Origin of the sequence: Pseudomonas sp. 57B-090624 (assembly GCF_003234055.1) — a bacterium.
Lineage (GTDB): Bacteria > Pseudomonadota > Gammaproteobacteria > Pseudomonadales > Pseudomonadaceae > Metapseudomonas > Metapseudomonas tohonis.
This window is the reverse complement of sequence record NZ_QKRU01000019.1, coordinates 55,898-104,289: the sequence shown is the minus strand read 5'-3', so window position 1 is coordinate 104,289 and position 48,392 is coordinate 55,898. Positions and strand designations below refer to the sequence as shown.

34 protein-coding genes (1 of these 34 cut by a window edge) are annotated in these 48,392 nt (G+C 68.4%); 20 read left to right on the top strand and 14 right to left on the bottom strand.

The features are described from left to right. Positions 1–79: 79 nt before the first annotated feature. On the top strand, positions 80–469 hold the full coding sequence (locus DMX10_RS12055) for a helix-turn-helix domain-containing protein (RefSeq protein ID WP_111261293.1): 390 nt from the start codon (positions 80–82) through the stop codon (positions 467–469). A gap of 391 nt (positions 470–860) precedes the next feature. Here the strand turns inward: DMX10_RS12055 and DMX10_RS12050 are convergent, their stop codons facing one another. Together DMX10_RS12050 and DMX10_RS12045 are read right to left on the bottom strand one after the other, a co-directional pair. Next, positions 861–2,363 (bottom strand): winged helix-turn-helix domain-containing protein, encoded by a 1,503-nt coding sequence (locus tag DMX10_RS12050; protein ID WP_111261287.1) that lies wholly within the window; start codon positions 2,361–2,363, stop codon positions 861–863. A 179-nt stretch (positions 2,364–2,542) separates the two neighbouring features. Further along, positions 2,543–3,493 (bottom strand): GlxA family transcriptional regulator, encoded by a 951-nt coding sequence (locus DMX10_RS12045; RefSeq protein WP_111261286.1) that lies wholly within the window; start codon positions 3,491–3,493, stop codon positions 2,543–2,545. A 242-nt stretch (positions 3,494–3,735) separates the two neighbouring features. Between DMX10_RS12045 and DMX10_RS12040 the strand changes: the two genes are divergently transcribed. Together DMX10_RS12040 and DMX10_RS32780 are read left to right on the top strand one after the other, a co-directional pair. Next, positions 3,736–4,485, top strand: a complete 750-nt coding sequence (locus DMX10_RS12040; protein ID WP_111261285.1) for a TerC family protein — start codon at positions 3,736–3,738, stop codon at positions 4,483–4,485. A gap of 255 nt (positions 4,486–4,740) precedes the next feature. Next, the gene (locus tag DMX10_RS32780; protein ID WP_158545597.1) at positions 4,741–5,028 is read left to right on the top strand and encodes a hypothetical protein; all 288 of its coding nucleotides are present in this window, start codon (positions 4,741–4,743) and stop codon (positions 5,026–5,028) included. Between the two features lie 40 nt (positions 5,029–5,068). Here the strand turns inward: DMX10_RS32780 and DMX10_RS12035 are convergent, their stop codons facing one another. Further along, a complete protein-coding gene (locus DMX10_RS12035) occupies positions 5,069–6,835 on the bottom strand; it encodes a bifunctional diguanylate cyclase/phosphodiesterase (RefSeq protein WP_111261284.1) in 1,767 nt (588 codons plus the stop codon). Positions 6,836–7,128: 293 nt separating this feature from the next. Here DMX10_RS12035 and gbpA point away from each other — a divergent pair, with 293 nt between their 5' ends. The 12 genes from gbpA (at position 7,129) to gspM (ending at position 18,459) form a co-directional block, all read left to right on the top strand. Next, positions 7,129–8,670: an N-acetylglucosamine-binding protein GbpA gene (gene gbpA / locus DMX10_RS12030; RefSeq protein ID WP_111261283.1), complete on the top strand. Its 1,542-nt coding sequence runs from the start codon at positions 7,129–7,131 to the stop codon at positions 8,668–8,670. 105 nt (positions 8,671–8,775) lie between these two features. Further along, positions 8,776–9,300, top strand: a complete 525-nt coding sequence (locus tag DMX10_RS12025; RefSeq protein WP_111261282.1) for a type II secretion system protein N — start codon at positions 8,776–8,778, stop codon at positions 9,298–9,300. After that, positions 9,297–11,195, top strand: coding sequence for a type II secretion system secretin GspD (gspD, locus tag DMX10_RS12020; protein ID WP_111261281.1), 1,899 nt, complete (start codon positions 9,297–9,299; stop codon positions 11,193–11,195). The genes DMX10_RS12025 and gspD overlap by 4 nt, the downstream gene beginning before the upstream one ends. Next, complete coding sequence (gspE, locus tag DMX10_RS12015) at positions 11,192–12,661, top strand: type II secretion system ATPase GspE (RefSeq protein WP_111261280.1); 1,470 nt, start codon at positions 11,192–11,194, stop codon at positions 12,659–12,661. The genes gspD and gspE overlap by 4 nt, the downstream gene beginning before the upstream one ends. A 2-nt stretch (positions 12,662–12,663) precedes the next feature. Further along, the gene (gene gspF, locus DMX10_RS12010) at positions 12,664–13,872 is read left to right on the top strand and encodes a type II secretion system inner membrane protein GspF (RefSeq protein ID WP_111261279.1); all 1,209 of its coding nucleotides are present in this window, start codon (positions 12,664–12,666) and stop codon (positions 13,870–13,872) included. Positions 13,873–13,887: 15 nt separating this feature from the next. Continuing rightward, the gene (gene gspG / locus DMX10_RS12005) at positions 13,888–14,319 is read left to right on the top strand and encodes a type II secretion system major pseudopilin GspG (RefSeq protein ID WP_111261278.1); all 432 of its coding nucleotides are present in this window, start codon (positions 13,888–13,890) and stop codon (positions 14,317–14,319) included. 297 nt (positions 14,320–14,616) lie between these two features. Continuing rightward, positions 14,617–15,087: a type II secretion system minor pseudopilin GspH gene (gspH, locus tag DMX10_RS12000; RefSeq protein ID WP_111261277.1), complete on the top strand. Its 471-nt coding sequence runs from the start codon at positions 14,617–14,619 to the stop codon at positions 15,085–15,087. Further along, positions 15,074–15,442 carry a type II secretion system minor pseudopilin GspI gene (gspI, locus tag DMX10_RS11995; protein WP_111261276.1) on the top strand — a complete coding sequence of 123 codons (369 nt, stop codon included), beginning with the start codon at positions 15,074–15,076 and terminating at the stop codon, positions 15,440–15,442. Before gspH ends, gspI begins: the two co-directional genes overlap by 14 nt. After that, a complete protein-coding gene (gene gspJ / locus DMX10_RS11990) occupies positions 15,439–16,023 on the top strand; it encodes a type II secretion system minor pseudopilin GspJ (protein ID WP_111261275.1) in 585 nt (194 codons plus the stop codon). The genes gspI and gspJ overlap by 4 nt, the downstream gene beginning before the upstream one ends. Further along, complete coding sequence (gspK, locus tag DMX10_RS11985; protein WP_111261274.1) at positions 16,016–16,879, top strand: type II secretion system minor pseudopilin GspK; 864 nt, start codon at positions 16,016–16,018, stop codon at positions 16,877–16,879. Before gspJ ends, gspK begins: the two co-directional genes overlap by 8 nt. Positions 16,880–16,891: 12 nt before the next feature. Beyond that, positions 16,892–17,965: a type II secretion system protein GspL gene (gene gspL, locus DMX10_RS11980; RefSeq protein ID WP_111261273.1), complete on the top strand. Its 1,074-nt coding sequence runs from the start codon at positions 16,892–16,894 to the stop codon at positions 17,963–17,965. Between the two features lie 29 nt (positions 17,966–17,994). Continuing rightward, positions 17,995–18,459 (top strand): type II secretion system protein GspM, encoded by a 465-nt coding sequence (gene gspM / locus DMX10_RS11975; RefSeq protein ID WP_111261272.1) that lies wholly within the window; start codon positions 17,995–17,997, stop codon positions 18,457–18,459. A gap of 9 nt (positions 18,460–18,468) precedes the next feature. Here gspM and DMX10_RS11970 read toward each other — a convergent pair whose 3' ends face one another. Beyond that, positions 18,469–19,908: an amidase gene (locus DMX10_RS11970; RefSeq protein WP_111261271.1), complete on the bottom strand. Its 1,440-nt coding sequence runs from the start codon at positions 19,906–19,908 to the stop codon at positions 18,469–18,471. Positions 19,909–20,026: 118 nt separating this feature from the next. Here DMX10_RS11970 and DMX10_RS11965 point away from each other — a divergent pair, with 118 nt between their 5' ends. Further along, positions 20,027–20,599 carry a TetR/AcrR family transcriptional regulator gene (locus DMX10_RS11965; RefSeq protein ID WP_111261270.1) on the top strand — a complete coding sequence of 191 codons (573 nt, stop codon included), beginning with the start codon at positions 20,027–20,029 and terminating at the stop codon, positions 20,597–20,599. A gap of 40 nt (positions 20,600–20,639) precedes the next feature. Next, the gene (locus DMX10_RS11960; RefSeq protein WP_111261269.1) at positions 20,640–21,083 is read left to right on the top strand and encodes an SRPBCC domain-containing protein; all 444 of its coding nucleotides are present in this window, start codon (positions 20,640–20,642) and stop codon (positions 21,081–21,083) included. 12 nt (positions 21,084–21,095) lie between these two features. On the opposite strand, the gene DMX10_RS11955 is transcribed toward DMX10_RS11960, so the two are convergent. Together DMX10_RS11955 and DMX10_RS11950 are read right to left on the bottom strand one after the other, a co-directional pair. Further along, positions 21,096–22,235, bottom strand: a complete 1,140-nt coding sequence (locus DMX10_RS11955) for an AAA family ATPase (protein ID WP_111261268.1) — start codon at positions 22,233–22,235, stop codon at positions 21,096–21,098. Continuing rightward, entirely contained in the window at positions 22,232–23,104 is an 873-nt protein-coding gene (locus DMX10_RS11950) for an RNA ligase family protein (RefSeq protein WP_111261267.1), read from the bottom strand. The genes DMX10_RS11955 and DMX10_RS11950 overlap by 4 nt, the downstream gene beginning before the upstream one ends. Before the next feature lie 295 nt (positions 23,105–23,399). On the opposite strand from DMX10_RS11950, the gene DMX10_RS11945 reads away from it, so the two are divergent. Both DMX10_RS11945 and DMX10_RS11940 read left to right on the top strand, forming a co-directional pair. Beyond that, positions 23,400–24,218: a PH domain-containing protein gene (locus DMX10_RS11945; RefSeq protein WP_158545596.1), complete on the top strand. Its 819-nt coding sequence runs from the start codon at positions 23,400–23,402 to the stop codon at positions 24,216–24,218. Between the two features lie 128 nt (positions 24,219–24,346). Then, positions 24,347–25,852: an MFS transporter gene (locus DMX10_RS11940; protein ID WP_111261265.1), complete on the top strand. Its 1,506-nt coding sequence runs from the start codon at positions 24,347–24,349 to the stop codon at positions 25,850–25,852. On the opposite strand, the gene DMX10_RS11935 is transcribed toward DMX10_RS11940, so the two are convergent. The 8 genes from DMX10_RS11935 to DMX10_RS11900 all read right to left on the bottom strand — a co-directional run bounded on the left by DMX10_RS11935 (position 25,853) and on the right by DMX10_RS11900 (position 33,439). Continuing rightward, positions 25,853–26,341, bottom strand: a complete 489-nt coding sequence (locus tag DMX10_RS11935; RefSeq protein ID WP_111261264.1) for a GFA family protein — start codon at positions 26,339–26,341, stop codon at positions 25,853–25,855. Between the two features lie 409 nt (positions 26,342–26,750). Continuing rightward, positions 26,751–26,987, bottom strand: a complete 237-nt coding sequence (locus tag DMX10_RS11930) for a hypothetical protein (RefSeq protein WP_021221978.1) — start codon at positions 26,985–26,987, stop codon at positions 26,751–26,753. A 3-nt stretch (positions 26,988–26,990) separates the two neighbouring features. Then, positions 26,991–27,338 (bottom strand): hypothetical protein, encoded by a 348-nt coding sequence (locus DMX10_RS11925; RefSeq protein WP_111261263.1) that lies wholly within the window; start codon positions 27,336–27,338, stop codon positions 26,991–26,993. A gap of 32 nt (positions 27,339–27,370) precedes the next feature. Continuing rightward, the gene (locus tag DMX10_RS11920) at positions 27,371–27,910 is read right to left on the bottom strand and encodes a hypothetical protein (protein ID WP_146603007.1); all 540 of its coding nucleotides are present in this window, start codon (positions 27,908–27,910) and stop codon (positions 27,371–27,373) included. A gap of 66 nt (positions 27,911–27,976) precedes the next feature. After that, positions 27,977–28,414, bottom strand: a complete 438-nt coding sequence (locus DMX10_RS11915; protein ID WP_111261261.1) for a nucleoside deaminase — start codon at positions 28,412–28,414, stop codon at positions 27,977–27,979. 130 nt (positions 28,415–28,544) lie between these two features. Then, entirely contained in the window at positions 28,545–29,906 is a 1,362-nt protein-coding gene (locus DMX10_RS11910) for an HlyD family type I secretion periplasmic adaptor subunit (RefSeq protein WP_111261260.1), read from the bottom strand. Further along, on the bottom strand, positions 29,896–32,052 hold the full coding sequence (locus DMX10_RS11905) for a type I secretion system permease/ATPase (protein ID WP_111261259.1): 2,157 nt from the start codon (positions 32,050–32,052) through the stop codon (positions 29,896–29,898). The genes DMX10_RS11910 and DMX10_RS11905 overlap by 11 nt, the downstream gene beginning before the upstream one ends. A gap of 37 nt (positions 32,053–32,089) precedes the next feature. Beyond that, positions 32,090–33,439: a TolC family outer membrane protein gene (locus tag DMX10_RS11900; protein ID WP_111261258.1), complete on the bottom strand. Its 1,350-nt coding sequence runs from the start codon at positions 33,437–33,439 to the stop codon at positions 32,090–32,092. Between the two features lie 350 nt (positions 33,440–33,789). Between DMX10_RS11900 and DMX10_RS11895 the strand changes: the two genes are divergently transcribed. Further along, positions 33,790–48,392, top strand: partial view of a retention module-containing protein gene (locus DMX10_RS11895; protein WP_111261257.1) — the 5' portion only. 1,141 nt of this gene lie beyond the right edge of the window; 14,603 of the gene's 15,744 nt are visible here — the first part of the coding sequence; the start codon lies at positions 33,790–33,792; its stop codon lies beyond the right edge, outside the window.

Below are 48,392 nucleotides of genomic sequence, written 5' to 3'. Positions count from 1 at the left end.
TGCCCCGCCCTCCCGAACAATCCGCTGACCGCCCGTGGCCATCCGGCCACGGAATCGAACGCGAACCGGGATGATCGCCATGGCCAGTCTTCACCACGACAGCACCTGCGGATACGACCAGGCCGAGCCCGGTGCCTGCGGCGGCCTCGCCCCCTGGCGCGAGCGCCTGGCCAAGCAGATGATCCTCACCCACCTCGCCGAGGGCATCCCGGTCGCCCGCCTGGCCGAAGCCTGCGCCCTCTCGCGCAGCCACTTCGCCCGCGCCTTCAAATGCACCACCGGCATGACGCCCCAGGACTGGCTGCGCCGGCAACGCCTGGCCCGCGCCAAGGAACTGATCCGCAACTCCGACCTCAGCCTCACCCGTATCAGCCTCGAATGTGGCTTCTACGACCAGGCCCACTTCTCCCGCCTGTTCACCCGCGCCGAGGGGGTCAACCCGATGAACTGGCGGCTGATCGGCGATTGATGCCACAGGTTGGCGCCGCTGCGGGCACCGGGCTGCCAGTGGCCGGATGCGCCATCCACCCGCCCCCTGGGTCAGCACCGGGGGGTTGGATCGGCACCGTAGGGTGGCGTAGAGCGCAGCGAAACCCATCGCCACAAGCGCTGGGTTGCACGCGGACTACAGGCTGGCCCGCGACCTATGCAGGGGCGACTGCAGTCGCCAAGCTGCCCTGACAGGGTGCCCCTGGCGGCAGCGCCTGGTGGATGAAGGGAGCGTCATCCACCCACGCCGATGGGCACCGTGATCCGGGTTGGGCACGGCGCCGCAGGTTGGCGCCGAGCGCAGCGAGGCCCAGGGGTGCGGGGTTCGGCGCTGTTGCGTTGGGCTTCGTACCTCAGCCCAACCTACCGGTTCAATGGGGCACGCCTTGCATCGGCGCGCCGCGCCAGAGGCTGGGCAGCGGCAGCGCCTGGCGCCATTCAGGGGTGCGCGGGTGGTGCAGCTCCAGCCGCTCGCCGCCATCGCGCAGCTTGTCCAGGGCATAGGCCCGGGTGGTTTCCAGCAGGCGGTAGCGCACCTGCTCCTCCTCCGGCTCCGCCAGCAGCAGGGATTTCGCCACCAGATGGCTGATGGTCTCGTACAGCCGCGTTTCGCTGATGCGCTCGCAGGCGATGACCCGCGCGGCGCCGTCGAAGGTGAAGGCCTGCCTGAACAGCGCCAGGCGCTGCAGCACGACGCGCTCCCGCGCAGTCAGCAGGTCATAGCTCCAATCCAGGCTGGCCCTCAGGCTCTGGTGCCGGGGCACCGCCGTGCGGCGCGCGTGGGAGAGCTGCTGGAACGGGCCATCGAGCAGCCGTTGCAATCCGTCGAGGCCCAGGCTGTCCACCTGGGCCGCGGCCAGTTCGATGGCCAGCGGCAGGCCGTCGAGGCGGCGGCAGATCTCGCTCACCAGCGGCACGTCACCCGGGCGCAGGCGGAAGCCATCCTGGCGGGCGCGGGCACGGCTGACGAACAGGCGGATGGCAGCGCAGCCCAGGGCTTGCTCCACGGAGCATTCGCCCGGCGCGGGCGGCACCGACAGGCCCGCCAGGCGCTGGACGAACTCGCCTTCGGCCAGCAGCGGCTCGCGGCTGGTGGCCAGGATCGACAGGCGCGGCGCGCGGCGCAGCAGCCCCTCGGCCAGCAGTGCCGCGGCGTCGGGCAGGTGCTCGCAATTGTCCAGCACCAGCAGTGCATGACGGCCGCACAGTTGCCGGCCGATATCGGCGACAGGGTCCGCCCCCGGGCCCTGGAGGCCGAGCGTCGCGGCCACGTGGCGGGCCACGCCGTCCGCCCTGCAATCGGCCAGGTCGATGAGGTGCGCCCCGTCCGCGTAGTGCTCCAGCAACAGCTCGGCGACGCGCAGCGCGACGGTGGTCTTGCCCACGCCGCCGGGGCCGGCCAGGGTGAAGAAGCGCCGCTGCGGCACCTCGCGCACCAGGGCCCCCACCAGCGCATCGCGGCCCTCGATGCGGGTCAGCCGAACCGGCAGGTTGTGCGCCGGCCATGCCCCCGGGGCCGCAGCCGGCACCCCGCCTTCGCAACTCACCGGGGCGACGAAGCAGTAGCCGCGCTGCGGCACGTTGGCGATGAAGCGGCGTCCGTCACGCCCGTCGCCCAGGGCCCGACGCAAGGCGGCGATATGCACCCGCAGGTTGCTCTCCTCGACCACTGTGGTGGGCCAGACGCGGGCGATGATGCAGTCCTTGCCGACCAGGTGACCGGCGTTCTCCAGCAGCAGCTGGAGGATGTCCAGGGCACGGCTGCCCAGGTGCAGCGGGCGTTCGCCCTCGAGCAACAGGCGACGCTGGACGTGGAACCGGAACGTGCCGAAGCACAGGACGGGGTCATCCGGGAAGATGGTGGGGTTGTTCATGTCGCTGTCGTGCCGACGACCCAATGGACTCGCCCTGCGAACTGCCTGCAGGGCCCCGATCCGGGCCCGTGCACCCTCCTTACGAGAATGCTTCCCATCATCCCAGCCTGGTGTGAAGGAACAATCACGGCGGGGGGAACGAGACGGCCAAGGCGGTGCCCAGGACGGACACGAGCCTGCTAGCTGAACTGCCGGCGGTACTGCGCGGGGCTGAGCCCGAGCTTCTCGGCGAACAGCACGCGCATGTGCCGCACGCTGCCGAAACCGCTGCGGTAGGCCACGGTCTTCAGGGGCAGGTCGCAGGTTTCCAGCAGGCTGCGGGCGCGGTCCAGGCGCGCGCCCTGGAGAAACTCCATGGGCGTCATCTTCACCTCGCGGGCGAACACGCGGGAGAAGTGCCGGGGGCTCATCGCCGCCAGGGCGGCCATGCGCTCGATGCTGAAGGGCTCCTCCAGGTGCTCCAGCACATGGCTCTGCACCCGCGCGATCGGCGAGTCGTCGCCCACCACGCCGGCCGCCAGCGGGCTGAACTGCGCCTGCCCACCCTGGCGCTGCATCACCACCAGCAGCACCTTGGCCACGTCCAGCGCCAGCTTGCGCCCATGGTCCTCGGCGACCACGCCCAGTGCCAAATCGATGCCGGCGGTGACGCCACCGGAGGTGAGCAGCTTGCCGTCGCGGATATAGATGTGGTCCGTCTCGATCACAGCACCCGGACAGCGCCGCGCCAGGCGCTCGATGTAATGCCAATGGGTGGTGACCCGGCGGCCGTCGAGCAGACCGGCCTCGGCGAGGATGAAGGCGCCGGTGCAGATCGAGCCGTAGCGCCGCGAGGCCTGCGCCGCGCGGTTGAGCCAGGGCACCAGTGCGCCATGGCTCTCGTTGTAGGCGCCGGGGCCGCCAGGCACCAGCAGCAGGTCGAAATCCGGCTCGACCGCCTCGATCAGGTGGTCGGCCTGCATCGCCAGGCCGTTGGAAGCCCGCACGCTGCGCTCCCCATAGGCGAGGGTGACGATGCGATAGGCCTGCTCCGGCGGCAGGTAGCGGTTGGCGATGGAAAAGACGTCCATGGGGCCTGCGACATCGAGCATCAGCAGGTCGGGAAAAAGGAGGATGGCAACGGTCTTCATGCAGCGGTCGGAGTCGTCCGGGGAAGTGGAGATGTGCAGTATGAACAGGCACCGGGAGGCTGTCTGCGAACAATTGCCAGTGGCGCGGGCGCGCAAGCGGATGCCCCGGCCTACCGCCCGTCGGAAGCAGCCGCTGCGGGCGTGTTCGCAGCCAAGCTGAAAAGACTTGTTGCTATTCCCACATCGCCGCCGGTCGGTCGAATCTCCAGAATGGCGCCTCCCTGAATCTTCGGATAAACGACGTGGATTACCTCCTGCAACTCGTGTCGAGTCCCACCGCCTGGATCGCCCTGGCCACCCTGGTCGTCATGGAAGTGGTGCTCGGCATCGACAACCTGATCTTCATCTCGATCCTCACCAACAAGCTGCCCGAGCACCAGCGCGCCAAGGCCCGCCGCCTGGGCATCGGCATGGCGCTGGTCCTGCGCCTGGGCCTGCTCGGCACGGTGGCCTGGATCGTCCAGCTGGTGCATCCGGTGTTCGAGGTGTTCGACCATGCGTTCTCGTGGAAGGACATGATCCTCATCGCCGGCGGCCTGTTCCTCTTGTGGAAGGCCACCACGGAGATCCGCCACTCGGTGGACCCGGCCCCCGAAGGCGACCTGTTCGTCGGCAAGCAGGTCGCCGCCATCGGCTTCAGCTCGGCGATCGTGCAGATCCTGCTGCTGGACCTGGTGTTCTCCATCGACAGCATCATCACCGCCGTGGGCATGACCGAGCACGTGCCGATCATGGTCATCGCCGTGATCGCCGCCGTCACCGTGATGCTGCTGGCCGCCGACCCGCTGGCGCGCTTCATCAACGACAACCCCACCGTGGTGATGCTGGCCCTGGGCTTCTTGATCATGATCGGCATGACGCTGATCGCCGAAGGCTTCGGTGCCCATGTGCCCAAGGGCTACATCTACGCCGCCATGGCCTTCTCCGCCGCCATCGAAGCGCTCAACATGCTGTCCCGCCGCGCCCGTCGCAAGGCACAGCCGCAGGCGTGACGCACCGCCCCTCTCCTGCGGGAGAGGGGCGATTTCCGTTGCCCAGGACAGCACCGTAGCCCGATAGGCACCGGGCCCGGTGGGAGCGAATTCATTCGCGATGCCTTTCGCGGATGAAACCGCCCCCATCCGCCCTGTTCGCTGCAAAAACCGCGAAACTGACCTGAACCCTTCATATAGATATGAGATCAACATCGTATCGATGCGCCAGGTGGCGATCGAAGCGCCATATCGTTACGAAGGAGTCGAACTTCGATGAATATTTCCCCTCAACTGGCCCTGTCCCAAGCCCGCGAACGGCTGCAGCACATGCGCAACGCCGCTGATGGACGCACCCTCGCCTACCGTTTCGGCGTGGCCCAGGGCTACATCAACGCCCTGCGCGACTTCGCCGGGCTGGATGCGGAAACCTGGCGTCACCTGCTGGACGAAGCCGAAGCCGTGCGCCACGAGACCGATGCCGCGCTGCACCCGCTGGTCCCCCAGGCCTTCATCCTCGCCCAGGCCGGCCCGGCCACCGAAGGCCAGCCCGCCCTGTCCTGAACGCCCCGCTCCAGCCTGCCCGGGCCCTTGCCGGCCCGGGTCAGCTGCGCGAGCGGTGCCACGCCTCCAGCTGCTCCGGTGACATCGGTCGGGCCACGTAGTAGCCCTGCACCTCGTCGCAGCCCCACCACTGCATCAGGCGGTACAGCTCCTCGGTCTCCACGCCCTCGGCCACCACGCGGTAGCCCAACTGCCGCGCGAGCTGGATCACCGCGCCCACCACCCGCTGGTCGCGCAGCTCGGTCTGCACGTTGCGCATGAAGGACTGGTCCAGCTTCACCGCGCTGGCCGGCAGGTCGCGCAGGTAGGACCAGTTGCTGTAGCCGGTGCCGAAGTCGTCGATGGCGAGCTCCATGCCCTCCGCGCGCAGGCGCAGCAGGTTGCGCCGCACCTCCTCGGGGTTCTTCATCAGCACGCTCTCGGTGAACTCCAGCTCCAGGCCCGCCGGGTCGATCCGATAGCTGCGCACCAGGGCGATGATGCGGTCGACGAAATCGGCATCGTCCATGTCGCTGGCCGAGACGTTGATCGACACCTTCCAGCCCCGGCCCTGCCGCTGCCATTGGCTGGCCTGCACGATGGCCCGCTCGGCCACCCACAGGCTCAGCGGGCGGATCAGCGCGGTGCGCTCGGCCAGGGGGATGAATTCCGCCGGGCTGATGCCCCCCAGTTGCGGGTGGCGCCAGCGCAGCAGCCCCTCGACCCCGACCAGGCGGCCACTGAGCAGGTCGACACGGGGCTGGTACTCCAGACGCAGCTGGTCCTCGGCGTGCACCGCCCTGGACAGCGACGACAGCAGCAGGAAGGCGCGCTGCTGGGCATGGTCCAGGCCCGCTTCGTAGTGGCGCCAGCGCACCCCGCTTTCGCGGGCGTTGTCGGCCGAGCTCACCAGCAGGCGCAGCCAGTCGCGATTGTCCATCTGCGGATCGAGATCGAGGATGCCGGCGCCGAAGCGGATCTGCAGCGGGATGCCCTCGCACTCGATGGGCGCCGAGAAGACGTCGGCGAGGCGGTGGGAGAGCCTCTCCACGGCCTCGCGCCGGGCGCCGTGGACGATGAAGCCAAAGCGCGTGGGGCTGATCTTGTAGAGCAGGTGCCCCTCCGGCAGCGCCTGCTGCAGACGGGTCTTGATCAGCAGCATCAACGCCGCCGAGAAGGGGTAGCCGAGCACCTTGACGATGTCGTTGAGGAAGGCCGGCGCGATCATGTCGGCCGCGACCACGGTGATGCGCTGGCCCGCGCACAGCGCCCCCTCCACGTCCTCCTCCAGGCGCAGGCGGTTGTACAGGCCGGTGGGCGGGTCGATGAAGGTGGCCTCGCGGATGTTGCGCAGGCGCAGCATCGCCAGTTCCGCGAGGGACTCCAGCATGGCGGCATCGCGCGCCGACAGCGGCGGGCGCGGCTCGCTGTCGATGATGCAGAAGCTGCCCAGGGCCAGGCGCTCCTCGGTGAGCAGCGGCACGCTGGCGTAGAAGCGGATGCCGGGCTCGCCGGTGACCAGCGGGTTGTCGCAAAAGCGCTCGTCCAGGCGCGCATCGGTGACCTGGAACAACTGCTCCGACATCACCGCCTGGGCGCAGAAGGCGTCACGCCGGGGCGTCTCGCTCACGGCCAGGCCCACCCTGGCGCAGAACCACTGGCGGTTGTCATCGATTATCGAGACCAGCGCGATGGGCACCTCGAAATATTCGGTGGCCATCTGCACCAGCTTCTCGAAGACCTCGTCCTGTCGATTTTCCAGCGGCCGCAGCGCGCGGACCCTGTTCTGGCGTTCGGTTTCATTGGGGGGGAGAGGGGTTACGTCCATATGTCCTCCCGGCGACTGGACCCTTGGCTCTGACAGCCCTCGACGACCTTTGATTCAAGCAGCCCGATCGCCGTGGCGCCGCCCCGGACGTCGAAATCGACGTCGCCTGGCCGCGCCCAACCCCCCGCGTATTCACAAGGCCATTCTCGGACTCGTCCGATGGGACAGGAACCTCCCCGGAGGCATCCTGAATCCGCTCCAGATATCGCTGCCAACCTGTCGCGGCGGGCCTGCCTGCAACAGGCAGCGATATCGGAGCGCCCATTTTGAACCCCTCTCAGAAAGGTACTTCGATGAGCATTTCCAAGCGCACCCTGCGCAAGCTGCCCCTGGCCCTCGCGGTCGGCCTCGCCACCCTGGCATCCCAGCAAGCCTTCTCCCATGGCTACATCGAGAGCCCGAAATCCCGCTCGCTGATGTGCAGCATGGGCGGCGGCAACCTCAACGCCAACTGCGGCTCCATCCAGTGGGAACCGCAAAGCGTGGAATACCGCCCCGACGCGCAGAACCACTTCGGCGGCAAATGGTGCGGCGGCACCTTCCGTGAATGCGGCCCGGCCGATGGCACCATCGCCGCCGGCGGCCACAACTCCTACAGCCCGCTGAACGAGCAGACCGCCACCCGCTGGCACAAGACCACCATCAAGCCCGGCCTGCAGGACTTCCGCTGGAAGTACACCGCCGGCCACGCCACCGCCTACTGGCAGTTCTACATCACCAAGAAGGACTGGAACCCCAACCAGCCGCTGACCCGCGCCTCCTTCGAAGCCGCCCCGCTGCTGCACGAGGACTTCGCCACCAGCGGTCATGCCAAGCCTGTCTCCCAGGGCTCCAGCACCCACCGCCTGAACATCCCCGCTGACCGCAGCGGCTACCACGTGATCCTCGCCACCTGGCGCATCGGCGACACCGACGCCACCTTCTACCAGGCGGTCGACGTCAACATCGACAACGATGGCGCCGGCAACGGCGGCACCACCCCGCCGGCACCGGAATGGAACCAGATCGGCGCCGTGCAGCCCGAGCCCCTCAGCGTCGGCGACACCGTGACCCTGCGCGCCTTCGCCAAGACCGGCCAGCTCAACAGCATTTCGCTGAAGATCGAGAACGCCAACCAGGCCCAGGCCAACAACTGGCCCTTCCTGCTGGCGCAGAAGGTCAACGCCGCCGACCTCGGCTACAAGCTGGGCGAGCTGAACACCACCGGCGACGTCGTGCCCAACTACGGCCGTAACGGCATCCACGTGAAGGCCGACAGCAAGGTCGTGCGCGTCGAAGTGCAGAAAGACCAGCCGAGCGTACCGGGCTCCCTGGGCCTGACCGGCCTGCAGGACAGCTACCAGATCAAGGATGGCAAGGCCGACCTGCACTTCAACGCCATCGCCCAGGGTGGCGAGTACCAGGTCAAGGCCACGGTGCTCAACGCCAAGGGTGAAACCGTCGCCCACCAGGAAGCCGCACCGGGCAACACCCCGCACTTCCACATCCCGCTGCTGAAGGCCGAAGCCGGCAAGCACGACCTGGTGGTCGTGGCCACGCCGAAGAAGGGCGAGCTGCTGCAGCAGACCCACAGCTTCAGCCTGATCGCCGAACCGGGTAACGGTGGCGAGAACCCGGGTGAAGGCGAAAACCCGGGCAACGCCAAGTACGACTTCGTCTTCCCGGACGGCATGGCCGGCTACAAGGCCGGCACCACCGTGCTGGCCAAGGACGGCAACGTCTACCAGTGCAAGCCCTTCCCCGCCAGCGGCTACTGCAAGCAGTGGACCCCGAGCTCGAACCAGTTCGAACCGGGCAAGGGTTCCCACTGGAACATGGCCTGGGACCGCAAGTAACCCGACCGGGGGCCGGGCCATCGCCCGAGCCCCCACCCCGATGAACCGGAACGCCCGACGGCCAGGAGCCGCCGGGCCGTTCCCGTCCCCGACGGAACCGCCGCCATGACGCTCATCCCCACCCTGCCGCGCGCGCTGCCGCCCCGGGCCCTGCACGGCCTGGCCGCGCTGCTGCTGTGCGCCTGGCTGGCCTGGCTGGGCCTGGGCAGCGGCGACTACCACCAGGCCCTGCGTGCCCAGGCCGACACACCGCCGACCCGGCCGCCACTGCCGACCGCCATGCAGGCGCCGAGCCTGGATGCCACCGCCATCGCCCTGATGTTCGGCGCCATGCCGCCGCAGCCGGACGCCCATGAGCAAGAAGACCCCGGCATGCTCCTGACCCTGCTCGCCAGCCTGCGTGCCGAGCACCCCGACGATTCCCGCGCGCTGATCGCCTCCCCCGGCGGCAGCGCCTTCCACCGCCCCGGCGAGCGCCTGCCCGGCGGCGCCCTGCTGCGCAGCGTCGAGGCCGACCACGTGCTCATCCTGCGCAATGGCCGCGAACAGCGCCTGGGCTTCGCCCGCCCCGCCGAAACCCTGCTGGTGCCCCTGGCCGCGCCAGCGCCCTCGCCCGAGACGACGCCATGAACCTCACCCGCACCACCCGCGCCCTGCTGATGCTCGGCACCCTGCTCTGCCCCCTCGCCGCATACGCCGCCAAGGACGAGCAGCGCCAGTGGACCCTCAACATGAAGGACGCCGACCTGCGCGACCTGGTCAGCGAAGTCGGTGCGATCACCGGCAAGACCATGGTCCTGGACCCGCGCATGAGCGGGAAGGTCACCGTGCAATCGGCTGCCGCCCTGGACCAGGCCGGCATCTACGCCCTGTTCCTCAGCGTCCTGCGCAGCCAGGGCTTCGCCGCACTGGAGCAGGGCGACCGCGTGCTCATCGTCCCGGTCGCCGACGCCAAGACCCGCGCCAGCGAACACGACGGCAGCGCCGGCGAGGCGGTGGTGACCCAGGTGCTGCCGCTGCGCAACGCCAGCGCCGCCGAAGTGGCCGCGGTGGTCCGCCCGCTGGTGGCCACCGACGCCTATGTCGCGCCCTCCACCACCGCCAACGCCCTGGTGGTGACCGACAGCGCCAGCAACGTCGAGCGCATCCGCCAGGTGGTCGCCGAGCTGGACGCCTCCGGCCAGCGCGCCTTCAGCACGCTGTCCCTGCGCCACGCCTGGGCCAGCGACCTGGCCGCCACCCTCAGCGAAAGCGTCGCCCAGGCCGGCTCCGGCGCGCCCTCGGCCAAGGCCGTGGCGGATGCCCGCAGCAACCGCCTGATCCTCATCGGCCCCGAGCCCGCCCGCGCCCAGATGGCACGCCTGGCGCGGACCCTGGACGTACCGGGCGACGCCAGCGACGGCACCCGCGTGCTGCGCCTGCACCACAGCGACGCCAAGCTCATGGCCGAGCTGCTCAGCGGCATCGGCAAGCGCCTCGAAGTCGGGCGCGGCGGCAAGGAAGGCCAGGCCGGCTCCATCCTCATCAGCGCCGACGAAAGCCAGAACGCCCTGGTACTGATGGCCGAGCCCGCCCAGCTGGCCATGCTCGACGGCATCATCGCCCAGCTCGATCGTCCACGCGCCCAGGTGCTGGTGGAAGCGGCGATCGTCGAAGTCAGCGGCGACATCAACCAGGCCCTGGGCGTGCAATGGGCCGGGCGTGGCGGCGACATCGCCGGCGCCGTGCAGTTCGGCGGCAGCGGCCTGGCCATCGGCTCGGTGATCGCCGGGGCCGAGGGCGGCAAGCGCCCGGCCCTGCCCGACGGCACCCTGATCGGCATCGGCAGCCGCGACTTCGGTGCCCTGATCAGCGCGCTCTCCAGCGACTCCAACAACAACCTGCTCTCCACCCCCAGCCTGCTGACCCTGGACAACGAGGCGGCGGAGATCCTCGTCGGCCAGAACGTGCCCTTCCAGACCGGCTCCTACACCACCGACAGCGCAGGCGCCTCCAACCCCTTCACCACGGTGGAACGCCGCGACATCGGCATCACCCTCAAGGTCACCCCGCACATCAACGAGGGCGACACCCTGCGCCTGAAGGTGGAGCAGGAGAGCTCCGAGCTGGCCGCCGCGCCGGCGGGCATCGCCACCAGCGACGTGATCACCAACAAGCGCTCGGTGAAGAGCACCATCCTCGCCGACGACGGGCAGATCATCGTCATCGGCGGCCTGATCAAGGACAACGCCAGGGTCCAGGTCAGCAAGGTGCCGCTGCTGGGCGACATCCCGCTGCTGGGTGCGCTGTTCCGCTCCTCCAAGGAAGTGGTGGAGAAGACCAACCTGATGGTCTTCCTGCGCCCCACCCTGCTGCGCAACAGCGCCTCCGCCGAAGACCTGGGCCAGCGCCGCTACGACGGCCTGCGCCGGCTGCGCGCCAACGATCCGGCCGCCAACCGGCTGCTGCTGCCAAGCGAGCCGCGCCAACTGTTCGAGATCGACGCCGAACCCGCACTCGACCTGCGCCGGGGCACCGACCGATGAGCAGCGCGCGCCTGCCCTTCGCCTATGCCCGTCGCCACGGCGTGCTGCTGGATGCCGGGCAACTGCTGTGCCGCGTCGACACGGCGCTGGCGATCGTCACCGAGGTGCGCCGCCAGCACGGCGAGCCCAGCCATTGCCAGGTGCTGGACGCCGAGGCCTTCGCCGAGCGCCTGGCGCTCTGCTACCAGGATGGCCAGGGCGATGCCCAGCAGGTGGCCGAGGGCCTCGACGAGCAGATGGCCGGGCACGACGACCTGGCCAGCCTCGCCGAGCAGCTGCCGCAGACCACCGACCTGATGGAGCAGGAGGACGACGCACCGATCATCCGCCTGATCAACGCCATCCTCGGCGAAGCGGTGAAGGCCCGCGCCTCGGACGTGCACCTGGAGACCTTCGAGCGGCACCTCTCGGTGCGCATGCGGGTGGACGGCCTGCTGCGCGAGATCCTCCGGCCGCGTCGCGAACTGGCGGGCCTGCTGGTGTCGCGGATCAAGGTCATGGCGCGCCTGGACATCGCCGAGAAGCGCATCCCCCAGGACGGCCGCATCGCCCTGCGCATCGCCGGCCACGAGGTCGACGTGCGCGTCTCCACCCTGCCCTCCGCCCACGGCGAGCGCGTGGTGATGCGCCTGCTGGACAAGCAGGCCGGGCGCCTCGACCTCGCCCGCCTGGGCATGGACGACGGCACCCGCGCCCGCCTGGAAGGCGCCCTGGCCCGGCCCCACGGCATCCTCCTGGTCACCGGCCCCACCGGCTCGGGCAAGACCACCACGCTCTACGCCGGGCTCGCCAGCCTCGACAGCGCCAGCCGCAACGTCCTGACCATCGAGGACCCGGTGGAATACCACCTGCCCGGCATCGGCCAGACCCAGGTCAACACCAAGGTCGACATGACCTTCGCCCGCGGCCTGCGCGCCATCCTGCGCCAGGACCCGGACGTGGTGATGGTCGGCGAGATCCGCGACCGCGAGACCGCCGAGATCGCCGTGCAGGCCTCCCTCACCGGCCACCTGGTGCTCTCCACCCTGCACACCAACAGCGCCGTGGGCGCGGTCACGCGCCTGGTGGACATGGGCGTCGAACCCTTCCTGCTGTGCACCTCGCTGGTCGGCGTGCTGGCCCAGCGCCTGGTGCGCGCGCTCTGCCCGCACTGCAAGGCGCAGCACCCGGCCGACGCCGCCGCCTGCACCCACCTGGGGCTGGACCCGGCCACGCCGCCCCCGCTGTGGCATGCGGTGGGCTGCCCCGCCTGCCAGCACAGCGGCTATCGCGGCCGCCAGGGGCTCTACGAACTGGTGCTGCTGGACGAGGCGCTGCGCCAGCTGATCCACCAGGGTGCAGGCGAAGCCGAGCTGACCCGCCACGCCCGCCGCCATGGCCCGAGCCTGTTCATGGACGGCCGCGACAAGGTGCTGGCCGGTGTCACCAGCCTCGACGAGCTGCTGCGCGTGACCCGGGAGGACTGAGCATGGCCGCCTACGAATACCTCGCCATGGACGCCAGCGGCGCCCGCCAGCGCGGCGTGCAGGAAGCCGACAGCGAACGCCAGGCCCGCCAGCTGCTGCGCGACCGCCAGCTGGTGCCCCTGCGCCTGCGCGCCGCCAAGGGCGGCCGCGAGCCGGGTGCGCGGACGTCCGGCCGAGGCCTCAACGCTACCGCACTGGCCCTGCTCACCCGCCAGCTGGCGACCCTGGTGCAAGCCGCCCTGCCCCTGGAAGAGGTACTGGCCGCCGTCGCCGCGCAATCGGAGAAACGCAGCCAGCAGGCCATGGTCCTGGCCATCCGCGCACGGGTGCTGGAGGGCCACGGGCTGGCCCGCGCCATGGCCGACTTCCCCCGCGCCTTCCCGCCGCTGTACCGCGCCACCGTCGCCGCCGGCGAGCGTGCCGGGCACCTGGGCCAGGTTCTGCTGCAGCTGGCCGACTACACCGAGTCGCGCCAGGCCGCGCGCCAGCAGGTGCAACTGGCGCTGCTCTACCCGAGCATCCTGCTGCTGGCGGCCTTCGGCATCGTCGGCTTCCTGCTCGGTTTCGTGGTGCCGGACGTGGTCAAGGTGTTCATCGACAGCGGCCAGGAACTGCCCGTCCTGACCCGTGGCCTGATCGCCACCAGCGAGGCGCTGCAGCGCCATGGCCTGGCGGGCCTGATCGTCATCGCCGCCCTCGCCTTCGGCCTGCGCCTGGCCCTGCGCCTGCCGGGCGCGCGGCTCACCTGGCACCGCCTGCAACTGCGCCTGCCGCTGTTCGGCCGCCTGCTGCGGGCCAGCGACTGCACGCGCTTCACCAGCACCCTGGCGATCCTCGGGCGCAGCGGGGTGCCACTGGTGGATGCCCTTGAGATCGCCGCGGAGGTGGTGGCCAACGGGCAGATTCGGACCGGTCTGAAAGACGTCGCCCGCGCCGTGCGCGAAGGTGGCGCCCTGACCCGGGCCCTGGAACGCAGTGCGCTGTTCCCGCCGATGATGCTCTACATGATCGCCAGCGGCGAACGCTCCGGCGAGCTGGACGCCATGCTCGACCGCGCCGCGCGCCAGCAGGAGACCCAGCTCGCCAACCGCATCGCCATGCTCGTCGGCCTGTTCGAGCCGGCGATGCTGGTGTTCATGGGCGCCAGCGTCCTGGTGATCGTGCTGGCGATCCTCATGCCCATCCTCAGCCTCAACCAACTCATCGCCTGAACGGCAGGACCCCCCATGCACAACCGACGCAGAGAACAGGGCTTCACCCTCATCGAGATCATGGTCGTGGTCGTCATCCTCGGCGTGCTCGCCGCCCTCGTGGTGCCGCAGATCATGAGCCGCCCGGACCAGGCCAAGGTCACCGCCGCCCGCGCCGACATCAACGCCATCGCCATGGCACTGGACATCTACAAGCTCGACAACCACGGCTACCCCAGCACCCAGCAAGGGCTCGACGCCCTGGTCACCCGGCCCGCCGGCAGCCCGCCCGCGCGCAACTGGAACCCCGACGGCTACCTCAAGCGCCTGCCCGTCGACCCCTGGGGCAACCCCTATCAGTTCATCGTCCCCGGCAGCCGCGGCGCCTACGACCTGTTCTCCTTCGGCGCCGACGGCCGTGCCGGCGGCGAGGGCCTCAACGCCGACATCGGCAACTGGGATCGCTGAGATGCCGCAGCATGTGAAAACGCTTCCCGTAGGATGGGTAGAGCCCCGCGAAACCCATCACCTCGGCAGCATGGGTTTCGCTCCGCTCTACCCATCCTACGAAGCGGGCTGCCGCACCGAGGGAGCCAAGGCAACGCCATCGCCAGCACATCGCACCGGGCATTCGCCGCTTCGTATGGGGCCGGGAAACCCATCACCTCGGCCGCATGGGTTTCGCTCCGCTCTACCCATCCTACGAATAGGGGTGACTCCCTCGCGGCCCTGTGGGAGCGAATTCATTCGCGATGGAGCCCACCCATGAACCGCGCGCGGGGCTTCACCCTGCTGGAGATCCTCGTGGTCATCCTTTTGGTGGGGCTGGTGGCGGGGCTCGCCGGCCTGGCCCAGGGCGACAACGGCGGCCAGGAGGCGCGGCGCGAAGCCGAGCGGCTGGGTGCGCTGATCGCCCTGCTGCGCGAGGACGCGGTGCTCGGCCAGAGCCAGTTCGGCCTGCGCATCGAGGCCGATGGCTACAGCGTGCAACGCCTGGAGGCCGACGGCCGCTGGCGGCCCGCGCCCGGCTACCGCCCGCAGCGACTGGCGCCGTCACTGCGCCTGCAGCTGCAGCGTGACGAGCACGCCCCGGTGGCCACGGCCGGCGGCCCGCAGTTGCTGGTGCTCTCCAGCGACGAGATCTCCCCCTTCACCCTGCACCTGGAGCTGCGCGGCAAGCCGCAGCTGACGCTGGCCAGCGACGGCCTGGAGGAGGTGCGCATTGAGGCGCACTGACGGCTTCACCCTGCTGGAGGTGATGGTGGCCCTGGCCATCTTCGCCACCCTGTCCGTAGCCCTATACAGCGCCGCCGGGCATATCGCCGGCAACAGCGCCGGGCTCACCGAGCGCAGCCTGGCCCAGTGGCTGGCGGACAACCGCCTCAACGAACTGCGCGCCGGCATGCGCGCGCCCGAACCCGGCCTGCGCCAGGAACGCATCGCCTTCGCCGGGCGCCAGTGGCTGCTGTTCAGCGAGGTCGGCCAGGCCACCCGCGCCGGGCTGCGCCGGGTCACCCTGGAAGTGGCCGAGCCGGGTACGCCGCCCAGGGTCCGCGCCCGCCTCAGCGGCCTGATCGAGGCGACGCCATGACGCAGCGCGGCTTCACCCTGCTCGAAGTGCTCATCGCCATGGCCCTGTTCAGCCTGCTCGGCCTGGCCAGCTACCAGTTGCTGGAACGCGTGCTGCACAGCGAGCGGCGCATCCAGCAGCACGAGCGTGAACTGCGCCAGCTGCAACGGGCGCTGGATGTGCTGCAACGCGACCTGTGGCAGGCCATGCCGCACCCGCTCGCCGACGACCCCAGCCGGCGCCAGGCGCTGATCGGCCATGGCCAGGAGCTGCGCCTGGTGCGCGGCGGCTGGGCCAACCCGTTGCAGGAGCGCCGCAGCGAGGTGCTGCAAGCCGCCCACCGCTGGGACCAGGGTCGCTGGCTGCGCGAATACCAGGATCTGGACGGCAGCACCGTGCGCAGCCAGCGCCTGCTGGACGGCGTCACCCTGACCCGCCTGCGCTACATCGACGCCAGTGGCCAGGCGCGGGACGCCTGGCCTGCCGCCGACGGGGCCCTGGCCCTGCCGCGTGCGCTGGAGATCGAGCTGGACGCCCCCGGCTTCCCGGACATCCGAAGGGTCATCCCGCTGCCCGGCAGCCCGGGGCAACGGCATGAGTGAGCACGCCCGGCAACAGGGCGTGGCGCTGATCAGCGTGCTGCTGATCACCGCCCTGGTGACCCTGATCATCAGCGACATGCTCGCCCGCCAACGCCTGAGCCTGGCCAGCAGCGCCAACCAGCTGCATCAGCAGCAGCTCTGGCAACTGGCCCTGAGCGGCGAGGCCCTGGCACGCCAGCACCTGCACGACGAGCTCGGCAAGCGCGAGGAGCCGCTGCGCGTGCACCTGGGCCAGGGCTGGGCCCGCGACCAGGCGCTCGAACTCGACGGCGGGCTCGTGCGCATCCGCGTGGAAGACCTCGCCGGGCGCTTCGACCTCGACACCCTGCGCAGCAACAACGGCCCGGCCCGCGCCCGCTACCAGCGCCTGCTGAACCTGCTCGACCTGCCGCCCCACGACCCGGCGCGGCTGCCCTCGCGCCCGGGCCACGACGGCAAGCCCCAGCCCCTGGCCGACAGCAGCGAACTGCTGCGCCTGGAGCCCCTGGGCGGCGCCGACCTGCAACGCCTGCACCCCTTCGTCGCCACCCTGGGCGGCAGCGTCCTCAACCTCAACACCGCCAGCGCCGAGCAACTGGCCGCCCTCGAAGGCCTCGACCCGGGCATCGCCCGCACCCTGGTGCAGGGCCGGCCCGCCCAGGGCTACGCGAGCGTGCAGGCCTTCGTCGAGCTGCCGCTGCTGCAGGGCCGCGAGTTGAACAGCCGTGGCCTGGGCGTGGACAGCCGCCACTTCCGCGTGCACCTCGCCGCCGAACTGGGCGAACGACGCCTGTACCTGGCCAGTGACCTGCGCCTGGAGGCGGACGGCACCCTCGCCGTGCTGCGCCGGCAGCTGCTGGCCCCCACCCAACTTTGAAGGATCGAACCCGTGCACGCCTGGCTCCACCTCGCTTCCCCCGCTGACCCCGACACGGCCACCTGGTGGCTGGAGAACGGCGAGCCCGAACAGGGCGACCTGCACCAGGCCGCTGCGGGTCTCGCCGGCCGGCGCCTGACCCTGCTGCTGCCGGCCGAGGCGGCCAGCCTGCATCGGGTGCAGGTGCCGGCACGCAGTGGCCGCTGGCTGCGCCAGGCGCTCGACTCCGCGCTGGAAGAGGTCCTGCTGGAGGATCTCGCCGCCCTGCACCTGGCACGCGGCGCCTTGGTCGACCGCCAGTGCCGGGTGATAGCCGTCGACCGGCAATGGCTGCGCGAGCTGCTGGCCCGCCTGGCCGAGGCCGGGCTGGTGCCGGCACGCATCCATGTCGACGCCGACTGCCTGCCGCCGGACGAGCCCTGCGCCCTGCCCTGCGCCGGTCGCTGGCTGCTCGGCGGCGACCCCACCCTGTTCGGTGCGCTGCAGGAGGCCAGGCTGCGGGAACTCGCCGCGCTGCTGCCCGACGGTCTGCGGCGCCTGGAGCAGGCGCCCTGGCCGCTGCTGGCGGACGGTTCGCGCCGGGCCATCGACCTGCGCCAGGGCGAGTTCGCCAAGCGGGGCGGCCAGCGTCCCAGCTGGGCGCTGGCGGCGGGGCTGCTGGTGGTCGCCTGCGTCGCGCAAGGGCTCCAGGACCGCCTGCACCGCCACTGGCTGGAACGCGACACCGCGCAGCTCAACCAGGCCAACCAGGCCGAATGGCAGCAGCGTTTCCCCGGCGAGCCGCTGGTCGATCTCGGCCGCCAGTTGCAGGCCCGCCAGGCCGGTTCCGGCCGCCCCACCACCGGCGTGGGGCAGGAGCTGCACGCACTGGCTGCCACCTGGAGCGCCAGCGGCGGCAGCCTGGCCCAGGTGCGCCAGCTCGACTACCAGTCCGATGAGGGCTGGACGCTGCGGGTGGAGGCCGGCTCCTTCGCCGATATCGAACGCCTGCGCGAAGGGCTGCTCGCCCAGGGACTGAACGTCCAGGCCGACTCCAGCACGCGCAGCGGCGAAGGCGTCAGCACCCGCCTGCGGATCACCCGATGAAACCGGCCCGCCATGACAGGAGCCCCGCCATGAACCCCTTCCTCGCCCTGCAATCACGCTGGCGCCAGCTGCCCGCCCGCGAGCGCCGCGCGCTGCTCCTGCTCGTCCTGTTCCTCGGCCCGGTGCTGCTCTGGAGCGCGCTGCTGCAGCCCCAGCGCGAAGCGCTGCGCCTGGCCGAGGAGGACTACCAGCGGGCGCTGGGCCAGCAGGTGGGACTGGCCACGCTGCCACAGGCCACGCCCCGGCCGACGCTGGCCAGCGACGCCCTGCCCGGCCTGCTGACGCGTACCAGCGGCGAGTCGCGGCTGGCCATCGAGCGCATGGATCACGAAGGCGGCGGGCGGATCGACCTGGGCCTGGAGGGCGCCCTCGACGACCTGCTCACCTGGCTGCAGGCGCTGGAGCAAGCGGGTGCCGAGGTGAACAGCCTGGGGCTGGAAGTCAGCCCCGAAGGCCGCGCCCGCGTGCGCCTGCTGGTGGGGCCTTCCGCCTGAAGCGGGCGCTCAGTCCAGCGTGCCGGTCCAGAGCTCCGGCGTTCGGGCACTCCAGGGCAGGGCCCGCTCCAGTTGCCCGGCCAGGCGCAGCAGCATTCCCTCCTGCCCCCAATCGGCGCTGAGCTGGATGCCGATGGGCAGGCCGCTGGCGGCGTCATGTGCCAGGGGCATGGACATCGACGGGCCGCCGCTGACATTGGCCAGGGCGGTGAAAGGCGACTGCTGGAAGACCCGGTGCATCCAGCCACGGCCGTCGAGGTTCTCCTGCCCACGGTTGTACTCGCCGATGAGCGGTGGCTGCTCGGCCAGGGTCGGGCTCAGCAGCAGGTCGTAGCGGGTGAAGAAGCCCCCCATGTGGCGCGCCACGGTGTTGCGCCAGTGCATGGCGCCCAGCAGGTCGATGGCGCTGAGGCCGCGCCCCAGCTCGTACAGGGCGAGGCTCGCCGGCTCCAGGGTGCTGCCGTCGATGGGCCGGCCGGTCTGGGCCGCCAGGGCGTCGATCCAGTCAGCAGTGTTGGCGGCCCAGAAACGCGCGTTGAGCTCGACGAAGGTGTCCCAGTCCAGGCCGATATCCGGCTGCACCGCTTCCACCGCATGGCCCATCTCCTGTAGCTGGCGGGCGACGCCTTCCACCGCCGAGACCATGGACGCCGCGCTGCGCGCGCCGTTCAGCGGGTGCACCAGCAGGCCGATGCGCAGTCGTCCCGGTTCGCGCGCGACCTCCGCGAGGAAGCTGCGCTCGGGCGCGGCGATGCGGTACGGGTCGCCCGGTGCGTGGCCCTGGATGGCGTCCAGCAACGCCGCGCTGTCACGCACGGTACGGCTGAGCACGCCCTGCATGGCCAGCCCGCTCCACACCTCGTCGAGGCCCGGCCCCATGGAGACCCGGCCACGGCTGGGCTTGAGGCCGAACAGGCCGGTCACCGCCGCCGGCACGCGGATCGAGCCGCCGCCGTCGGTGGCGTGGGCCACCGGCACCAGGCCGGCCGCCACCGCCGCGGCCGCTCCGCCGCTGGAGCCGCCGGCGCCGTATCGCGGGTTCCAGGGGTTGCGCGTGGGGCCGGTTGCGAGGGATTCGGTGGCGGTGCTGGCGGCCAGCTCCGGCACGGTGGTACGGCCCAGGGTCAGCAGCCCGGCCTCACGGAAGCGCCGCATCAGCTGCGAATCACCCGGGGCGACCAGGCCCTGGGCCAGGCGGCTGCCCAGCTCGTTGCGGCGCCCGGCCATGGCCACGCCCACGTCCTTGATCAGGAACGGCACGCCACGCAGCGGCCCGGTAGGTGGCAGCGGCTCGTCGTCCCAGTGCTCGACCAGGGCGTTGAGCGAGGGGTTCAGCGCCTCGAAGGCCTTCAGCGCGACGGCGCGCACCGCCTCCGGCGTCACTTCGCGCGAGGCGATCAGGGCGGCCAGGCCGAGGGCATCCAGGGCAGCGTATTCAGCGGCTTTCATGCAATTCTCCAGGTTCACCTGCCCGATAAAGCAGGTATGATCGATACCATTCAGTATCGAACGATACTGATGGGTATACCATGATACTCATCGGTATCGTCGTCAAGCGGAGAACGCCATGCGACCCGAACGCGTCATGCGCCTGCCCCCTCGCGAACGCATCATCGATGCCGCGCAGGAGCTGTTTTTCAACGAAGGGATAACCCGCGTCACGGTGGACGCCATCGCCGCCAAGGCCGAGTCCACCAAGATGACCGTCTACCGGCATTTCGAGTCCAAGGACGCCCTGGTGCTGGAGTGGATCCGCCTGCACATCGAGCAGTACCGCGACATCTTCGAGCGCCTGGCGCAGGCGCACCCCGGCGACGCCCGGGCGCAGCTGCTAGGCTTCGCCCGATTCATCGCCGACGACCTGTCGACCTCCTCCTACCGAGGCTGCTCGTTCACCAACGTGATCGCCGAGATCCCCGACGACCAGCACCCTGCGCGTGTGCTGATCGAGGCGCACAAGCAGGCGCAGTTCCGCCGTCTCGCCACGCTCTGCGAAGAGGCCGGCCTGGCCGATGCGCAGGAGGTCGCCGAGGAGCTGACCTACCTGATGGAGGGCGCGCAGATCGTCTCGCAGAACAAGGGCATCGAGCACGTCGGCGAGAAGCTCCTGCGCATGGTGAGGAAGAAGATCGGCGCATAACGCGGTCCAACACGGCAACCCCAGGCCCAGGAGCCACCCGATGACCGAAGCGGCCCCCACCACCATCAGCGTCACGCGGCGCTTCCGCCAGAGCGCCGAGCAGGTGTTCGACGCCTGGCTCGACCCGGCGATCGCCTCGCGCTTCCTGTTCGCCACGGCGGATGGCGAGATGCGCGTGGTGGACATCGACGCCCGGGTCGACGGCAGCTACTGCATCATCGAGCGACGCGGCGAGGAGGATGCCGAGCACCTGGGCGAGTACCTGGAGATCGAGCGGCCGACGCGCCTGGTGTTCACCTTCGGCATCGACCGCAACGACCCTTCACGCGACCGCATCAGCCTCGCCTTCACCCCGCTGGCCGACGGCTGCGAACTGCTGCTGGAACACGCGATGCGCCCGGCCTGGGCCCACTACGCCTCCGCCACCCGCGACGGCTGGAACATGATCCTCGGCCACCTGGCCCGCGCCCTCGACACCCCCTGACGCGGCACCACCTCAGCCGGGGTAGAGCACCTCCTCGGCCTCGGTGGGCAGCGGCACCTCCCACTTGAACAGCATCCGCGCGATGTCCTGGTTGCGCAGGCTGCTGTCGCGCCGGGTATTGCGCCGGCGGATCTCCGCTTCGCTGGCCTCCAGGTACACCAGCTGCACGCGGGCGTCGTAGGCGTAGAGCAGGTCGAGGGTCTTCTTGCGCATCTGCGCCGACAGGTGCGTGGCGTTCCACACGAAGGGCCGGCGCTCGCGCAGCAGGGCCTTGGCCTGGTCGATGGCGAAGTGCGCGGCGGCGCCCTCGTTCTGCCCGTGACGCAGGCCCAGGGCCTCGCGCGCATCGTCGTAGGAGATCACCGGCAGGTCCGGCTTGTGTTTCGCCTGCCAGGAGTTCTTGCCGCTGGCCGGCAGCCCGGACAGGACGATCACCTCGGAGCCCTCGACCTCGCGGTGCAGGGGGTAGTCCGGCAGCACCCGCGCGCCACGGAAGTAGCGCACCCGCGTGTAGTCGTCGACGAAGGCCCTGGGCCCGCGCAGGCAGCCCTCCTCCTCGGCCAGTTGCTCGACCAGTTCGATATCGTCGAGCAGCGCCTGCTTGCCGTGGAAGTGACGGCCCTGCATGTCGGCCCGCGCCACGGCGCAGAGCATCCACACCGGCAGCTCCCAGGACAGCTTGTGCAGGATGAACTCCGCCGAGCGCCCGCTCTTGTCTCCCGCCAGGGCGAAGAACGGCAGCTGGTGCACGGCGATGATCCGGCAGATGCGCTCGCGCAGGGCGAAGGGCACGCCGGCGCGCCACAGCAGGATGCGCACGTCGATGGCGCCACGCCGGGAATGGCCGGGCTGGCCGATCTTGCCGGTGACCTCGTCGATCACCGTGGTCGCCGGCTTGGCGATGTCGTGCAGCAAGGCGGCGAGGAACAGCACGAAGCGTTCGTCGTCGTCCGCCGTGGCGTAGGCGCCCTGCCCCAGCAGCGCCTCGACCACCATTTGCGTGTGGGTCCAGACATCGCCTTCGGCGTGGTAGACCGGGTCTTGCGGGGTGCTGGCCAGCTCGCCCAGCGCCGGGATCAGCGCCAGGCAGGCGGCGAAGTCCGCTGCACCGCCGGGGGCGGGCACCAGGGCCCGCAGGTGTTCCATGTTCATGAATATCGTCCTTGTGCAGCGGCCAGGTCGGCCCAGGTCACCACCGGCTCGGGGGCATAGAGATCGACGCCCGGTGCCAGCAAGTTGGGGATGAACGGCTGCTGTGAATGGTGGATGCCGGAGTCGAGGATGGCCTGGACGAAGTCCGGGCGTACCCACTTGACCCGGCCAAGGGTGTGTTCGGGGCTTTCGATCTTCAGGTACAGCCCTTCCATCAGCTCGGAGCTGTCGCCGTTGGCCCAGGCGCGGGCCAGGTCCAGCCCCTCGCGCCGCACGGTGTGTTCAAAGGCCTCGCGCCAGCCGGCGGAGCGCGCCAGGGACGGCCGCACCAGCTTGAGCAGGTCCGCCAGCCGGGGCGGCGGTGCGCCTTCGTGGAGCAGCGGCACGGACAGCACCGGGCTGCCGGCCAGCAGCGCGCGCCGCGCCCGGGTGGAAAGGAAGGCCCGTTGCTGGCGGTCCCAGATGTCGAACTCGAGGAACAGGTGCGGCAGGCGGTCGTAGAACACCGAATGCAGCTTGCTGCACACCTCGCCGAACAGCACGTAGCGGTCCTCCAGCCGCTCCAGCAGCACATGCTCGTGGGCCCGGGCCCACTGCTTGAACTGGCTGAACTGGCGCTCGCGGCCACCACCGATCAGGTAGTGCCCACGGGACTGCAGCAGCAGCTCGCCACCGGCGGAAAAACTGATGGCGGCATTGGCGCCATCGAGCTTCTCCTCCACCACCAGGTGGCAGCCGGCGAGCTCGCGGTAGGCCAGTTGGTCGGCGTCGCTGTCACCGACCTGCAGGCGTGAGGATTCGAGGTGCGGGGTCCGCGGGTATTTGAACAGCTCGAGATTTTGCGCAGGGGCGCAGGAATGATCCGTCATGGTCTTCTCCTGTGAAAAAGGGAAAACCGACGACGCGTTTCAGCGGGAAATCAGTGGAAGCCACCCAGGGGCGGCCAGCAACAGGGCTCGGTGAACCGTCGTCGGTATCAGGCGTGTTGGCTGGCGCGGGGCATTGGCTTCACCACTTGGATGGAGGGGTGGATCGGAAAGGCGCGCATTGAAAACCCGCAGCACACGCGCTGTCAACACGGTCGTGTGAAGTGCGTCGCAGAGCGCTTGCCCGACATGGCGCCAGCTGGCAATCTGCCGCCACTCCACTTCCCAGGAAATGTCCATGGACCGGATCGAGGCCGCCCTCACCACCCTCAAGTCCCTGCTGCTCACCGACGAGACCGTCATCCAGAGTTCGCACCAGCTGCGCCTGAAGGCGCTGAAGCACCGGCGGGAGATCGTGGTCGCCACCAACATGCGCCTGATCGTATTCATCCGCCGCGTGTTCGGCGGCTACCGCATGCACGACATCCGCTGGCAGGACCTGCAGGACGCCGCCATCGACGAGAACCTGCTGCCGGGCCTGTTCGGCGCCGTGCTGAGCCTGCGCCTGTACAACGGCACCCTGGTGCGCATCGACGGCCTGGAGCCGGTGAGCGCCCGCGCCCTGTACGTGTACTGCCAGCGGCAGGAACAGGAGTGGCGCGAAAAGAACCGCGTCCGCGGCATGGAAGAGCGCTCGGGGTTCGGCTTTGCCAGCATGCCGGGTACCACCGGCGTTGCCGGAACCGCCGGAACGGCGGGCGCCCCCATGCCCAACATCCCCATGCCGGGAACCCCGGCCTTCGACGCGCTCTTTTCCGCCGCCTTCTCCGGTGCGACGCCTGGCACGGTCAGCCACACGACCGTCGGCTCACCGCGCACCACCAGCAGCACCACCGTCGAAAGCACCGTGGATGAAGGCGACTCCTTCTCCTTCCAGGGCAAGGGGGATTTCGGCGCCCTGGCCGGCATGGCCAAGCTGATGAACCCGGCGACCGCGTCCGCCAGCGCCGAGAAGCTGGCCAAGGGCATGGCCGAGGCGAAGAAGCAGTTCGACGCGGGCACGCTGTCCGCCGCCGAGTACGAGAGCGCGAAAGCCAAGGTCCTCAGCAGCCTGTGACCGCCCGCCCCGCCACCGGCGCGCCCTGCGCCGGTCGGCAAACAACCTGAACTCCCCGCCAGACAGCGCGCTCTCTTGATCAATGGCCAGGCCCACGGCCTGCAAGAACAAGATCAAGGGAGCCTGCGATGAACTCGACCACCCTGCCCGCCGATGCCGCCCGGGAACGCGCGACCACGGGCGACGACCCGCACTGCTACGAGACCGACCTGCCGGCGCGCCTGGACCGCCTGCCCTGGGGCCGCTTCCATACGCTGCTGGTGATGGCCCTGGGCATCACCTGGCTGCTGGACGGGCTGGAGGTGACCCTGGCGGGCTCGGTGGCCGGCGCGCTGAAGGACAGCCCCGTGCTGCACCTGACCAACGCCGAGGTGGGCCTGGCCGGCGGCATGTACATCGCCGGGGCTGTGCTGGGTGCACTGTTCTTCGGCTGGCTCACCGACCGCATCGGCCGGCGCAAGATGTTCTTCCTCACCCTGGCCGTGTACATCAGCGCCACCGCCGCCACCGCCTTCGCCTGGAACATGTGGAGCTTCATGCTGTTCCGCTTCCTCACCGGCGCCGGCATCGGCGGCGAGTATTCGGCCATCAACTCGACCATCCAGGAGTTCACCCCGGCGCGCTTCCGTGGCTGGGTGGACCTGGGCATCAACGGCACCTTCTGGGTCGGCGCGGCCCTGGGCGCGGTGGGTTCGGTGATCCTGCTGGACCCGGACATCCTCGGTGGCGACATGGGCTGGCGCCTGTGCTTCGGCATCGGCGCTGCGCTGGGCCTGGTGATCCTGCTGATGCGCCTGTGGCTGCCGGAAAGCCCGCGCTGGCTGATGATCCACAACCGGCCCAAGGAGGCCCTGGCGATCATCGACGACATCGAGGCGCGCTTCCGCCGCGAGGGCCATGAGCTCTCCAGCGTCGACCACCTGCCGAAGATGCGCCTGCGCGGCCGCGACCACACGCCGCTGAGCGAGGTGTTCCACACCCTGTTCAACGTGCACCGGCGCCGCGCCATCGTCGGCCTGAGCCTGCTCACCAGCCAGGCGTTCTTCTACAATGCCATCTTCTTCACCTATGCCCTGGTGCTGACCGACTTCTACGACGTGCCCGGCGAGAACGTGGGCTGGTACATCCTGCCCTTCGCCCTCGGCAACTTCTGCGGGCCGCTGCTGCTCGGCCGGCTGTTCGACCATGTGGGGCGGCGGGTGATGATCAGCGGCACCTACATCATTTCCGGCGTGCTGCTGACGCTCAGCGGCTACCTGTTCCAGCAGGAGATGCTCGACGCCACCCAGCAGACCATCGCCTGGATGGTGATCTTCTTCTTCGCCTCGGCGGCGGCAAGCTCCGCCTACCTGACGGTGGCGGAGACCTTCCCGCTGGAGATCCGCGCCCTGGCCATCGCCGTGTTCTACGCCTTCGGCACGGGCCTGGGCGGCATCATCGGCCCGCTGCTGTTCGGCCAGCTGATCGAGAGCGCGGAGCGCAGCAACGTGTTCATCGGCTACCTGATAGGCGCCGCGCTGATGATCGGCGCCGGCCTGGTGCAGGCCTTCTGGGGCGTGGCGGCGGAACGCCAGCCGCTGGAAAGCGTGGCGGCGCCGCTGTCGCAGGTGGACGCCGAGCCGCGCATGGCCTGATCAGCGCTCCAGGCCGAGGCGCTGGTGCCACTGGGCGATGGATTCCTCGGGGTAACGGTCGAAGCACCGGTCCTTGGCGCCGGCCTCCACCTGCACCCAGTCGGCCTTCGAGCCGAGCATCAGGTGGGTGTGCTCCGGAGGCACCGGCAGGGGCGTGTCGATGGCCGAGGCGAAGGGGTGGATCAGCTCCGGCCACTCCGGGCTGAACAGCCACAGCCCGCTGCCGCACAACGAGCAGAAATGCCGCTCGGCGGTGCTGGCGTGGGCACGGCTGTCCCCCTCCTCCTTGAGCCGCGCGTGGTAGACGCCGATGTGCTTGCGCCCGGTGACCTTGAGGCTCTTCGCGTCAGCGGACAGGTTGATGGCATAACCGCCCCCGCCCTGGGTCTTGCGGCAGATGGAGCAGTAGCAGCGCTGGTAGGGATAGGGATGGGCGCTGTCCAGGCTGAAGGCCACGGCTTGGCAGTGGCAGGAACCTTCCAGGTGCATGACGACCTCCCGGGTCGAATGGATTGCAGGGCATCTGGACAGGAGGATCGCCGGGTTTGCACGGGGTCGTTCGTCGGGTTAGCCGTAGGGCGGATGAAACCCGCGTGCGTCCAGGCACCCTCTCCGACCGTAAAAGCGAATTCATTCGCGAAATGGGTGGAGCGCAGCGAGGCCCAGCCTCATCGCCCGGACGAGCCGCCATTGGTGGATGAAAAGAGCGCCATCCACCCTACGCACCGGTTGGCGCCGTGGCCCGGGATTGGGAACATGTGTAGGGTGGACCACGCCTCACCGGTCCACCTTGCGTGCCTCCCGGCAACACCGATTGGTGGATGAAAAGAACGTCCCAGGCACCGCATCGTAGGGCGGGTGAAACCCGCGTGTGCCGGGGTGTCGGGTTGCACCCGACCTACAACAGCCAGATTGCCAGCAACACGACGAGTACGCAGACCAGCAGCCCGACGGCAGAGACCCAGGCGGATTCGGGCATGTCATCCAGGAAGCGCCCCCGTGGGTAGCGGCCGAGGGTGAAGGCTTTCACGAAGGGCCAACCAATCCAGAACAGCACCCCCTCCACCAGCACCTCGAGCACTGCACGGAGAAGCCAGCCGATAACCCGCAACACCCCGCCAAAGATCTCGTCCATCCCCTACTCGCACGCCCCGCGCTGGAAGAAGAAGTAGCCCATGTAGTGCAGCACCATCTCCTGCTTGCCGATGGAGACGATTTTGTAGTCGCCCATGCCTTCGGTGCTGATGGTGTCGCCTTCGACGCGGTAGCCGCCGCTTTGGGTGAAGCCGCCCATGCTGTAGTCGAGGGTGCCTGCGCGGGTGAAGTCGTAGGTGGAGTTGTCGGGTTCGCGCTCGCCGTCCCGGGTCGGGGACATGCCCTTGAGGCACCAGGGGCCGTAGAGGTCGTCGAGCCTGTAGTCGGCCGCGCCAGCGCGGGTGGCGAGCAGCAGCGTGGCGAGGGCCAGGGCGAGCGATGCGGGTTTCATGGTCGATCCTTGGGCGGGGAAACGAGGGCGGGCTAGGTGATCTGCATGAACACCGGAAGCAGCATGGGCCAGGCGAGCTTGACCAGCTGCGGGACCAGCAATATGACCAACGCCAGGCCGGCGAGCAGGCGCAGGCCCTGGCAATCGGCGTCGCGGTAGAAGGTCCAGGCCACACGCGCCAGGTAGTGCAGGGCGACCAGGATCGGCCCGTAGACCATCGCCAGCAGGCCCAGCATGCGCAGGTCGAAGTCCGGGTCCAGGCCGCCCTGGCGCAGGCTTTCCCGGCCCGGATCGAAGAGCAGCCCGACCAGCAGGGTGCGTATGCCGATCAGCAGCAGCACGCATGTGATCAGGTTGCCCGGCAACGAGGCCCGGGCCGGTTCGATCACCAGCGCTCGCACCAGGCCGGCCGTGCCCGCCCAGGCGCCCAGCAGCAGAAACGCCGAGAGAAGATGACTGTCCCAGGGCAACAGCAGGGCGAGCAGCGCCAGCGGCAGCGCGGCCAGCACACCGAACATCAGGTAGCAGGCCGTGCGCAACGCAACGAGGACGGAGCATCGCGAAGCGATCATGGCCGGCACCGGTGGCTGGCCGGGAGGGGGGTGGGTGGCATGCGTACGTCCTTGTACCGGGCGGGGCTATTCGCCGATGTCTTCGTTCCAGAGTTCCGGGCGGGCCTCGATGAAGTCTTCCATCAGGGCGATGCAGGTGGTGTCCTGCAGCACCTCGACCTCGACGCCGCGGGAGCGCAGCAGTTCTTCCTCGCCGAGGAAGGTGCGGTTCTCGCCGACGATGATGCGCGGGATGCCGTAGAGGAGGATCGCGCCGCTGCACATGCAGCACGGCGACAGCGTGGTGTAGAGCACCGACTCGCGGTAGACGCTGGCGGGTTGGCGGCCGGCGTTCTCGAAGGCGTCCATCTCGCCGTGGCGGATGGCGCTGCCTTCCTGGACCCGGCGGTTGTGGCCGCGACCGATGATCCGCCCCTTGTGGACGATGACCGAGCCGATGGGGATGCCGCCCTCGGCCAGGCCCTGGCGGGCTTCGTCGATGGCGGCCTGCATGAATGCGTCCATGGTGATGCTCCTTGCGCGTTGCGGCGATGGAGCGAACGCTACGAGATGGCCGGCGGGCTGTCCACTGGCGCGTGAAGGCGATGTGACGAATCGATGAACGCCGTGCCGGAACCGGCACGGCGCGGGGCCGTCAACGCTCGCGCAGGGCCTCGGCGCGGGCGCGGATGATGGGCTTGAGCAGGTAGCTGAGGATGCTCTTCTTGCCGGTCATGATGTCCACGGAGGCGACCATGCCGGGGATGATCAGCAATGGTTTCTCGTCGCTGCCCAGGTGGCTTTTGCGGGTGCGCAGCTTGATCAGGTAGAAGCTGTTGCCGTCCTCGTCGGTGATGGTGTCCGCGCCGATCTGCTCCAGGTCGGCCTGCAGGCCGCCATAGATGGTGTAGTCGTAGGCGGTGAACTTCACCATGGCCTTCTGCCCCGGATGGAGGAAGGCGATGTCCTGGGGCCGGATGCGCGCCTCCACCAGCAGGGTGTCGTCCAGCGGCACGATTTCCACCAGGTCGCTGCCCGGCTGGATCACCCCGCCGATGGTGTTGACCAGCAGCTGCTTGACGATGCCGCGCACCGGGGAGGTGACCAGGGTGCGGTTGACCCGGTCCTCCAGTGCCTTGCCGGTGGCCTCGGCCTTGCTCAGGTCGGTGCGTGCCTCGTTGAGCTGGGTGAGCGCCTCGCTGCGGAAGCGCGAGCGGGTCTCGGCGATCTTCTGCTCCACTTCCTTGATCGCCGATTCGGCGCGGGGAATGGCCAGGTTGGTGGCTTCGAGCTGGCCACGGTTCTCCACCTCGGCGCGTCGCAGGCGCAGCACCTCGACCTTGGAGATCGCGCCGTCGGCCACCAGGGGTTCGGAGATGGCGATCTCCTGGCGCAGCAGCTCCAGGCTGTTGCGGTACTGGCCCTGCTTGGAGGCGAACTCGCGCAGTTCCTGCTGCTTCTGCACCAGCTGTTCCTCGAGGCCGGCGACCTCGTCGCGCAGCTGTTGCTGGCGGCTGCGGAACAACGCTTCCTCGCTCTGCGCCTGGCCGGGGGCCCTGGCGCGCAGGGTGTCGTCGATGGCCAGCTCGCGGCCTTCCACTTCGGCGCTCAGGCGCTCGACGCGCAGGGCCATGGCGACGCGGTCGGCATCGGTCTCGCCGACGTTGGACTGGAAGCGTGTGGCGTCCAGGCGCAACAGCGGGTCACCCACTTCGACCACCTGGCCTTCGTGGACGAACATCTCGGAGACGATGCCGCCTTCGAGGTTGGAGATCTTCTGCAGCTTGGACGAGGGAATGGCCTTGCCCTCGCCCCGGGTGACTTCGTCGATCTCGGCGAAGTGGGCCCAGAAGCCGAGGAACAGGGTGAAGCCGATCAGCGTCCAGATGGTCAGGCGCACCACGCGGGGAGCGTCTTCGACCAGCGCCTTGCTGACTTCCGGCAGGGGCTGGCCGGACAGGTCTTCGCGCCCCTTGAAATAATCCAGCAGCGAGTGGAGCGGAGACTTACGCGACACTGATCTGCCCCTTCTTCAGCGCTTCCATCACGGCGTCCTTCGGGCCGTCGGCGATGATCTGTCCCTTGTCGACGATCAGCAGGCGGTCCACCAGCGACAGCATGGAGGCACGGTGGGTGACCAGCAGCACGGTCTTGTTGGCGATCACCGCGTTGAGGCGCTGCTTGAGGCGTTCCTCGCCGGTGTTGTCCATGGAGCTGGTGGGCTCGTCCAGCAACAGGATGGGCGGGTCGAGCAGCAGCGCACGGGCCAGGGCGACGTTCTGCCGCTGGCCGCCGGACAGGTTCTGCCCGCGCTCGCCGACCTGCAGCTCGTAGCCCTGCGGGTGCAGGCGCACGAATTCGTGGACGCCGGACAGCTCGGCCGCCTGCAGCACCAGTTCGTCCTCGACGTAGCGGGCGCCGGACACCAGGTTGTCGCGCAGGGTGCCGGCCAGCAGCTGGATGTCCTGGGGCACGTAGCCGATGTTGTGGCGCAGGTCGCTGACGTCGAGCTGGCGCACGTCGACACCGTCGATCAGCAGGCTGCCGGAGTCGGGCTGGTAGAGGCCGACGATGAGCTTGGCCAGGGAGCTCTTGCCCGAGCCGCTGCGGCCGACGATGCCGATCTTCTCGCCGGGGCGGACGATCAGGTTGATGTTGCTGAGCGCCGGGGCCTGCTGGTTCGGGTAGGTGAATTCGAGCTGGCGCATCTCGATGGCGCCCTGCAGGGTCTGGCGCGTCAGCGGGCGCTCGTCCTCGTGGCGCTCCTGCGGCAGTTCCATCATGTGGTTGACCGAGAGCATGGTCAGGCGTGCCTGCTGGTAGCGCGTGATCAACCCGGAAAGCTGGGTCATCGGGCCGAGGGCGCGGCCGTTGAGCATGTAGCAGGCGATGAGCCCGCCCATGCTGAGGTCGCCGGCGATGATCAGGTAGACGCCGGCGACGATCATCACCACGCCGGCCAGCTGCTGGATCAGCAGGGTGATGTTGAGCGACAGGCTGGACAGCATCTTCACCCGCAGTTCGAGGCGGCCGAGGGTGCCGATGGTCTGCTCCCAGAGGTACTGGCGCTCGCTCTCGGCGTTGTTGACCTTGACCGCGTCGAGGCCGGCCAGGGTCTCGATCAGGCTGGACTGGCGCTCGGCGGAGAGCGCCATGGTGCGGTCCATGGTCTCCACCAGGGGCTTCTGCAGCAGCCAGCCGATGGTCAGCGCGAGGGCGAAGGCGACCACGGGGATCCACACCAGGTGGCCGCCGAGGATGCCGATCACCAGGAGGATCAGCAGGGTGAACGGCAGGTCGATCACGCTGGTCATGGTCAGCGAGGCGAGGAAGTCCCGCAGCGACTGGAACTCGTGGATGTTCTGGGCAAAGCTGCCGACCCGCGCGGGGCGGTGCTTCATGGCCATGCCGACGATGCGCTCGAACAGGGTGGCCGAGATGATCATGTCGGTCTTCTTGCCGGCGAGATCGAGACACAGCCCGCGCACGGTCTTGAGCAGCAGGTCGAACAGGTAGGCGCCGGAGATGCCGATGGCCAGCACCCAGAGGGTGGCGGCGGCCTGGTTGGGCACCACGCGGTCGTAGACGTTCATCACGAACAACGGCGCACCGAGGCCGATCAGGTTGATCAGCAGGCTGGCGGCCACGGCATCTATATAGAGCCAGCGCGAACGCTTGAGGGTGTCGCGGAACCAGTGGCGCGCCCGGGGTATCAGGCTGCCGTGGTTGATGTCGAACTTGTGCTGCGGCTGGGCGAAGAAGGACTGGCCGGCATAGTCCTGGGCCAGCAGCTCGCGCTTGACCCGCACTTCGCCGCCATCGCTTTCGCTGAGCAGCAGGCGCGCGTCGCCGTTCTCCTCCCAGGCCAGCAACAGGGCGCAGCGCCCTTCCTTGAGCAGCAGCAGCGCCGGCAGCGCGATCGCCGGGATCTGCTCCAGCTTGCGTTGCAGCAGGCGCCCCTGCAGGCCCGCCCGGGCCGCCGCACGGGGCAGCAGCTCGGGGGTCAGGCGTTGACCGGGCAGCGGCAGGCCGGCGGTGAGCATGGCCCGGCTGGCCGGTCGCTGGTGTTGCAGGCAGAGGGAAAGCAGGCTGTCCAGGAGTGGATCATCTAGCTGACCGCGTGGATCGTTGTTGAAGGGGGCTCGGCTGACTTCTGGATCCACGCTTGGACACTCTTTCTCTTCAGGGACGGGTGAAGTCTCAGTTCAGGCCCGGCAGGGTCGCCTCGGGCTTGAGTTCGGACTGGACGACGGAGGCCATCGGCGCGACGACGCCCTGGCTCTTCAGCAGCTCGCCAATGGTCGCCTTGATCCGGTACTGAGTAAACAGTTCGAGGTGGCGAATTTCCACCAGACGGCGGGAGGCGGTGAACAGTTCGTTCTCGCTGTCCAGCAGGTCCAGCAGGGTGCGTTCACCGATGCTGAACTGCTTCTGGTAGGACTCGCGCACACGGGTACTGTAGTCGACGTATTGCTGGGCGATCGGGATTTGTTCACGGGCGTTGGCCAGGGCGTTCATGGACAGCCCGAGGTCTTCGTTAAGCACGCGCAGGGCGTTGTTGCGGATGTCCAGGGCCTGGTTGATCTGGTAGGCCTTGGATTCCAGGTCAGCCTTGTTGCTGCCGCCGGCGAACAGGTTGTAGCGCATGCGCAGCATGGCCTGCCATTCGTTGACGTGGCCGTCCTGGCCGTCCAGGTCGTTGTCGGCGCCACGGGACAGCTCGGCATCGAAGCGCGGATAGAAGAAGGACTTGGCCGCGTCGTACTGCTTCTCGGCAGCCGCCACGTCGGACTCGGCGGAACGCAGGATCGGGCTGTTGGCCAGCAGGGTCTGGCGGGCTTCGGCGATGTCGGCGGGCAACTGGCCGGCGAGGCCGGCCGGTTCGCTCAGGTCCACCGGATCGATGCCGACTACGCTGTAGAAGTTGGTGCGGGCATCGGCCAGGTTGGTCTGCTCGGTGATCAGGTTGTTGCGGGCCTGGGCCAGCCGCGCTTCGGCCTGGTCCTGGTCGGCCAGGCGACCGACGCCACGGCTGCTGCGCAGGCTGATCTGGTCATAGATGCGCTGGTGGCTCTTCAGGTTGGCTTCGGCGAGACGGACCATCTCCTCGCGCTGCAGCACATCGATGTAGACCTGCGCGACGTCCAGCGCGGTTCTTTCCGACGTACCGAGCAGCGAGTAGGCACGGGAATTGACTGTGGCTTGCTGGCGGGCGACCTCATTGGAGGTGGCGAAGCCGTCGAAGACCATCTGTTGCAGGCGCAGCGACGATTCGCCACGGGTCATGGTCTTCCAGTGGTCGCCCTGGCCACGGGTGGTGGTGTTGTCGGAGCCTTCACGGCCGTAGCCGGCGAGCAGGTCGACTTTCGGCAGGTAGCCGCCCTTGGCGGCTTTCAGCTGGTAGTCGGCGGACATGCGGCTGTTGATGCCGGCCTGGACTTCGGGGTGGACATCCAATGCGCGCTGCATGGCTTCGGAAAGCGTCTGGGCATGAACAGGGAGACTTGCAGCAAGGGCGAAGGGCACGACACAAGCAAAACGCAGACGCATGGATTGGCATCCTTATCAGAGTGTTGAAGACAGTATTTGGGAGGCCGAAATCACCGTCATGAAATTGGCATCAACCTCGCTCGGACGGAGCAGAAAACCGTGATCCAAGTCTCATTGAAAAAATCCGGACGGCCATCGAATATCAAAGTGACATTACGAAAACGATTGTTTAGGATGGATGCCAATTGGTCAATACATTGGCATAAACTTAATAGCAAAACGCGATAAGCCAAATAATTGACGACAAAAAAATACCACCTTTAACAAGGGAATGCCTGCATCGAAACGGCTCTTCGTAGAGCACCGAAGCAGCACGCCGAAGCTAGAGCCAAACCAGGAGAGTCACCCCAATGAGCAGTGTCGTTGCAATCGTCAAGAGCGTTGTCGGCCAAGTTGTTGCAGTCTCCCCGGAGGGTGTGCAACGCCAGCTCATAGAGGGTGATCGTATCTTCCAGGGCGAGCAGCTGGTCACCGGCGCGGCGGGCATGGTCACCCTCGAACTGCCTGACGGCAAGCTGGTCGACCTGGGTCGCGACACTCAGTGGAGCGGCGCCGACATCGCGCCCCAGGGCACCGACGAGAAGCCGGCCAGCCAGGCGCCCAGCGCCGAGGAACTGCAGAAGGCCATCGCCGCCGGCGTCGACCCGACCCAGGCCTTCGAAGCCACCGCGGCCGGTGCCCCCGCCGCTGGCGGCGCGGCAGGTGGTGGTGCTGCGGGCGGCAGCCACAGCTTCGTCCTGCTCGATGCCACCGGCGAGCGCGTCGACCCCAACGTCGGCTTCGAGACCCAGGGCCTGGCCTTCCAGGGCGCCGCCGACGGCGACACCCAGGACCCGCTGCAGAACGTCGCCCCCGAGTTCACCGACGGCTCCGGCGCGCCGATCACCACCTTCAACCTGGTCACCGACGAAGACATCCCGCTCAGCGGCACCTTCACCAGCCGTGACGCCAATGGCGATCTTGTGACCTTCTCCGTCACCCGCGGCCCGGCCAATGGCACCCTGGCACTGAACCCCGACGGCACCTGGACCTACACCCCGAGCCAGGACTACAACGGCAGCGACAGCTTCGAAGTGACCGTGAGCGACAGCCGCGGCGCCTCCACCCCGCTGACCGTCAACGTCGGCATCAACCCGGTCAACGACGCCCCCGTCGCCACCGGCACCTATGAGGCCAGCGTCGACGACAGCGCCGCCGCCGACACCTTCGCCGACATCAAGGGCCAACTGGCCGCCACCGACGTCGACGATACCAACCTGACCTGGAGCGGCAGCGCCAAGGGCGCCTACGGCGAACTGACCGTCAACGCCGACGGCAGCTACACCTACGTGGTCGACGCCGCCAAGGTGAATGGCCTGGCCCTGGGCGAGACCGCGAGCGAAAACTTCACCGTGACCGTGAAGGACCCCTCCGGCGCCAGCGACACCCGCGTCATCACCATCAACTTCACCGGCACCAACGACACCCCGATCGCCACCGCCACCAGCGCGGCGGTCACCGAAGACCAGAGCATCACCGGCAACCTGGTGGCCACCGACGCCGACAAGGGCGCGACCCTGTCCTATGCCATCGACGGCAAGGCCCCGGCCGGCTTCACCCTGAACACCGATGGCAGCTGGACCTTCAACGCCGGCGACGCCGCCTACCAGTCCCTGGCCGAAGGCCAGACCACCACCCTCACCATCGCCTACATCGTCACCGACGAGCACGGCGCCCAGGCCACCAACACCCTGACCGTGACCGTCACCGGGGTGAACGACCCGGCCATCCTCGGCAGCGCCGACGTGCAGCTGACCGAGACCAACGATGCGCTGAGCACCGGCGGCACCCTGTCCATCAGCGATGTCGACAGCCCCAACACCTTCGTCGCCCAGACCAACGTCGCCGGCACCTACGGCACCTTCAACATCGACGCCGCCGGCAACTGGACCTATGTCGCCAACTCGGCCTTCAACGAGCTGAACGTCGGCCAGTCCTACAGCGAATCCTTCAAGGTCGTCTCCGCCGACGGCACCCAGACCAGCGTCACCGTGACCATCAACGGCACCAACGACGCCGCCGTCCTCAGCAGCGCCGACGTGCAGCTGACCGAGACCAACGCCCCGGCCACCGCCAATGGCACCCTGACCATCAGCGATGTCGACAACCCCGCCACCTTCGTCGCCCAGAGCAACGTCGCCGGCACCTATGGCAGCTTCAGCATCGGCACCGATGGCAAGTGGACCTACACCGCCAGCTCCGCCTACAACGAGCTGAACGTCGGCGACAAGCTGACCGAGACCTTCGAGGTCTCCGCCGCCGACGGCACCAAGACCAGCGTCACCGTCACCATCAACGGCACCAACGATGCGCCGGTGGGCGTGGCCGACAAGGTCACCCTGGCCGAAGACAGCGTCGCAACCGGCAACGTGCTGAGCAACGACACCGACGTCGACAACAGCAGCCTGACCGTCACCAAGTTCAGCCTGACCAACCTGCCCTTCGTCAGCTTCAAGGCCGGCGAGACCGCCGACCTGGTCATCGGCAAGCTGACCATCAAGGCCAACGGCGACTTCACCTTCACCCCGGCCAAGGACTACAACGGCCCGGTGCCGTCCATCACCTACACCCTGAGCGATGGCAGCGCCACCAGCACCGCCACCCTCACCTTCGACATCACCCCGGTCAACGACGCCCCGGTCAACACCGTCCCCGGCGCCCAGTCCCTGAACGAAGACAGCAGCAAGACCTTCAGCCTGCTGAGCGGCAACAGCATCGCGGTGCGGGACGTGGACGGCGACCAGCTCACCACCACCCTCTCCGTCGAACACGGCGCGCTGACCCTCGGCCCGCTGAGCGGCGGCGTGTCCTTCAGCGGCAACGGCACCGGCAGCATCACCCTGGTGGGCAGCCAGGCGGCCATCAACGCCGCCCTGCAGGGCCTGAAGTACGTCCCGGCCAAGGACTACAACGGCCAGGACACCCTTACCATCAACACCACCGACGGCAAGCTGAGCGACAGCGACAGCGTCACCCTCAACATCAAGCCGGTGAACGACGCGCCGGTGGCCACCCCCACCAGCGAGGCCACCCGCGAAGACGCGCCCGTGATCGGCGGCAAGCTGGCCGCCACCGACGTCGACGGCGACACCCTGACCTACAGCTCCAAGGGCGCCCTCCCCGGCGGCTTCACCCTCAATACCGATGGCACCTGGACCCTGGACCCGAGCCACGCCGACTACCAGCACCTGGCCGAAGGCAAGTCCACCACCCTGACCATCAACTTCACCGCCACCGACGGCAAGCTCTCCAGCAGCAGCACGCTGACCATCACCGTCACCGGCGTGAACGACAAGCCGACCATCACCGCCGCCACCGCCGCCGCCAATGAAGGCGACGGCCAGATCAACGGCCAGATCGCCGCCGCCGACGTCGATGACGGCGCCGTCCTCGCCTTCAGCACCACCGCCAACGTCGCCGGCCTCACCCTGGGCAGCGACGGCAAGTGGACCTTCGACGCCAGCAACGCCGCCTACGACTACCTCAAAGGTGGCGAGCAACTGGTCATCACGGTACCGGTCACCGTCACCGACGAGCACGGCGCCACCGCCGACAGCACCCTGACCATCACCCTCACCGGCACCAACGACGCGCCGGTGGCCAATGCCGTCAGCGCCTCGGGCAACGAAGACCAGGCCGCGCGCATCCAGGTGAACCTGTCCGGCAGCGATGTCGACGGCACCGTCACCGGCTACACCATCGGCTCCGTACCGGCCAACGGCACCCTCTACGCCGGTGCCAACGGCGGTACCGCCCTGAAGGCCGGCGACAGCGTCACCGGCCCGGTGTACTTCGTCCCGGCCAAGGACTGGAACGGCACCACCACCTTCGAATACAGCGCCGTCGACAACAACGGCGCCGTGTCCGCCAGCAAGGCCACCGCCACCATCACCGTCGCCCCGGTCAACGACCGCCCGGTCGGCGTCAACGACAGCGTCACCCTGAACGAAGACCAGACCGCCACCGGCAACGTCCTGGCCAACGACAAGGACGTGGACGGCGACGCCCTGGTGGTCACCAAGTTCAGCATCACCGGCCTCCCCTTCGTCAGCGCCAATGCGGGCGGGACCATCGACCTGCTGGGCACCGGCAAGCTGACCATCAAGGCCAACGGTGACTTCACCTTCGAACCGGCCAAGGACTACAACGGCCCGGTCCCGAGCGTCACCTACACCCTGAGCGACGGCAGCCTCACCAGCACCGCCACCCTCAAGCTCGACATCACCCCGGTCAACGACGCCCCGGTCAACGCCACCCCGGGCGCCCAGACCCTGGCCGAGGACGGCAGCAAGGTCTTCAGCCTCTTCGGCAACAACAGCGTCAGCGTGAGCGACGTGGACGGCGACCAACTGACCACCACTCTCAGCGTCGAGCACGGCGTGCTGACCCTCGGCCCGATCCTCGCCAACGGCCTGACCTACAGCGGCAACGGCACCGGCAGCATCACCCTGTCCGGCTCCCAGGCGGCCATCAACGCCGCCCTGCAGGGCCTGAAGTACGTCCCGGCCGCCAACTACAACGGCCAGGACACCCTGACCCTCAGCACCAGCGACGGCAAGCTGAGCGACACCGACAGCATCACCCTCAACATCACCCCAGTGAACGACGCCCCGGTGGCCACCCCCACCAGCGACAGCACCGTCGAGGACGCCCCGGCCATCGGCGGCAAGCTCGCCGCCACCGATGTCGACGGCGACACCCTCACCTTCACCCTGAACAACCCCGCCCCGGCCGGCTTCAGCCTGAACGCCGACGGCAGCTGGACCTTCGACCCGAGCAACGCCGCCTACCAGGCCCTGGGCCAGGGCGAGCAACGGGTCATCCAGATCCCCTTCACCGCCACCGACGGCAAGCTCTCCAGCGGCAGCACCCTGACCATCACCGTCACCGGCGTCAACGACGCCCCGGTGGTGAGCGGCGCCATCACCCACGGCACCAACGAAGATGCCGCCGGCCAGGTGATCGACCTCCTGGCCAAGGCCGGCGATGCCGACGCCACGGACGTGCTCAGCGCCGTCAACGTCAGGGAAACCAGTGGCAACGACGCCAGCGGCGTGACCGTCCAGGGCAACACCCTGGTGGTCGACCCGTCCCGGTACAACTACCTGGCCAAGGGCGAGAGCGTCGTCCTGACCTACGAATACCAGGTCAGCGACGGCAAGGGCGGCCTGGTCACCACCAGCGCCACCGTCACCATCGACGGCGTCAACGACGCGCCGGTGGTCAGCAGCGCCATCGCCGTGGACAGCAACGAGGACGCCGCCTCCTTCAGCGTCGATCTGCTGGCCAACGCCAGCGACGTCGACCTCAGCGACGTCCTGGGCATCAGCAACTTCAAGCAGGTCGGCAGCGGCGACACCTCGGGCGTGACCCTCAGCGGCAGCGGCCTGCAGGTGAACCCGAACGCCTACAACTACCTCGCCGCCGGCGAGAAACTGGTGCTCACCTACAGCTACGACGTGGTCGACAACAACGGCGGCGTCACCCCCACCACCGCCACCCTCACCATCGAGGGCCGCAACGACGCCCCCGTGCTGGAAAGCACCGTGCAGAGCGGCAGCATCACCGAGCGCGCCGACGGCGTGCCCGGCGAGAACGCCGGCAGCCTGACCGCCAGCGGCGACTTCGGCTTCAGCGACGCCGACCTGAGCAACACCCACAGCATCGGCACCGAGCTGGTCAGCGCGAAGGACGGCAACGGCCAGACCGTCAACGTGCTGGGCAACCTCAGCGCCAGCATCAGCGATGCCGCCCAGGGCGACGGCCAGGGTTCCGTGCACTGGAACTACAGCGTCGCCGCCGGCGCGCTGGACTACCTGGGCGCCGGCGAGACCGTCACCCTGGTCTACCGCGTCACCGTCACCGACAGCAGCGGTGCCCCGGTCTCCCGTGACGTCACCATCACCCTCACCGGCAGCAACGACGCCCCGGTGGTGAGCGGTGTGGCCACCACCCTGACCCACGAAGACGCGTCCGCCTACAGCCTCGACCTGCTGCAGCACGCCTCCGACGAAGACGCCAACGACGTCCTCAGCGTCGGCAACCTCCAGCAGGTGGGCAGCGGCGATGCGTCCGGCGTCAGCTTCGATGCCGCCAGCAACAGCCTGAAGATCGACCCGTCCAAGTACGACTACCTGGCCGTGGGCGAGAAGGTCGTCCTCACCTACAGCTACGAAGTCAGCGACGGCCACGGCGGCGTCACCAGCGCCAACGCCTCGGTCACCATCGAGGGCCGCAACGACGCCCCGGTGGTCACCGACACCCGCGTCACCGTCGACGAGGAAAGCACCGGCACGGCGCTGAACATCGCCGCCCCGACCGACGTCGACACCAGCAACGTCCTGACCATCACCGTCAGCGGCCTGCCCACCGTGGGCACCGTGACCCTGGCCAACGGCACCCCGGTGACCAACGGCCAGACCCTGACCAGCGCCGAGCTGCAGGGCCTGAAGTACAACGCCCCGGCCGACTACAAGGCCGGCGACCCGGTTGGCGAGTTCAAGTACAGCGTCAACGACGGCACCACCACCGTCGAAGGCAAGGTCACCCTGGGCGTCAACCCGATCAACGACGCGCCTGACGCCAACGACGACTTCGGCGTCATCGCCGGCCTCAAGGGCAACTACTACGCCTACCGTGAAGGCACCGACGGCGGCAACCTGGAGAACCTCGCAGGCGTCGCCGCCTTCATCGCCGGCCGCACCCCCAGCGCCACCTTCACCGCCACCGAGCTGAACTACGGCAACGGCGTGTCCAGCAACCTGGGCGGCGACCAGCAGCTGCAGAAATTCCTCGGCGCCGATGCCGGCTCCCTGAACACCGACCCGGCGAACAGCTCGGACGCCATCATCCAGCTCACCGGCCAGATCAGCCTCGCGGCCGGCACCTACCAGTTCAAGGTGACTGCCGACGACGGCTTCAGCATCGTCATCGACGGCAAGGTGGTCGCCGAGTACAACGGCAACCAGGGCCCGACCGCACGCGAATCGGCCACCTTCACCATTGCCGAAAGCGGTGCCCACAACATCCAGATCGTCTACTGGGACCAGGGCGGCCAGGCCCAGCTCAAGGTCGAACTGCGTCCGGAAGGCGGCACCTATACCGTGGTCGGCGGCAGCCAGCTGACCCAGGCCGGCAACGACGTACTGACCACCAACGAAGACCAGCCGCTGACCATCGAGCCCTCCACGCTGCTGGGCAACGACACCGACGTCGACGGCGACTCGCTGACCATCCTCAGTGTCCAGGGCGCCAAGAACGGCACCGTGGAGCTGGTCAACGGCAAGGTGGTGTTCACCCCTGCACCCAACTTCAACGGCACCGGTTCCTTCACCTACACCGTGAGCGACGGCCACGGCGGCACCGATACCGCCACCGTCACCGTGGGCGTGAAGCCGGTGAACGATGCACCGGTGGCCGACAGCACCTCCCTCACAGTGGCCGAGGAAAGCGTCGGCACCAACCTGGGCCTGAAGGCCCCGACCGATGTCGATGGCAACCCGCTGACCATCAAGGTCACCGGCCTGCCGACCCTCGGCAGCGTGACCCTGGCCGACGGCACCGCCGTGACCAACGGCCAGAGCCTGACCAGCGCCCAGCTGCAAGGCCTGAAGTACAACGCCCCGGCCGACTACAGCGCCGGCCAGGCCGTGGGTTCCTTCACCTACAGCGTCAACGACGGCACCGCCACCGTGAACGGCCAGGTCACCCTGGGCGTCACTCCGGTGAACGATGCGCCGGTCGTCGACAGCACCAACCTGACCGTCAACGAAGAAAGCATCGGCACCGACCTGGGCCTCAAGGCGCCGAGCGATGTCGATGGCGACAGCCTCACCATCACCGTCACCGGCCTGCCCACCGTGGGCACCGTGACCCTGGCCGACGGCACCGCCGTGACCAATGGCCAGAGCCTGACCAGCGCCCAGCTGCAAGGCCTGAAGTACAACGCACCGGCCGACTACAGCGCCGGCCAGGCCGTGGGTTCCTTCACCTACAGCGTCAACGACGGCACCGTCACCGTCAGCGGCCAGGTCGCCCTGGGCGTGAATCCGGTGAACGATGCGCCGGTCGCCGACAGCGCCAACCTGACCGTCAACGAAGAAAGCGTCGGCACCGACCTGGGCCTCAAGGCCCCGACCGACGCCGATGGCGACAGCCTCACCATCACCGTCACCGGCCTGCCCATCCTCGGCAGCGTGACCCTGGCAGACGGCACCGCCCTCATCAACGGCCAGACCCTCACCAGTGCCCAGCTGCAGGGCCTGAAGTACAACGCCCCGGCCGACTACAGCGCCGGCCAGGCCGTTGGCAGCTTCACCTACAGCGTCAACGACGGCACCGTCACCGTCAGCGGCCAGGTCGCCTTGGGCGTGAACCCGGTGAACGACCTGCCGGTGATGAACGACGCATCCGTCAACGTGGACGAAGACAGCAGCCTCACCAGCCAGCTGAACGCCACCGACGCCGATGGCGACACCCTGACCTACACCCTCAAGTCCGGCACCAGCAACGGTACGCTGGTCCTGGATACCGCCACCGGCGAGTACACCTACAAGCCCAACGCCAACTACAACGGTCCGGACTCCTTCACCGTCACCGTCAACGACGGCAAGGGCGGCGTGGTCGACGCCGTGGTGCAAATCACCGTCAACCCGATCAACGACGCGCCGACCGCCAACCCGGCCAACCTGAGCACCGCCGAGGACACGCCGATCAACGGCAAGGTGGATGCCCGCGACATCGACGGCGATACCCTCACCTACCGCATCGCCAGCGGCAATGGCCCGCAGAACGGCACGCTCACCCTCTTCTCCGACGGCAGCTACAGCTACCGGCCGAACAAGGACTACAACGGGCCCGATGCCTTCACCGTCACCATCAGCGACGGCAAGGGCGGCAGCACCACCAGCCTCATCAGCATCAACGTGACCCCGGTCAACGATGCACCGGTCACCGCTGACCAGGCCAAGGAAACCGACGAAGACCAGAGCGTCAGCGGCAAGATCGTCGCCAGCGACGTGGAAGGCGACAAGCTGACCTACATCATCCAGAGCGGTGTCGACCACGGCTCCCTGCTGCTCAACACCGTCACCGGCGAGTACACCTACACGCCGAACAAGGACTACAACGGCAACGACACCTTCACCATCCGCGTCTATGACGCCAAAGGCGCCTACGCCGACTCCGTGGTGAGCGTGAAGGTCAACCCGGTCAACGACGCACCGGTGAGCAGCCCGTCCAGCATCAGCACCAACGAAGACACCCCGATCGACGGCCGGATCGTCGCCCGCGATGCCGATGGCGACGCCCTCACCTACAGCATCGCCAACGGCAACGGCCCGCAGCATGGCACCGTCACCCTCAACGCCGACGGCACCTATACCTACCAGCCGGGCAAGGACTTCAACGGCAGCGACGCCTTCACCGTCACCATCGACGATGGCAACGGCGGCACCACCACCAGCGTGGTCAGCGTCACCGTCAAGCCGGTCAACGACGCCCCGGTCACCGCCGACCAGGCCAAGGAAACCGATGAAGACCAGAGCGTCAGCGGCAAGATCGTCGCCAGCGACGTGGACGGCGACAAGCTGACCTACGTCATCCAGGCCGGCGTCGACCACGGCTCCCTGCTGCTCAACACCGTCACCGGCGAGTACACCTACACGCCGAACAAGGACTTCAACGGCACCGACACCTTCACCATCCGGGTCTACGATCCGAAGCTCGGCTATGCCGACTCCGTGGTGACCATCAAGGTCAACCCGGTCAACGATGCACCGACCAGCACCCCGTCCAGCGTCAGCACCGACGAGGACACCCCGATCGACGGCAAGGTCACCGCCCGTGACGTCGACGGCGACACCCTCACCTACAGCATCGCCAACGGCAACGGCCCGCAGCACGGCACCGTCACCCTCAACGCCGACGGCACCTACACCTACCAGCCGGCCAAGGACTTCAACGGCAGCGATGCCTTCACCGTCACCATCAGCGATGGCAACGGCGGCACCACCACCAGCGTGGTCAGCGTCACCGTCAAGCCGGTCAACGATGCCCCCGTCGCGCCCGACAGCACCGCCAGCGTGGACGAGGACGGCACCCTGACCAGCCGCATCACCGCCACCGATGCGGAAGGCGACAGCCTCACCTACACCCTGAAGACCGGCACCGCCAACGGCACCCTGGTGCTCAATCCGAGCACCGGCGAGTACACCTACAAGCCCAACGGCGACTACAACGGGCCGGACAGCTTCGTGGTCACCGTCAGCGACGGCAAGGGCGGCGTGGTCGACACCGTGGTCAACATCACCGTCAACCCGGTCAACGATGCCCCGACGGCGGCCAACGACACCGCCAGCACCCTGGAAGACTCCGCCGTCACCATCGACGTGCTGGCCAACGACCGCGACACCGACGGCGACAGCCTGACCCTGACCGGCGCCAACGCGCAGCACGGCAGCGTCAGCATCGTCGACGGCAAGCTGGTCTACACCCCCACCGGCAACTACAGCGGTGCGGACACCATCACCTACACCGTCACCGATGGTAAGGGCGGCAACAGCACCGCCACCGTCCAGGTCGGCATCCAGGCCGTGGCCGATGCTCCGAACCTCGGCGCCCAGGCACCCAGTGGCAACCCCGCCGCCACCGGCCTGCTGCAACAGAGCTGGAACAACCTGCCCCTGGGCAGCGGCGGCAACGGCGCCAACCCGGCCACCCTGAAGAGCACCATCGACGCCGCCGGCACCCCCGCCAGCAGCGGCAACCTGGCCGATGCCCACATCGACAGCGTCAACGCCGGCGTGGCCAACAAGCTCTCCGGCCTGATCTACCTCGAAGCCGGCCAGACCTACACCTTCAGCGGCTCGGGCGACGACAGTGTGCTCGTCTCCGTGGGCGGCACCACCGTGGCCAACGCCACCTGGGGCGGCTCCACCGGCCAGTTCAGCGGCAGCTACACCGCCCAGCAGAGCGGCTACTACACCCTGGACATCTACCAGCACAACCAGAGCGGCCCGGGCACCCTGGACGTCAACGTCAAGGTCGGCAACGGCCCGGTGCAGGACCTGTCCAGCGCCAACGTGCAGCTCTACGCCAAGCCCAGCGACCTGGCCGGCAACGGCCTGCACCTGTCGGAGCTGCATGGCAGCGATGGCAAGGGCTACTACCAGCTCTACAACGTCAACGAAGGTGACGAGGACAGCAGCATCCCGCTGTCGCGCCTGACCGCCTCGCTGAAGGACACCGACGGCTCGGAAAGCCTCTCCGTGGGCATCTCGCAGATCCCCGAGGGCGCCACCCTGACCGACGGCGTGAACAGCTTCACCGCCACCAGCGGCAGCACCACCGCCGACATCAGCAGCTGGAACCTGGGCAACCTGAGCATCACCCCGCCGGCCAACTACAACGGCACCTTCGACCTGAAGGTCACCGCGACCGCTACCGAAGGGGCCAACGGCGACAAGGCCAGCACCAACCTGACCCTGCCGGTGACCGTGCACGCCGTGAATGACGCGCCCACCAGCGCCGACAACACCGTCAGCACCAACGAAGACACCCCGCGCAGCTTCACCAGCGGCGACTTCGCCTTCAACGATGTCGATACCGGCGACAGCCTCAAGGGCATCCGCATCAACAGCCTGCCGTCCAGCGGCAGCCTGAGCCTGGGCAACGAAGCCGTCACCGTCGGCATGATCATCACCGCGGCGCAGATCGCCTCCCTGGTCTACACCCCGGCAGCCAATGCCAACGGCAACAGCAGCTTCAGCTTCTCGGTGCAGGACCAGAGCGGCGCCTTCTCCACGCCCAACACCATGACCGTCCAGGTCGCGGCGTTGGACAGTGCCCCGGGCCTGGCCAACAGCACCGTGAGCTTCGCCGAGAACATCGCCTCCGGCAGCACCATCGCCGACCTCAGCGACCGCTTCACCGGCACCGACCAGGACCGTGATGGCGAGCCGCTGTTCTACAGCATCACCGGCGGTAACAACGACGGCCTGTTCACCATCAACTCCAGCACCGGCGTGATCACCCTGGCCAGCGGCAAGACCCTGGACTACGAGACCGCCACCCAGCACCAGTTGCAGGTCACCGCCACCGACGGCAAGACCCCGGTCTCCGCGACCGTCACCGTCGACGTCACCAACGTCAACGACAACGGCGTGGTCATCACCGACAGCAACGCCGCCGCCAACACCGTGGTCGAGAATGCCGCCAACGGTTCCACCGTCGGCCTGACCGTGAAGGGCACCGACGGCGACGCCGGCGCGACCATCACCCAATACGAGCTGACCGACAACGCCGGTGGCCGCTTCGCCATCAACGCCACCACCGGTGTGGTCACCGTGGCCGATGGCAGCAAACTCGATTACGAGGCCGCCACCAGCCACAACATCACCGTAAAAGTGACCAGCTCCGATGGCAGCACCAACACCCAGGTGTTCACCATCAACCTGAGCAACATCAACGACAACGGCGTGGTCATCACCGACAGCAACGCGGCAGCCAACACCGTTGCCGAGAACGCTGCCAACGGCTCCACCGTCGGCCTCACCGTACTGGGCACCGACGGCGATGCCGGCGCGACCATCACCAAGTACGAGCTAACCGACAACGCCGGTGGCCGCTTCGCCATCAACGCCACCACCGGTGTCGTCACCGTCGCTGATGGCAGCAAACTCGACTACGAGGCCGCCACCAGCCACAACATCACCGTAAAAGTGACCAGCTCCGATGGCAGCACCAATTCCCAGGTGTTCACCATCAACCTGAGCAACATCAACGACAACGGCGTGGTCATCACCGACAGCAACGCGGCAGCCAACACCGTTGCCGAGAACGCCGCCAACGGCTCCACCGTCGGCCTGACCGTACTGGGCACCGACGGCGACGCCGGCGCCACCATCACCAAGTACGAGCTGACCGACAACGCCGGCGGCCGCTTCGCGATCAACGCCACCACCGGTGTCGTCACCGTGGCCGACGGCAGCAAGCTCGACTACGAGGCCGCCACCAGCCACAACATCACCGTAAAAGTGACCAGCTCCGATGGCAGCACCAATTCCCAGGTGTTCACCATCAACCTGAGCAACGTCAACGACAACGGCGTGACCCTCAGCGACTCCGACAGCGCCACCAATACCGTGGCCGAGAACGCCGCCACCGGCACCCGCGTGGGCGTCACCGCCCTAGGGGTGGACGGCGATGCCGGCACCAGCGTGACCTACGCGCTGACCGACAACGCCGGCGGCCGCTTCGCCATCAACGCCACCACCGGCGTCGTCACCGTCGCCGATGGCAGCAAGCTCGACTACGAGAGCGCCACCAGCCACACCATCACCGTGCTGGCCACCAGCTCCGACGGCAGCACCCAGTCGGCGACCTACTCCATCGCCGTGACCAACGTCAACGAAGCCCCCGTGGTGGTCGCAGGCGCTGCGGTCACCGGCAACGAAGACACCCACTACGTCTTCACCTGGAGCGACTTCAAGGTCAGCGACGTGGACGCCAACAGCAGCCTGTCGATCAAGGTCGAGAGCCTGCCGGGCGAAGGCAAGCTGCAGGTCAAGGTGGGCAACACCTGGACCGATGTCAGCGCCAACACCACCGTCACCAAGTCGGTGATCGATGGCGGCGGCCTGCGCTTCGTGCCGGATTCCAACGAATCCGGTCACGACAGCTTCAGCAACACTGGTGTCGGCCTGAACAAGCAGACCTACGCCGAGTTCAAGTACAGCGGCAGCGACGGCAGCCTCAGCAGCGCCAGCAGCACCATGAGCATCGACATCGCGCCGGTGGCCGACGTCCCGACGCTCACCGTGAAGTCGGCGGCCGCGGCCAACCTGTTCACCACCACCTGGGAAAGCGCGCCGAACAGCGACAGCACTTCGCAGGACGTCACCAGTGCCACCTTCGAGAACTGGAGCCTGGTCACCACCGGCGATGTACGCAGTGGCGGCAGCAACGTGTTCGAAGTCTGGGCCAACGGCGACAGCATGCAGAACCAGGCCGGCAACATGGTCAACGTCAAGCTGCAAGGCACCGGCAACAACGACGCCCTGGAGCTCAACGACGCCGGCGGCAGCATGTCGCAGACCCTGGGCGTGACCCGCAACGTCGCCACCGAGGTCGGCAAGGTCTACGAGCTGAACATGGACTACGCCGGCCGCCTGGGCTTCGACACCAGCTTCACCAAGATCGCCGTCTACCTCGGCAATACCCTGGTGGGCGAATACGCCTCCACCAGCAGCCAGACCAGCCTGAACTGGGAGAACATCCACTTCAGCTTCGTCGGCACCGGCAATACCGAGGCCCTGACCATCAAGCTGGCCGGCACCTCCACAGACTCCAGTGGTCGTGGCGCGCTGATCGACAACATCACCCTCACCTCGTCCCAGGGCGTGGTGGCCGGCGATGGCGGCGTCAGCGGCAAGACCAGCATCGCCCTGGCCAACTACATCGGCGGCGCACTGACCGACACCGACGGTTCCGAAAGCCTGAGCTACCAGCTGAGCAACCTGTCCAACGGTTCGAGCATCGTCGTCGGCGGCACCACCCTCAGCGCGGTCAACGGCGTGTACACCCTCACCGCGGCCCAGCTGGCCACCGCCAAGCTGCAGGTTTCCGGTGACGTGCGCGGCGACATCGGCCTGGACGTCAAGGCGGTCAGCACCGAACCCAACGGCAGCACTGCCAGCACGGCGTCCCAGCACCTGACGCTGAACATCGTCGATGGCGGCGTGGAGCACACCAGCTACACCACCAACACCATCACCATGGCCGACACCACCGGCACCACCAGCCTGGGTGGCGGCCTGACCGGCGAGTACTGGGGCTACAGCGAGAACGGCACCAGCCGGCCGAACCTCACCACCCTGAGCCAGGTCGAGAACTACATCGAGGGCCGTTCCGGCAA

What these genes read in the sequence shown, in the direction of transcription:
- DMX10_RS12035 (WP_111261284.1), bottom strand. Translation starts at nt 6,835, where the DNA reads ATGGACGTAACCCCTCTCCCCCCCAATGAAACCGAACGCCAGAACAGG.
- DMX10_RS11945 (WP_158545596.1), top strand. Translation starts at nt 23,400, where the DNA reads ATGGACCGGATCGAGGCCGCCCTCACCACCCTCAAGTCCCTGCTGCTC.
- DMX10_RS11950 (WP_111261267.1), bottom strand. Translation starts at nt 23,104, where the DNA reads ATGACGGATCATTCCTGCGCCCCTGCGCAAAATCTCGAGCTGTTCAAA.
- gspF (WP_111261279.1), top strand. Translation starts at nt 12,664, where the DNA reads ATGGCCGCCTACGAATACCTCGCCATGGACGCCAGCGGCGCCCGCCAG.
- DMX10_RS11920 (WP_146603007.1), bottom strand. Translation starts at nt 27,910, where the DNA reads ATGATCGCTTCGCGATGCTCCGTCCTCGTTGCGTTGCGCACGGCCTGC.
- gbpA (WP_111261283.1), top strand. Translation starts at nt 7,129, where the DNA reads ATGAGCATTTCCAAGCGCACCCTGCGCAAGCTGCCCCTGGCCCTCGCG.
- DMX10_RS12025 (WP_111261282.1), top strand. Translation starts at nt 8,776, where the DNA reads ATGACGCTCATCCCCACCCTGCCGCGCGCGCTGCCGCCCCGGGCCCTG.
- DMX10_RS11965 (WP_111261270.1), top strand. Translation starts at nt 20,027, where the DNA reads ATGCGACCCGAACGCGTCATGCGCCTGCCCCCTCGCGAACGCATCATC.
- gspM (WP_111261272.1), top strand. Translation starts at nt 17,995, where the DNA reads ATGAACCCCTTCCTCGCCCTGCAATCACGCTGGCGCCAGCTGCCCGCC.
- DMX10_RS12050 (WP_111261287.1), bottom strand. Translation starts at nt 2,363, where the DNA reads ATGAACAACCCCACCATCTTCCCGGATGACCCCGTCCTGTGCTTCGGC.
- gspD (WP_111261281.1), top strand. Translation starts at nt 9,297, where the DNA reads ATGAACCTCACCCGCACCACCCGCGCCCTGCTGATGCTCGGCACCCTG.
- gspE (WP_111261280.1), top strand. Translation starts at nt 11,192, where the DNA reads ATGAGCAGCGCGCGCCTGCCCTTCGCCTATGCCCGTCGCCACGGCGTG.
- DMX10_RS11935 (WP_111261264.1), bottom strand. Translation starts at nt 26,341, where the DNA reads ATGCACCTGGAAGGTTCCTGCCACTGCCAAGCCGTGGCCTTCAGCCTG.
- gspJ (WP_111261275.1), top strand. Translation starts at nt 15,439, where the DNA reads ATGACGCAGCGCGGCTTCACCCTGCTCGAAGTGCTCATCGCCATGGCC.
- gspK (WP_111261274.1), top strand. Translation starts at nt 16,016, where the DNA reads ATGAGTGAGCACGCCCGGCAACAGGGCGTGGCGCTGATCAGCGTGCTG.
- DMX10_RS11955 (WP_111261268.1), bottom strand. Translation starts at nt 22,235, where the DNA reads ATGAACATGGAACACCTGCGGGCCCTGGTGCCCGCCCCCGGCGGTGCA.
- DMX10_RS11960 (WP_111261269.1), top strand. Translation starts at nt 20,640, where the DNA reads ATGACCGAAGCGGCCCCCACCACCATCAGCGTCACGCGGCGCTTCCGC.
- DMX10_RS11970 (WP_111261271.1), bottom strand. Translation starts at nt 19,908, where the DNA reads ATGAAAGCCGCTGAATACGCTGCCCTGGATGCCCTCGGCCTGGCCGCC.
- DMX10_RS11925 (WP_111261263.1), bottom strand. Translation starts at nt 27,338, where the DNA reads ATGAAACCCGCATCGCTCGCCCTGGCCCTCGCCACGCTGCTGCTCGCC.
- DMX10_RS12045 (WP_111261286.1), bottom strand. Translation starts at nt 3,493, where the DNA reads ATGAAGACCGTTGCCATCCTCCTTTTTCCCGACCTGCTGATGCTCGAT.
- DMX10_RS11900 (WP_111261258.1), bottom strand. Translation starts at nt 33,439, where the DNA reads ATGCGTCTGCGTTTTGCTTGTGTCGTGCCCTTCGCCCTTGCTGCAAGT.
- gspG (WP_111261278.1), top strand. Translation starts at nt 13,888, where the DNA reads ATGCACAACCGACGCAGAGAACAGGGCTTCACCCTCATCGAGATCATG.
- DMX10_RS32780 (WP_158545597.1), top strand. Translation starts at nt 4,741, where the DNA reads ATGAATATTTCCCCTCAACTGGCCCTGTCCCAAGCCCGCGAACGGCTG.
- DMX10_RS11915 (WP_111261261.1), bottom strand. Translation starts at nt 28,414, where the DNA reads ATGGACGCATTCATGCAGGCCGCCATCGACGAAGCCCGCCAGGGCCTG.
- DMX10_RS11940 (WP_111261265.1), top strand. Translation starts at nt 24,347, where the DNA reads ATGAACTCGACCACCCTGCCCGCCGATGCCGCCCGGGAACGCGCGACC.
- DMX10_RS11930 (WP_021221978.1), bottom strand. Translation starts at nt 26,987, where the DNA reads ATGGACGAGATCTTTGGCGGGGTGTTGCGGGTTATCGGCTGGCTTCTC.
- gspH (WP_111261277.1), top strand. Translation starts at nt 14,617, where the DNA reads ATGAACCGCGCGCGGGGCTTCACCCTGCTGGAGATCCTCGTGGTCATC.
- DMX10_RS12055 (WP_111261293.1), top strand. Translation starts at nt 80, where the DNA reads ATGGCCAGTCTTCACCACGACAGCACCTGCGGATACGACCAGGCCGAG.